Below are 47,467 nucleotides of genomic sequence, written 5' to 3' on the forward strand. Positions count from 1 at the left end.
AATATGGCTCCTTGGTCAAGCGGTTAAGACACCACCCTTTCACGGTGGTATCAGGGGTTCGATTCCCCTAGGAGTCACCATACTTTGGGCGCATAGCTCAGCTGGGAGAGCACCTGCCTTACAAGCAGGGGGTCACAGGTTCGATCCCTGTTGTGCCCACCAAAATAGTTTAAATTTTAAAATCATATGGCTCAGTAGCTCAGTTGGTTAGAGTGCCAGCCTGTCACGCTGGAAGTCGAGGGTTCGAGCCCCTTCTGAGTCGCCAATTTTAAGCTGATGTGGCTCAATTGGCAGAGCAGCTGACTTGTAATCAGCAGGTTATCGGTTCAAGTCCGATCATCAGCTCCAATTTAATATGGCTCCTTGGTCAAGCGGTTAAGACACCACCCTTTCACGGTGGTATCAGGGGTTCGATTCCCCTAGGAGTCACCATACTTTGGGCGCATAGCTCAGCTGGGAGAGCACCTGCCTTACAAGCAGGGGGTCACAGGTTCGATCCCTGTTGTGCCCACCAAAGTTTTAAAATTTAAACTACTAATACGGCTCAGTAGCTCAGTTGGTTAGAGTGCCAGCCTGTCACGCTGGAAGTCGAGGGTTCGAGCCCCTTCTGAGTCGCCAAAATTTAAGCTGATGTGGCTCAATTGGCAGAGCAGCTGACTTGTAATCAGCAGGTTATCGGTTCAAGTCCGATCATCAGCTCCAATTTAATATGGCTCCTTGGTCAAGCGGTTAAGACACCACCCTTTCACGGTGGTATCAGGGGTTCGATTCCCCTAGGAGTCACCATTTTTCTTTTTTTTTATAATGTGGGCGCATAGCTCAGCTGGGAGAGCACCTGCCTTACAAGCAGGGGGTCACAGGTTCGATCCCTGTTGTGCCCACCACATTATATGGCTCAGTAGCTCAGTTGGTTAGAGTGCCAGCCTGTCACGCTGGAAGTCGAGGGTTCGAGCCCCTTCTGAGTCGCCATTCTAAGAAGTAAGTATAACTTACTTCTTTTTTGTTGTTTAAAGAATATATAGTGTAAATAAAAAGGTGGGCTTTAAAGCCCACCTTTTTATCTTCTAGAAAGATTTATTTTAATTCTTATATCTTCTGAGTAAAATTTAAGTAATTTGAAGTTTCCAAGTAGTCTTGATGAAATTCTTTCACTGTAGTGTTTAGCTAAATCTGAAAGAGTGAAGTTAGTTGAAATAATCATCTGTTTCTTTTTAAGTATTCTTTTATTTATTAAATTAAATAATTCAGTTGCAACAAAATCATTTAGTTGTTCTGAACCTAAATCATCTATAATTAATAAATCACAATCATACATAAGCTTTTCAAGATAAGTATCGTTATTAAATCGTATCTCACGAAGAGCTTTTATAACTTCATCAGAAGTTTTATAAACTACTAAATTTCCTTTATCTAATAATTCTTTAGCGATGCAGTATGATAAAAATGTTTTACCTGTTCCTGGAGTTCCATAAAATAATAGGTTTTCGTTACTATGTTTAAAGTTAGGTAAGAAATCATTTATTATGAAGTCTACGTTATTTTTCATATTAGTCTTTGGAGAAAATCTTTCCCCCTCACTTTTTGAAGACTCAAAAAGATTTAAATTAAAGTTTTTGAAGTTACAATCTCTTAAGATATCTTCAAGTTCAGAATCTTTATAAAAAAGCCTAACTAATTTACTTTTGTAGCAATCACACTTAGTTACACCTATATAGCCTGTGTCTTGGCACTTAGAACACCTGTAATGCATATTAAGGTATTCAGGGCTATAGCCTTTTTCTACGAGCATCTCGCACTTTTTAGCTCTAAGATCTGTTATTTTATCTTTTATTTCATTAAAAACTTTTTCAGTATTATCCGTTTTTAAAATAGATAAAGAAAGTTTTAAAGAATTTTTTTGAATTTCTTTATCTAATTCTATTATTTCAGGATAAAGAGATTCTATTTCAGCTCTGCGATTTCTTAAGTTATTATTTTCTTCGTCGCGAATCTTTTGGTAAATTGACATAAGTTCGCCTTGGTATCCTTTAATCATCACTATCCCATCCTAACAATTTCTTTTCTAGAGAATCATAATCATATTCTCTTTGCTTAAAGTCATTAAATCTAAGGGTCTTATTTTGATTAGAATTATTTTTATTGAAGTTATTATTACTGCTGTTTTGATTTGATTTTTTATGCTTTTTATCATCCTTTGCAACATCTTCTAGGGTTTTTATATTGTTGTTATACCAATTAGTTAGTATTCCATCTATATATTTAAAGTTTGCATGATTTAATCTTTCAAATGAACGATCGCAAGCGTTTTTAATAAGTTCCATTTCAAACTTATAAGTAAAAAGCCACTTTTCAAGCATATCTTCTTGGGGTTTCATAATATCTGTATTTCTCATTCCTAAATGAGAAAGGATTTGTCTTATTTTTACCCACTTATCTTCATTTTGTCTAATAAGTTTTTGGGCGTCTTCAATATTTCTAACATTTTTTTCGCTCCAGGCTTCTGCAACCTTTTCTATATATCTAAAGTTTGTTTTGCCTCTAGATGCACAGTATTCTATAAGAAGTAAAATTAGCTCAGAAGAAAAATTAAATTCTTTTTGCCAACCAAGGTAAATCTCCATCTCTTTACTTGAAAGAGTTCTAGATAGAATTTTTTCAATATCTCTAAGCATATCAGTAGTATCACTGTTATTTAGTGCATCTAATAAATTTATATCATCATTATCTGAAGTTTCAGTTATATCATCATCTAGTGATAGAAATTCGATGCTGTAGTTATTCATCTTATCTATTGGAACTAATTTTATAACTCCCTCTTCATTCCAATAATTTAATGCATTCATTACATCTGATTCAAGTAAATTTAATGAGTTAGCAAGCACAGAAGAGTTTACCCCTGGTTCGCTTGAAATATTATATTTTAGCATTAATAAATAAACTTTAATAAACTCTCCACGAGCTTTAGGCATGTATTTTTCAATAAATACATTACTAACAGGTGTAAATTTTAATGCGGTATTTTTTAGCATAAATGTGCTCATATAGCATCTCTCTACCTTTCAAATTAATTTATGAAGCCATTTTTATATTATAGGCTTTATGTAAAATAATTATAACAAAGTGAAATAACTATAACAACTTTCAAGGATAAAGTATGTATAAAAAGATATTCAAAGGGGAAAGTTAATAAATGTGTTCCAAATATTCAAAGGAGGAGAAAGTTTTATGGTCTCGGATGATAGTAGAAAGAAACTATTTTTATTATTAGTTTTATTAAACTTAATAGTCTTAAGTGGCATTTCATACTATAACGAAAAAAGTAAAATAGTAGAAAAAAATAATATAGTACTTGGTAGTTCTCTATTCGGTAGGGGAGGCGTTTTTGGCTACTTCGGTAGTTCTATTAATAAGGGTGAATTAGTAGGAGTTTACATTGAAGGTAAGCTTTACGGATACGTATCTAATAAATCTGAAGGAGAAAAAGTACTAGAAAACGTAGTATTATCCTATATGAATGATATGGGATTAAAGAATGAAGATTTAGAAGGCGTAAATATAAAAGGTAACGTAGAATATAAAAAAGAATTAACTGATATAAAAGATATAAAAACTATAGACTCTATAGCTGAAGCTATTAAAAAAGAAGATGCACTTTGTGTAGATTTAATAGTAAAAGACACTAGAGACGTAGTTATAGAACCTAAGCTAGAAGTTAAAAACACTGAAGATCTAGTTTTAGGAAAGCAAAAAGTTTTAGAAGGAACAGAAGGGTTAAAAACTCAAGAACTTAAAGTTACTTATAGAAACGGAAAAGAATATGAGGCTGATGTTCTTTCAGAAAATATAATAGCTTTAGGGCAAAACAAAGTTATATATAAGGGTACAGGTGATCCTATAGCTATGGGGATAGCTTTCCTTAAAGAACCAACTAAAGATGGAGTGTTAACTTCAGAGTTTGGTAGCAGGTGGGGAAGAATGCATAACGGTATAGATATAGGAAATGAATTAGGAAAACCTGTCTATTCAGCTTTCGACGGAAAGGTAAAAAAGGTTTTTTATGAGCAATATGGTTATGGAAATGCAGTTATCATAGAGCATAGTGACGGGCTTGAAACTAGATATGCTCACCTTAACAATTATAATGTTAAGGAAGGTGACACTGTTAAAAAGGGAGAAAAAATAGGTGAAGTAGGTAATACAGGAAGAAGTACAGGACCTCATTTACACTTTGAACTTAGAAAAAATGATAATCCTGTAAATCCACTAAAATACATTGAACAAACTACTTTAACAGTTTATTCAAATTAATAATACCTTCACCTACAACATTTTTAGGAAGGTCATTATCGTTAGTGCAACTTAAGTTTATAAGTGATACTAAATCATCTAACTTAAGTGTTTGGTTGTATTGAAGTAAAAGTGCACAAACAGCACTTACAATAGCAACGGATAAAGACGTTCCAGAATAAGTTTTATATTTGGCATCAAGCTTTTTAGGATACAGCTTGGTGCCATTTTTTTCAGATATATAATTTATATCAGAATTAAGTGTTGTTATATTAGTGCAAACAGCTGCAAAGTTTGGCACTTTAGATTTTGAACTTAAACTGCTAGAAGAATAAATATAGGGAACACCTGTGTTTTCGGAAGTAACCCCTGAAACAACAATACAGTTTTTTAAAGTCGAGATTCCCTTTAAGGTTTTTTCATCTACGTTTATACTACCGGTTGGAACTATAGGAACAATATTAAAAGATACAGCTTTTTCAAATATGTTCTGGAATGCTTTTAAAATATAAGAATTAGAATTAAGCATTTCAAAAGGAAGACAAAGTATCCTTAAATTATGTTCTTTATAATTTTTTATTAAATCCTCTATGCTATATAAGATAGATGAAGCATAACCCTTTCCTAAAGCGTCAAAAGCTTTGTAAGATATTATATTGGCGTTTTTAGCTATACCGCTATATAAATCGCCAGAAGAAATTCCACTACTACATATAACACCAGCCATAGCTGTTCCGTGTCCGTTGTCGTCGTAAGGGTGCGTAATTCCGTAAGTTACATCTTTAAACTCTAATATTTTGTTTGTTGGGCGAGTTAAATCTAAATGAGGGTAAACTCCGCTGTCTACTATTCCTATTTTTACTCCACTACCATCAAATTTTAAGTTAGAGTTAGATTTATAAAATTTATTTGCAGAAGCTACGCTTATTCCACAAAGAAATAAGTATTCATCAAAAAATATTTTTTCAACTTCAGGATATTCTATTAGTAAAGTAATTTCTCTTTTACTTAAATTTGCTACAACTATGTTGCAATACTCAATTTCATAGATTAAAGCGTCTTTAAAAGAAGCTACTTTTTTCAAAATAGTAGAAAAAAGAGTCTTGCATTTGATCATAACCCTATATTTTTCGTAAGGGTTATTTTTTAAGGCTTCTATTAAGTTTATATCAAGCTTACTTTTAGCTTTAAACATATAACACTCCTATATTATTTATCACAATACCATATTATAAAAAAGAGTCCATAAGTGTTAACAAAATTTATAAGTTAAAAGTTCCACCAACATCTATTATTTTTACTCTTTCGTCATTAAAACCTTTTAAAGTTTCTTCTGTTTCATCGAAATCTTCAAGAGAAATTTTAAAAGTTTTATAATGCATAGGAATCATAGCTTTTGCGTTCATTTTAGTAAACATAGCATACCCTTCATCAGGAGAGCAATGCATGTGTCTAAATCTATCTGGTTTGTAACAGCCCACAGGGAAAATAGCTACATCGCATTTTATCCCGTTAAAGGCTTCCGTCATAGCAGTATCCCCAGCAAAGAATACTTTGTGGATTTTATTTTCGATTAAATATGAATTACTTTCGTTATCTATACCTACATAGAACCTTCTACCGTCGTGGTTAGCTTCTATAGAAGTTACCTTTATAAAATCATCTTCGTAAACTTGCCCACTTCTAAGTAAAACTACGTTTTTAAAACCTAAAAGTGTTAATATCTTTTTGTAGCCTTTTGGAACTATAACAATTGCATCTTTATTTAATTTTTTTAAAGATGGGAAATGCATATGATCCATATGACCGTGAGTTAAAAGTATATAATCAAATTTTAAAGTTGTTATATCAAAAGGAGTTTCTATAACTCTCTTAAAATGACCTAATCTTTTAGAAATAACAGGGTCTGTAATAATAAGTTTATTTGATAAATTTATTATAGTAGTTGCGTGACCAAACCAATGAACAGAGTCTTTAGTTATAGGTTCGTTTGAGACAGGCCCTCTTTCATTAAAATATTCACGTACGTTGTTATATGTTAGTTTTGACAGAAAATGTATATTATTAAAAAAATTCATAATGTATCTCCTTGATTAAATTACTAGTGTTTCCACTTAAATACTATAATACCTATTATCATTAATGCAACACCGATGAATTCTTTTAAGGTAAAATTAATCTTTTCAGTACCGAATAAACCAAAATATTCTATAGCTGCAGCCGCTATTAGTTGAGATATTAAAATAATACCAACAGCATATGTAGGGCCTAAAGTTCCCATAGATTGCATTACTGTAAATATTATAATTACCCCTAAAACGCCTCCAAGTAAATAAACTTTATTAGCGTTAAAAACTTCTTTAAAGTTTCCTTTTCCAAAAGCAAATGTGATTAGGGCAGTTAGGATTAAACCTGTAAGTTGGACTATAACATTTGTTTCCCACACTCCTATTTTTTCGCCAAGGCGTGTGTTAAAAACTCCTTGAAAACTCATACTTATTCCAGAAATTATAGCTAAAATTATTCCAAACATAAAAAAACACCTCCGAAATTAGTATTGCCTTTAAATGTTTAGAATATAGATTAATAAAAAAAATATACCCTATAAAATAGCAATCTATTTTATAGGGTATATTTAAAAATAAAACTTATTAAAGTTATCTACAGAAATCATTTAAAATTTTATCTTTTGAAAAACCTAAAGTATTTCCGAGGCTTAATAAATCTTCTAATAGAGTTTCAAAGTGATCTCTAGAACGAGAAATTATTAAATCATTTATATCGATGTATAAATTTAAGAATTGATCACTTAAGCAATATTCGGTTGGTTGTACTGTAATATCGTCTATTGATGTGTATCCGTTAGTTATTCCAACAGATATAACTTGATGAATACAATCTAAGTATTTATCAAAAACAGCATCAGTATCAATTGTAAGATTATTATCATTCAGATAGTTGTAACATCTAGTAACGTTAGCAAGTTCACTTACTTTAACGTGTAGTTCTAAATTTTTTCTAGCTCTTAGTTTATAATCATCTAGACTTTCGTCGATAGATAATTTTTTGTCCATATCTTCTTGTATTTTAAATAAATCACAAATAAACATTAGAAAATCCCCCTGAAATTTAGGTAATATCTTTTTATTTATCTATTTTACAAAATCTTTTAATTTATTTAAAGGTTAGTAAACGAATACAAAAAAATATTTTTTAAAAAAGGGTGAAAAAGGGAGGAAATTAAACAAAAATACCACCTTTTTCAAGGTGGTATAGTTTTTATAGTAAAATTAGAATGTTTTTAAGTCATATCTTTTAATTTTTATCTCTCTTTTATTGTGAGGAACTTTCCAAACCTCAAAACCAGATATTTTAAAGGTTGAATTGTTTAAGTTCATACTTTCTGAAAGAGGGGTTGTATCTAGACTTTTTCTTCTAGTATCTTTTTGATAATAATTTAGGTTTGCTAAAGTTAAAGATAATCTAGTGTCCTTAACTTCTCTAATATTAAAACCATGAAGTTTAAGCATATCATCAAAGTTAGTTTTAATCTTCTTTATATATCCTCTCTCATGAAGTAAAACGTTTATTGTTTTATGTTCATCAGAAATAAAGATATCGTTGTCTACTTCCACTTTGAATTTTTTATAAGGAGATAGAACTTTCTCTATAACAGGATTAAGTTTATCTATATTTGGATTTTCTATAACTGATAAAGTTATGTGTGGAACAGGAAGATTCCTATTAGCCTTAAGTCTTTTTGATACAGATTTTTGTATCGGATTAATAAGTTCAGAAGAATCTTCGTTTAAAAGTGCAACAATATAATATTTCATATTTAATCTTACCTCACTTAAATAGTCTTTTTGGAAATATCCTATAAGTATATTATCCAAACTTTTCTATAAATTATAACATAATACTTTAAATAAAAAAACAAATTAGCTTAAATAGTACATATTAAAAGTTTTATAGAGAAATAATACTAGGGTAAGTTTATTATATATAAGGAGGTTTTGTTTTATGAAACATAACGAAAGTATTAAATGTACAGTTGAAAAGTGCAAACACCACTGCAAAGAGGATGATTTTTGTACATTAGATTCAATTATGGTAGGATCACATGCAATGGATCCTAAAAATAATGAAGCAACAGACTGTAACTCATTTGAATGTTCATGCTAATAATGGTTTAATATTAGACAAAATTGAGTTATAATAAAGGGATGTGTCAAATATGAGCAATATTATACTAAAAATTGCCTAAAAATTTGATATATTCCTTTTTTTTTGTTAGAAAAAAGATATTAATATATATATACTTTGTGTTATAATGATAAACGAAACATTAAAATTAGGATGCAGAAAATAACTGCAATTTATGAAAATTATGGATAGAAAATTTAAATTTGGGAAACTTAATATATATAATCTAGTAATAAGGGTGAAATTGGATGGAAAAGTTAGTTATTAATGGAGGCAACAAATTAAACGGGTCTGTTGAAATAAACGGAGCTAAGAATGCGGCGGTAGCAATACTACCAGCAGCGGTTGCGGCAAGTAAAGGGAAATGTTTGATAGATAATATACCGGATATAGAAGATGTTCATTGTTTAGAGAGAATACTTCTAAGTTTAGGGTGCAAATTAAATAAGATTGATAATAATACATTAGAGATAGACAGTACAGAAGTACATACTTACGATGCATGTACAGAAGATGTTAGAAGAATGAGAGCTTCATATTATTTTATAGGAGCTTTACTAACAAGATTTAAAGAGGCTAGAGTTGAACTTCCAGGAGGATGTCCTATTGGAGTTAGACCTATAGACCAACACATTAAAGGGTTCGAAGCTTTAGGTGCAGACGTTACTATAGAACACGGAGCAGTAAAAGTTAAAGCAGAAAAGCTTGTAGGAACTAATATATTCTTTGACGTTGTATCAGTTGGTGCAACTATAAACGTTATGATAGCAGCGATTTTAGCAGAAGGTATAACAACTTTAGAGAACGTAGCTAAAGAACCTCACGTAGTAGACGTTGCTAACTTCTTAAACTCTATGGGAGCTGACATTAAAGGTGCAGGTACAGACGTTATAAGAATTAAAGGTGTAGAAGAACTTAAGGGGTGTAACTATAGCGTTATACCAGACCAAATAGAAGCAGGTACATTTATGATAGCAGCGGCAGCTACTAAAGGAGATGTAACTATTAAAAATGTTATACCAAAACACTTAGAGTCAATAAGTGCAAAGCTTACAGAAATGGGAGCTGAAGTAGAAGAAGGAGATGACTCAGTAAGAGTTAAGTATAGTGGAAAATTCAAAGGTATTAACGTAAAAACTATGCCTTATCCTGGATTCCCAACAGATATACAACAACCTATGTCATCACTTTTAAGTGTAGTTCCAGGAAGAAGTATAATAACAGAATCTATTTGGGAAAGCAGACACAAGCACATAGACGAGTTAAAGAAAATGGGTGCAGATATCAAAGTTGAGGGAAGAGTTGCTATAATTGACGGAGTAAACAAACTTACAGGTGCAACTGTTAAAGCTACAGATTTAAGAGCTGGTGCAGCTATGGTTATCGCAGGTCTTGTAGCACAAGGTGAAACTCACATAACTGATATCGAGCATATCGATAGAGGATACCCTCATATAGAAAACAAATTCAGAGACTTAGGTGCTAACATAATTAGAGTAGAAGTGGACGAATAATGAAAAATAAAGAAATGATATTTAGTTCTTTATATAGTGGAAGTAGCGGAAATAGTATCTTTGTAGGATCAGATAGAACTAAGATACTTATAGACGCTGGAATGCCTGGTAAAAAAATTGACGAGGCATTTAAAGCTATTTCTGAAAATCCTAAAGAAGTTAAGGGGATCTTCATAACCCACGAGCATTCAGACCACATTAAAGGTGCAGGTATAGTATCAAGAAAATACGACATACCGATATACGCAAACCCTAAAACTTGGTCTGCTATGGAAAAATCGTTAGGGAAAATTAAAGAACATAACATTAAAATTATAGAAAAAAGAAGTACTGTTGTTATAGATGATTTAAGTATTAAATCATTCAACATACCTCATGACGCTATAGCGCCAGTAGGATACACAATAAGTGACGGTAACAAGAAGATAAGTGTAGCTACTGATTTTGGAACTTACACAGAAGAAATTAAAGAGAACATAAAAGACTCAGAAATTATTCTTTTAGAGTGTAATCACGATATCAGTATGTTAAAATACGGGCCTTATCCTTATACCCTTAAGAGAAGGATTTTAAGTGAAATAGGTCACTTATCAAACGAGGATTGCGGAACTGCAATTGTTGATTTAGTAAAGTACAAACAAGGGAAAAAGATACTTTTAGGGCATCTTAGCGGAACTAATAATCTGCCAGACTTAGCATATCAAACAGTTCTAAATTCTTTAGAAGAACATGGTATAGTTCAAGGTGATGATGTAAATATTGCAATGGCGAGTAGACACGAGCCAAGTGGAATTATAAGAGTATAATTTTATATTTTTATATAATATTTAATGAAAAGAGGGAAAAATATGAGTCTATATAAAAGTTGGACAGATATGGTAGTTGAATATGTAAAAACTAAAGGGGAAAAAGCATTCTGGATAGAATACGGAACTTTAGAAACAAATGTATACAAAGATATTTTAGCTAATCACAAAGAAGCTAAAAAGGTAACTATAAAAGAATTAGCAGATAAACACGATTCTAACGTAGAATTCATCATGGGATTTATTGATGGAATAAACGATAGTTTAAAAACTCCATACGATTTAGAAAAAATCGACGAAAACACAGAATTAACACTTGATGTTGACTTAGAAAAATTATATTTCAACATGCTAGATGCTAAAGCTGATTACTTATATACATTACCTCAATGGGATGGAATATTCTCAGAAGAGAAGAGAAAAGAAATCAAAAAGTCATATAACGACACTAAAACTGTAAGAAACGAAGATAAAATCGGAAGAAACGATTCTTGTCCTTGTGGAAGCGGTAAAAAATATAAAAAATGTTGTGGAAAACAAAAATAATTAGACTTTAATAAAGCTCATAAAGGCGACTTTGTGGGCTTTTTATATATCTTTTATTTGTGGATAATTTTTAGGAGGGATTTTTGTGGATAAAAATGTAGCATGGGTTAAAGAACAAAAAATTAATAGAACTATAGAAGCTCTTAACAAAAACAATATGAATGGATACTTTGTAAAAGATAATGAGGAGCTTTTAGAAAAATTAAAAGAACTTATTAAAGACGGAGATAAAGTTTCTTTCGGAGGTTCTATGTCTATTATAGAAGCTGGAGTTTTAGATTTTTTAAGAAAAGAAAACTATGATCTATTAGATAGATATAAAGAAGGTTTAACTAAAGAAGAAATAGTAGATATATACAAAGGAGCATTTACATCAGACTGTTATATAGCTAGTAGTAATGCCGTTACTGAAAATGGTGAATTATATAATGTTGATGGAAATGGTAATAGGGTTTCTGCAATGTTATATGGACCAGAAAAAGTTATCTTAATCTGTGGAATAAATAAAATAGTTAAAGATGTGGATGAAGCTATTAAAAGAAACAGGGAATTTTCAGCTCCAATGAATGCAAGAAGATTAAATAAAAAAACACCTTGCGCGAAGGTAGGATACTGTATGGATTGTAAAAGTGAAGATAGACTTTGCAATGAATATACGCTTATAAGAAGACAAAACAATAAAGAAAGAATGCATGTAATATTTTTAAATGATGATTTAGGATATTAAAAAGATAAGAGCACTAGTTTTGAAAGTATAACTATACTTATTTGTTAAGGAGACTCTAAAAAGAACTAGTGCTTGTATTATAGTAAAGTATATTCAAATAGGGGTATTAATATTCTAACAATATATTAAGAGATTTGTTTCATAAATTTTATATATATATAAAGCTACTTAATATTTTGTTAATAAAAGGGTTAAAATAATAGGGTATTATAAAATGTAGAGTGTAGAAATACACTATTTTTTATTTTGAAAGAGGGGACATAAATGAAGGTTCTAGAAAAGTTAAAGAAGTCGTCTTTATTTATTTATACTGTAATTTTTTCGGTATTTATACTTGGCTTTATTGTTTATTTTAAACTGCATAATAGAAGTTTTATATGGGCTGCTGATGGAATGTATCAGCATTATCCAATACTATATGATTTTAATGAGTTAGTTAGGGGTTTTTTAAAGAATCCTTTTGGTGGGATTAACGAATGGTCATTTAATATAGGTTATGGGGCGGATATAATTGGAACGTACTCATACTATGTTTTAGGAGATCCTTTTGCATATTTATCACTTATGTTTCCTATGGATAAGTTAGAACTAGCCTTTAACGTATTGATAGTTCTTAGACTTTACGTAGCAGGGTTAGCATTTATGCTATATGCTAAAAAGATGAAATTTTCATACAGAGCTCAAGCACTTGGAAGTATTTCATATGCTTTATCAAGCTTTGTTTTATTTCAAGCTATAAGGCATCCTTATTTTATAAACCCGCTTATAATAATACCGTTCGCGTTTATTTGCGTAGAGTATGTTTTAGAAAATAGAAAAAAATATTTATTCTCTATAGTAGTAGCATTTGCTATGATTTCAAATTTCTATTTTTGCTATATGATTGCGATAATAGCATTCATTTATGCTATGATAAGATATTTTGATATTAAGAGAGTTTCTGATATTAAATTTATAAAGTATTTTAAAAATTTATTTGTTTACTTTATAATCGGAATTTTAATCTCAGCAGTTATTCTATTACCTACAATATACTTTATACTTTCTTCTTCAAGAAGTTCAGGAAGTATTTCAGATGTGTTTGAGGTAGTTTATAAAACAGGATATTATATAAACTTAATACTTACATCAATATCAGTTGGAAGATGTCCTTCTTGGACAGTAATAACTTCACCGATAATTGTATTTATGTTTTTACCTTTATTTATAAGGCTTAGAAAAAAATATACTACATATTTTTATATGCTTATAATTTTTGTAGTTATGACTTTATTACCTGTATTTGGTCTTATAATGAATGGATTTTCATCTATTTCAAACAGGTGGACTTTAATATTTGCATTTATGGCAAGTATTATAATTTGTGTCGGAATAGATAATATTAAAAGAATTGAAAAGAAAGATATAAATAGAGCTATTTATATACTTATATTTTATGTAATAGTTGCATCAGTAGCTTTAATATTCCCTAATATAAAAGGAGTTTTCTTCCCTATAATAATATTAGGTGCGCTTTGTGTGTTTGCAATGAAGATGTACTACAAAGATAGGAATATAGGAAAACTATTTATAATAATGATTGGAATCCTTGTTTTAAATATAGGAATAAATACTATTTATAAATATAGTAATAAAGGACTTGATTATATAGATGAGTTTGAAAAATCAGGTCATGCTAATAAGTTTTATTCAGGCGCTTTTTCAGGGGAAGACAAATTTATAAAGTCGCAAGACAAATCATTCTATAGGATAGGAAAAGTCGATGGGGTCTCTAGAGATAAGACTAGAAATAACTCTATTATTAGAAATTATAACGGGATAGATTCATATCTTTCTGTTAACAACGGAAGTATAGCTGACTTTTCAAAGGAACTTGGAAATAGATCATTTACTCCAAACAGTCCGCTTATAAACGTTGATAATAGACCTATAATAACAGATATATTAGGTGTAAAATATTTAATTGCAAAAAGTGACTTAGAATCTCACTTAAATGAGGGAACGGTTAAAATAGATTCAAAAGAGAAGTTTAGTGTTTACGAAAACAAGGATGTACTTCCCTTCGGATACGTTTATTCAAATGTTATAAGTAGTGAAGACTATAATAAGTTAAATTCAATGCAAAAAGAAGAATCTTTAGCTTATAGTGCAAGTGTTGATCCTAAATATATCGAAAAAAAAGGCAAGATAAATAAAAGTTTAATTAAAAAAGTTCCATACAGCACTGAAGACAGCACTGTAAAGATTAAAGGAAATAAAATAATAGTGCCTAAAGAAGGCTCAGAATTAGTATTAAACTTAGATGATTTAAATACTGGAAATATGTATTTAAGATTAGAAAATCTAACATTTAAACCTGTACCTTATGATAAGCAGCTTAGAGACGAGATAGAAGATTTAGGAGAAGATGGTAGTTTATTAGATGAGATAAAAATAAGAGGTAAGAAGATAACGAAATTTAACGAAGGTGACGGATACAAAATAATAGCATCTTACGGAGATGTTAAAAAGAGCTTCACTCAAACAGATAAAACAGATGCATCAGCGTACTTTAAAATGGATGATATAGTATTTAACTTAGGGTACTACAAAAATCCAAAAGATAAAGTTATTAAAATCAGATTTACAGAGCCAGGAGTATATAACTTTGACTCTATAGGAGTATATAACTTTAATTCTGAAAATTATAAAAATGATCTAGATAAATTAAGAGAAAACAAGATGGATATAACATCTATGGGAAAAGATAAAATCACAGGAGACGTTAAAACTAATGTTTCTGGAGTGTTAACTTTCCAAATCCCTTACACAAAAGGTTGGACTGTTAAAATAGATGGAGAAAAAGTAGATACTTTCCCTGTAAACACAGGATTCTTAGGAACAAATATAAGTGCAGGAAATCATAAAGTAGAATTAACTTATAGCACTCCACTTTTAAGCATAGGCTTAATTATCAGCATATTTGGAATAGTAATCTTAATTTTATCTATAATACTTGAGAAAAAATACAAAAATTCAAATAGGAGAATCTAGATGAATATAACACTAGTAACAGTTGGAAAACTAAAAGAAAAATATTTAAAAGAAGCAATAAAAGAATACACTAAAAGACTAGGAAGATACTGCAAGCTTAATATAATTGAGCTTGCAGACGAAAAAACACCAGACAATGCATCAGAAAAAGATGAGCTTCTTATAAAAGAAAAAGAGGGAAAAACAATCCTTTCAAAAGTAAGAGAAACAGATTACGTAATAGCATTAGATTTAGGAGGAAAAGATCTTACGTCAGAAGAATTTTCTAAATTTATAGACAGATGCGCAGTTACTGGAAACTCAAACATAACTTTTATAATTGGAGGAAGTCTTGGCCTTTCAGACGAAGTAAGAAGACGTGCAAACTACAAACTTTGCTTTTCAAAGATGACATTCCCACACCAATTATTCAGAGTAATGCTCCTAGAACAAATCTACAGAGCATTTAGAATAAGTAAAGGAGAACCGTACCATAAGTAAGCTTCCAAATCTTTGATTTGGGTAAGCGAACTTACACCTAAGAACGAAAGTGAGTAGATGTTTCATTACAAGCATCTCCAAATCTTTGATTTAGTAAGATAAACTTACACAAGGTGAACACCTACTAATAAATTTAAGTAGGTGTTTTTTTATAATATTTATATAGTATTAGGTATTTATAAAGGTTAGGTAAAGTTTGTTTTATTTTTACGGGAATAAAACATATTAGTAAAGATGACTCAAGAAAAGAAGAATAAAAATAGTATTTATTATTAAAGCCTTGACCAATAATTGGTTGAGGTTAATTTTATATGTGAAAAAGGAATAACATCAACAAATTTTATTTTTACATAATATGGTACAATGGTTTGGGAGATCTACGATTTTCGTATGTAAAATACTTTTGACATAGTTAATTCAGGTAATATCAAACATATTTGATAGTTTAAATTTATTCAAGGTTATAAGATAATGATGCAAGGGGGACATTATATGGAGATTGGAAAACAAATCAAAAAACACAGAACAGAAATGAAACTTTCACAGGATGGATTAGCTGAAAAGATATTTGTATCTCGTCAAACTATTTCAAACTGGGAAAATAATAAAAACTATCCTGATATAAAAAGTTTATTATTATTAAGTTCTCTTTTTAATGTATCTCTTGACGTATTAGTTAAAGGAGACCTTGAAAAAATGAAAGAAAAGATTAATGCAGAAGATATAAGTAAATTTAAGAGAGAAGGCAATATATTTTCTATACTGTTAATATTAATGATTATATTACCTATTCCACTTATGAAGTTTATGGGGAATACAGGTATAGTTATTTGGGCTATAATTGCTGTTTTAGGGATATATTATTCAATTAGAGTAGAAAAGTATAAGAAGAATTTTAATATTCAAACGTATAAAGAGATTGTTGCATTTATAGAAGGAAAAAGTTTAGATGACTCAGAGAAGAATCAAGAGTACGGCAAAAGGTTATATCAAAAGTTTTTATTAGCAATAGGAGCAGGACTCGCTTCAATTACAATAGGATTTATTATGATTTATATATTATTTTAAATTACTAGCATTAAAAATAGTAGCTTCCAATTTGAAATGGGAGCTACTATTTTCATGTAAATTAATTATGGATATTAATAATGTTTTCTATTAATTTTTGGGCTTTTAGAGATTCGTAACCACTAGTAATTGGCGGCAAGTTGTTTTCTATACAATCAATAAAACGATTAATAGCGCCTTCAAAACCTTTTTGTTTTAAAATATTATCCCAAGCACCACTTTTAGTTATAATTAGATTATCACAAGATTCTACCTCTAAAATATTAAGGTTTTTAACTCTTTGAATTTTACCTAAAGAAATAATTTCTACCTGCTCTAACTTGGTGCAAGCGCACCTACTCATAGAAGTTGATATTGAAAAAGAATTACCTTTAAACTTATGATTTGCGAAAACTAAATTATTATTTTCATTAACCAATATTTCATCAGAGTTTATGTTAACATCTCCATCTGCTAACCATACAGCTGTATCTACAATATGTATATAATCATCTAATAAGGTTTCGCTAAAATTAGTGTTTCTAATAGAATTAGAAGCATGTTTACAGATATTAACCGAAGTTATATTTTGAGATTCAATCTTTATTTTATTATACATAGGAGCAAATCTACGATTAAATCCAACCATAAGTTTAAGATTTTTAGATTTACTAAGTTCAACAAGTTCTGTACCTTCTTTTACAGTTGAAGCAAGAGGTTTATCAACATAGACATGCAAGCCTAAGTTTAATAGCTCTTTGACTATTTTATAATGAGTTTCTGTAGATGTATGAACAAATGCAACATCACATTCCTCAGCTAAATTTTGTATAGAACAAAATGGTTTTATTCTATATTCTTTACAAATACGGTTTCTTTTTTCTTCATTTGGAGTAAACGCTCCAACAAATTCAAAGTTTTTAGCCTGTGAAAGTATAGGAAGATACGCTTTTTGAGCAATTCCTCCAAGCCCTACCATTCCAATTTTTAGATTTTTCATAAAAATATTAACTCCTTTTACCCAAAGTATATTTTAATTATAAGATATACAATTTAGCATTAGCAAATTTTACGATTTAAAAATAGAGGTATATACTTTTATTAAGATAATGTAATTATAATAAAAGTACTGGGAGTTTTATATGATAGTAAATTTTGATGAATACATATGGGAAACGGAATTAGCACTAAGAAATAGGGATGAAATAATATATGTAATTGGAGAGATAAAGATATGAAAAACTGGATAGAAGGAGCTACAAATAAAAAGTTTATAGCTTCATATAGTGGAGGAAAAGATAGTACGTTAGCTTTATATAAAGCAATGAAAAAAGGGACAGCAGTAGGAATTGTTGTAATGATGGAAGAAGAGGGATATAGATCAAGAGCTCACAGTTTATTTAAAGATATACTTAAAGCGCAAGCTAAGGCTATAGGAGTTCCTCTTTATACAGGCTCAGCAAATTTTAAAAACTATGAAAAAGTCTTTGTAGAAATATTAAAAAACGCTAAAGATAAGGGAGCAGATGTACTTGTTACTGGAGATATTGATCTTCCAGAAGAAGACTGCTGGCACGAAAGGGTTACTGATAGTATAGGACTTAAACTCGGAGTTCCCCTTTGGAAGATAGATCACAAAGAAGTAGTTAAAGAATTTATTTCACTAGGATTTAAAACTAAGGTTATAACTATAGATACTACTCAAGGAATGAAAGAAGAGGACCTTGGAAGAATACTTACTTTTGATTATATGAAAGAATTAGAAGAAAGAGGTATAGATTCTTGTGGAGAAAACGGAGAGTTTCATACTGTAACTATAGGTGGTCCTATATTTAAAGAAGATATAAAAGTAGAAGACGGAGAAATCACATCAGACGGAAGATATATGTATTTAAAAGTAGAATTAAAATAAAATAAGAGCACTGATTACTTTAAAAGGGTAATTAGTGCTCTTTTTTTAAAATACTTTAAGACCTATAACTGAGATTATAATTAAGATTAAGTAAAAAATTTGTTTTTTAGATAAATGCTCATTAAATAAAAGAGCACCTAATAAAAGAGAGCCGACAGACCCTATAGCAACCCATATACAATAAGCAGTTCCAGCTTCTGTAGTTCTCATTGCAAGTGATAATAAAGTTAAGCTAGTAGCTGCAACTAAAATAGTAAGGGCAGACCATAATTTATATGTAAATCCTTCTGACCTTTTCATGCAATACACTAAAAGGACTTCACACAAGCCAGAACAAATAAGAAAAACTAAATCCATAAACTTACACCTCCTCTTTAGAGTTTACTTTTAAACCTACAAGGCCTATAAAAAGTAAAGCGCTAAAAAATATCTTAGAAAAGCTTACGCTCTCACCTAAAATTAAAATTCCAAAAATAATAGTTCCCATAGCACCGATTCCAGTAAAGACTGTATAAGCTATTCCAGAAGGAAGTAAAGTCATTCCTTTTGAGAAAAGGTAGAAGCTTATAACTACTAAAACTATAGTTAATATCGTATAACCTAAGTTAGTAAATCCATCAGATTTCTTTAAACAAAGTGCCCAGAAAACTTCTAAAAATCCACCTATAATAACATAAATCCAAGCTTTATTCATAATATCCCTCCAATTTAAAATATTCTAAGAATAAAAAAAAGCCGGATAAGATAAATATCTTATCCGGTCTTTTTAACCCTCCGATAAACAATGCCATTTTAACATTTAAGAAAAACTATGTCAATTTCTATAAATAATTAAACAATAATAATTATTGACAATATCACTAACTAGTGATATTCTTGATTTATGGATAGAGTAAAAGAATTAATAAACGATAATAACTTAGCACTAAAAACATTAGTTGCATTAACTAGAGCAGAACATACAATTCACAAAGAGGAATATAAAACTATAAAAGAAAGTGGGCTAACAGCTGCACAGTTTGGAGTTTTAGAAGTTTTATATAACAAAGGTGATTTGAAAATATGCGAAATAATAGAAAAGATATTAACTACCTCAGGGAATATAACTGTAGTTATAAAAAACTTAGAGAAAGATGGATTAATTAAAAAGAATTCAGACCCTGAAGATAAAAGATCTGCTATTATATCTTTAACTGAAAAGGGAAAAGAGGTTATTGAAGGTATTTTACCAAAACACATAAAAAATATAGGTAATATATTTAGTGTGTTAACTGATGAGGAAAAAATAATGCTAAAGGAGATTCTTAAAAAATTCAAAAAATAAAAATTTTTTTATAGATTTATCACTAATTAGTGATAAAGGAGGTAGGGTATGATAAAAAGAATAAATAGTGAGAATATGGGAAAAAGTAATTATGGATGGTTACACGGTAACTTTCACTTTTCTTTTGCAGAATATTTTAACCCTTTAAATATAAATTTTGGAGTACTTAGAGTTTTAAATCACGAAACTATAGAAGCGGAATCAGGTTTTGACACTCACCCTCACAAAGATATGGAGATTATAACTTATATCGAAAAGGGCGAGCTAACTCACGGAGATAGTATGGGTAATTCAAGCGTCCTAACTAGGGGTCAAATGCAATATATGAGTGCTGGCACTGGAGTTAACCACAGTGAATTTAACAAAAGTAATGAAAAACTTAAATTACTTCAAATTTGGATTATTCCAGATAAAAGCGGATACGAGCCAAACTACGGTGAATTTAAATTTAACTGGGAAGAGAGAATAAATAATTTAATGCATATGGTTTCTAGTTATGAAGGAGATGCACCTATAAAAATCCACCAAGATATAAATATCTATACGACTTATTTAGAAAAGGGAAAAGAATTATCTTTTGATGTAAATAAGGGAAGACAATTATACTTAGTTCAAATAGAAGGTGAATCTACTATAAACGGAATAAACCTTAAAGAAGAAGATGCATTAGAAGTAATAGAAGAAAATATTAAAATAAAATCAGATAAAGATTCACATTTCATATTAATAGAAATGAAGAAAAATGAACATCTTTATATATAAAAAGGAGAGAAGATTATGAGTAAAGTATTATACATCAAAGCAAACGTAAAACCAGAAGGAGAATCAAGAACTTTTAAAGTATCAGATTATTTTATAGAAGAATATAAAAAGAAAAATCCAAAGGACGAAATAATCACATTAGACCTTTATAAAGAAAATATAGATTTCTTAAAAGGTGAAGATTTAGGAAAATTATTTGGTCCTAAAGATGAAAACAGTAAAAATGATCCTTTATTAAAATACGTATACCAATTTAAAGATGCTGACAAATACGTAATTGCAGCCCCTATGTGGAACTTAAGTATACCTGCTATTTTAAAAGCTTATATAGATTACGTAAGTGTTTCAGGAGTAACTTTTAAATACACACAAGACGGGCCAGTAGGGTTATTAAAAGATAAAAAAGCTATTCACATAACAGCTAGAGGAGGAGAGTATTTAGACTCACCTTACGAAATGGGAGATAGATATTTAAAAACTATTTTAGGTTTCTTTGGGATAGAAGATACTAAGACTATAGCTATAGAAAACTTAGATGTTTTAGGAGCTGATGTTAATAAATTAGTATCAGAAGGAAAAGAAAAAGCAAAAGATATAGCATTAAAATTCTAATAATAAATGCCAAAGTGAGATTTATTTCTCACTTTGGCATTTGTTTTATAGAGTATATTTTTTAGGACCTTCTTCAAAGCTGAAAGTTTTAACTTCTTTTATGTTTATATAAAAAACTTTAAAGTCAGGGTTTTCAGGAGAAGTATATATTTTTTCAAGCATAGGTAAAATCTTAAATGCTTTCTCCTTATAGTTAATATCTTCTACAAAAGTTACGAATCCATTTATAGAAACTACAGGTGATTGATTATTTTCAATGCAAAAAGCTACAGAATTGTTTTTAGTTAATTCTTTAAAAACATCTTTCTTAGCACCAGTACAAAAGAATGCTTTATTTCCTTCAACCCATAAAGATTGAAACATCCTAGTTTGAATTAAATCACCATCTATAGTAGAAAAAGTTCCAATTACATTTTTATTTAAAAAGTCTAAATTTATCATTTATAATAACCTCCAAAAGATTTCAAGTTTTATTTTATAATCGATTATAGTATTATTATATATAATATGATATTAAATGTAAGTACGATTTGTTTTGATACCTACTATCAAATATGATACTAAGGAGGCAATATGGGAAAAGAATTATTCGGCGTTTGTCCGTATGTAACGTCTCAAAAAGTTTTAACTGGAAAGTGGTCTATGCTGATTTTATACCATTTAAGTGATGGCAAAGTTAGATTTAATGAATTAAAGCGTAGGCTTCCAGAAATGACACATACTACTTTATCAAGACAGTTAAAATCTTTAGAACAAGATGGTTTAATAGAAAGAAAAGAATATGCAAGTATTCCGCCTAAGGTGGAATATTCATTAAGCCCTATTGGAGAGAAGTTTAAAAAAGTTTTAGAGAGCTTAGAAGTTTGGGGAAGTGAATATATAGAATTTCTTAAAGAAAAAAATATTTAAATAGAAGAAACCTTCAGCTAAATTTTTAGCCGAAGGTTTTTTGAAAATAGCTATTAAAATTATCAATTTAACAAAAACATAACACAAAATGACGGCTAAAATCAAAATACTTTCATTTTTCTTAATAAAATAATAAGCAAACTATGGTTTAATAAAAGTATAGTTATAGAATTAAAAATGAAAAAGGAGGGAAAATAAAAAATATATTTTAAATTAGGGAGGTACTTTAACTATGGTAAATTTAATGATACTAAGTGGCTTAGTACTACTTATATGCATTATATCTAGTAAAGTTTTTTACAAATGGGGCGTACCTGTACTCTTAGTCTTTATAATAATTGGGATGCTATTTGGTTCTGATGGGATAGGTGGAATTTATTTTGATAATTACGATATAACATACACCTTATCATCTATAGCATTAGTCTTTATAATGTTTTACGGAGGTTTTTGCACAGAGTGGAAAAAAGCTAAATCTATTGCAAAACCTGCGATAACTTTATCAACTTTAGGAGTAGTTATAACTGCAGGACTTACAGGTTTATTTTGTCATTATGTTTTAAAAACAAGTATGATAGAAGGTCTTTTATTAGGTTGTGTAGTAGCATCAACAGATGCTGCATCAGTTATGTCTATACTTCGTTCTAGGAATCTAAAACTAAAACATAATATAGATACTTTAGTTGAATTTGAAAGTGGAAGTAATGACCCTACAGCTTATATGTTAACTAGCATAATGATAATGCTTATGACAAGTAGTGAGCCTTTAGGAATAGGACTTTTCTCAATGATATTTAAGCAGATCGTATTTGGAGTTTTAGTAGGACTTATTCTTTCAAAAATAGCAGTATACATACTTAGAAAAGTAGAATTTGAGATAGAAGGATTATACCCTATATTTATAGTTGCTGTTGCACTTTTATCTTATGCAGTATGCGAATATGTTGGTGGGAATGGATACCTTAGCGTATTTATAGCAGGGATTAGTATAGGTAATTCAAAAATCCCTCACAAAAAGAGTTTAAATCACTTTTTAGATGGATCATCTTGGATAATGCAGATAATGTTATTCTTTATGCTTGGACTTTTAGCCTTCCCATCTCAAATACTACATGTTGCAGTAGAAGGGATAGCTATATCATTATTCCTTATATTAATCGGAAGGCCGATAGCTGTATTTTTAATACTTACTCCTTTTAAGATACCACTTAAAGAGCAAGCATTTATCTCTTGGGTTGGGCTTAGAGGAGCTGCATCTTTAGTTTTTGCTATATATGCAGTTATAGGAACATCAGCTATGGAAAGTGATATTTTCCACATAATATTTTTCGTTGCTCTCTTTTCGGTAGCGATTCAAGGGACGCTTATACCTTTCTTTGCTAAGAAGTTGAATTTAATTTCAGAAGAGGAAGTAAAAGAAACTAAAAAATTAAAAGATAGAATAAAAGATTATATTTTTGAAATAAAAATCGGAGACAACAATAAAATAGCAAAAAACGCAATTATGGATTTAGATATACCAGATGAAATTTTAATAGTTATGATTAAAAGAAATGACAAAGTAATCATACCAAAAGGATTTACAGTTATAGAACCTAACGATGTTATGGTATTAACAAGTGAAAATAAAGACGTAGTAGATAAATTTTTTCAAGATATAAAGGTATAAAAACAGACAGTAGCTTAAAGCTACTGTCTATTTTTTAGTTTAGATTCTTCTATTTCACTTATAATATTAACTACATTGTTTAAATCGTACATTATAGTTAGATTCGTAAAGGTATAGATGTAATCATAGTTTTTAGGAATAAAATCTATATTGAAATTAGTTATAACTAAATCGTAGTTTTCAGTTCTATTTTCATCGTATATCTCAACTAAAACATTGAATTTTTTACTTAAAAAACCTTTTAAGTAATCTATAGTTGAATTGATTATTAAGTTTTCAGCCATAGATAGCACCCCTATTCTAATATGATATTTAGATATTCCATCTAAATAATTTAAAGTTAGTATTATACATAACTTAAAGTAAGTTTTATCTATAGGGTATTTAAAATCAAAAAAATTAGTGATTTTTAAATATAATTTATTTGTAAAATCATCTTTAAAAGAACTTTTAAAATCATTTAGGTAATAGCTTGTTATAACTTTGTTGTTAGAATAAAAAACTCCTTTAAAATAATAGTTTCTAAAACAAAGGTTTAAGATATTTAATTTTAATTCTTCACTTAAATTTTTGGGGCTTTTAAGGTATATATTTTCGATTTCATCAATCACTAAACTAAATATTTTAAAAGGACAGCTATTATTTATATATTTATTTTTATTTATAAAATCGTATGGAACTATATTAAAACTTAAAATAAAGCAAAGTGTAGAATAAGCTAAATACGTAGTTGAACTTTTATTCAAACTATCTTTTTTAAAAAATAGCTTAAGTTCTTTAAAGATTTCAGTTTCTTTAAATAAATTTAAGTTTGATTTAGTAAATGAGTCTTCTAAGAAGTCAGAGTTAAAAAACTTTTTTCTAACCATAAGGATTTTAAGCCAAAGGTATAAAGAATGTTTTTGTTTGATGCTTAAAGATATATTTAAAGTTTTTTCTATTATAGTAATCAAGCTGTAATCACTTAATCTTATATTTGGAATATCAACTTCTGTATTCCAAAAGAAAAGATAATAAAAATAAGAAATTTGAATTTCAGAACCTGTTAGTTCGTAATTTTTAATTGATATATCAAACTCTTTTAAGATTTGATTACACTCAATAATTTTTCGGTTTAAAGTAGCTAAACTTATATTAAAGATTTCAGATAGCTTGACTCCTGTAAGTTTTCCACTACTATTTAAAAAGAAATAATTTAGTATTTTGTATTTAGGAGAGTTATCTAGATAGGAAAATATTAAAGACTTTAATCGTATCTCGTCTTTGTATTTTAAAAATATAAAATCCTTTGTATAATAGATGCTTATTTTAGCCTTATAATCAGTTCTAAAAAGGTGGTCTATTTTTTCAACATGAGATTTTAAAGTAGGCAAAGAAATACCTAGCTTATCACATAAGTCAGACCTATTCATCTTGCCCTTATTTATAAATAAATTTTTTAAAATATTAAATTGGATTTTTTCTGAGCCTTCTAGTAAATCTTCTTTAAACATATAAAAAACCTTCCTAAATTTATTTTTAAATTCATTAGTAAAAATATACAAATACTATATTTAAAAATATAACTTAAAAATAAACTCATTTCAACTTAGTTAAAGTAAGTATTTTACACAATTACCTCTTATTTTTTCAAAATATGAAAAAAATTGATATTATGTTGTTTTTAAAATGTTTTAAAATATAATTAAAAATAAAAGAAAAACATAGGGGGAAAACAAAATGAAAAAGCTAAAGATAATATCAGCTTTGGTTATAACGGTTTGTATTTCAAGTTCATTTTTTTTAGGAAGTAGTAATGCTTTTGCAACTGATATGAACAAAGAAAATACTAAAGTTATAGAACAAAAAGATGCTGATAAAAACAAAGAAAACAGAGAAGCTATAAACGAGGGGATAGCAAACTTAAACTACAACAAAAACGAAGTTCTTGCTTCTAACGGAGATAAAATAGAAAGTTTTACTCCAAGAGAAGGTAAAAACAAAGGTGATAAGTTTGTAGTAGTTGAAAGAAAGAAAAAATCATTAACTACGTCACCTGTTGATATTTCAATAGTTGATTCAGTAAACGATCGCACTTACCCAGGTGCGCTACAACTTGCAGATCAATCATTTGTAGATAATAGACCAACATTATTAGTTTGCAAGAGAAAGCCTATAGATATAAGTATAGACTTACCAGGTTTACAAAACGAAAATACTATAAAAGTTAAAAATCCAAACTACGGAAACGTATCAGCTGCTGTAGATACTTTAGTTTCTAAGTGGAATGATAAATACTCAAGCACTCATACTTTACCAGCTAGAACTCAATACTCTGAATCTATGGTTTACAGTAAGTCACAAATATCAAGTGCACTTAACGTAAATTCAAAAGTTTTAGAAAATTCTTTAGGTGTAGACTTTAATGCAGTTGCAAATGATGAGAAAAAAGTTATGATAGTAGCTTACAAGCAAATATTCTACACAGTAAGTGCAAACCTTCCAAACAACCCAGCAGATGTTTTTGGAAATGGAGTAACATTTAAAGATTTAACTAGAAAGGGTGTAAGTAATGAAGCACCACCTCTTATGGTATCTAACGTAGCTTACGGAAGAACAGTATACGTTAAGTTAGAAACTTCATCTAAGAGTAAGGACGTACAAGCTGCATTTAAAGCACTTGTTAAAAATAATAGTGTAGAAGCTAATTCTAAATACAAAGATATTTATGAAGATAGTACATTCACAGCAGTTGTTTTAGGTGGAGATGCACAAGAGCATAACAAAGTTGTTTCTAAAGACTTTGATGAAATAAAAAAAGTTATTAAAGATAATGCAGCATTTAGTGCTAAAAACCCAGCATACCCTATTTCATACACTAGTGTTTTCTTAAAAGATAACTCAATTGCAGCAGTTCACAACAAAACTGACTACATTGAAACTACTTCTACAGAATACTCAAGAGGTAAAATAACTTTAGACCACAGTGGAGCATATGTAGCTCAATTTAGAGTATCTTGGGATGAAGTATCTTATGATAAAAACGGTAAAGAAGTATTAACTCACAAAAATTGGAGTGATAACTACAAAGATAAAACAGCACATTACTCTACAATAATACCTCTTAAAGCTAATGCGAAAAATATAAAAGTAATGGCTAGAGAGTGTACAGGACTTGCTTGGGAATGGTGGAGAACTGTAGTAGACGAAGATAATTTACCTTTAACAAACGATATAAACGTATCAATATGGGGTACAACTTTATACCCTAGAGTAAGTGTAACTTACTAATAAAGTACCATTTGTTAAAAGAGTATATTTTTACTTCTTATGGTAATGAAAAATTAAAAAGTCATAAAAAAATTTAAAAAAAGCAAGAAAAAAGTAATAAACTTTTTAAGTGAAGAGTGATATAATGACATTGTAAGAAAAAAGAATAGACAGTGCGGTAGGTGAGGCTACCGTAAGGATATGGATTGCTACCGCAAAATAGTGGAGACACTATTCGCTTGGTCAGCAGGGGATGTCGATTCAAGGCATAACCTAACGCAATTTCACTGCCTTACGATGCTAAAGCTTGAACGAAATCATTTAAAGAATTTATTACATCATAGAGTTTAATGCCCTTGATTTTGTTTGAGCAAAATTAAGGGCTTTTTGTATTTTCTATTCTAATTAAATTAATTTGGAGGTGTAAAAAAATGGACGCAGACAGTAGTAGTAAAGGTACGAAATCATGCATAAAGGCTGAAGAATATAGTAATGACGTAGACCAAGACAGTCTGCACATTTTATATAAAGCCGACTAAATTAAAATTTAATATTAAAAATTCAGTTTGTAGATTTCGTATCTTACTCCTAATAGAAAAGTTTAGAGGAGGAAAGAACGATGAAAAAGATATTATTTAAAAAAGACAGATCTTTAAATACAAATAACGAATTAAAAAGACAAGGATTAATTAATGCAAAATTATTAGAAGTTTCTAAAATGGATGTAGTAAGTTTAGTTAGAAAGATGAATGTATCATTAAATGGACTAAACAATGAAAAGGTGGAAGAAATGCGTGAAGTATATGGCAACAATGTAATCAGTACTGAAAAGTCTGAAAACATAATTGTTAAATTCATTAAAGCATTTATAAACCCATTTACAATCATTTTGATTCTACTTTCAATAATATCATTTTTTACTGATATAGTTATGGCAGCACCTGGGGATAAAGACCCAACAAGTGTAATAATTATGGTTACAATGGTTACTGTAAGTGGCTTACTAAAATTCGTTCAAGAATTAAGGTCAAGCAGTGCAGCCCAAAAGTTAAAAGAACTTATAGAAACAACTACATCAGTAACAAGAAGAGAAGAAGGTACTGTTGAAATTCCACTTTCAGAAGTAGTTTCTGGAGATATAGTAAATTTAGCAGCTGGAGATATGGTTCCAGCAGATTTAAGGATAATCCAAGCGAAAGATCTTTTTATAAGTGAATCAGGATTAACAGGTGAAAGTAATCCTGTAGAAAAAGTAGTAAATTTAGATAAAGATAAAGAATATAAATCAGCATTAGATTGCGAAAATATAGCATTTATGGGAAGTAACGTTATAAGTGGTGCTGCAAAAGGTATAGTGGTTTCAACAGGAAATGATACTATATTTGGATCAATGTCAAAAGCTATAACTGGAAAAGGAAACAAATCTAGTTTTGAAAAAGGGGTTAACTCTGTATCTTGGCTTTTAATATCATTTATGGCAGTTATGGTGCCTGTAGTATTTTTTATAAATGGAATAACTAAAGGTGATTGGATACAAGCTTTATTATTTTCAATTTCAATAGCAGTAGGTTTAACACCAGAAATGTTACCTATGATAGTAACAACAAGTCTTGCAAAAGGTGCAGTTACTATGTCAAAAAAGAAAACTGTTATAAAAAATTTAAATTCAATCCAAAATTTTGGTGCTATGGATGTTTTATGTACAGATAAAACAGGAACATTAACACAAGATAAAGTAGTTTTAGAATATCACTTAGATATTGAAGGAAATGAAGATGATAGAGTATTGCGTCATGCATTTATGAATAGTCATTTCCAAACAGGATTAAAAAATCTTATAGATGTTGCAATTATAGAAGAAGCATATGAAAAAGGTTTAAAGGATTTATATAAAGATTATAAAAAAATAGATGAAATTCCTTTTGATTTTAATAGAAGAAGAATGAGTGTAATCATAAAAGATAACGAAGGAAAAACTCAATTAATAACAAAAGGTGCAATAGAAGAAATGCTTAGTGTATGTAAGTATGTTGAGTATAAAGGTGAAATAAAAGAACTTGATAAAAAACTAATTAAAAAAATATTAGAAACAGTAGATAAATTAAATGATGATGGTATGAGAGTTATAGGTTTAGCTCAAAAGACAAACCCTTCTGCAGAAGGTGAATTTAAAGTAAGCGACGAATCAGATATGGTTCTTATGGGATATTTAGCTTTCTTAGATCCACCAAAAGAAAGTACAGAAAGAGCAATAAAGTCATTAAAGGAATATGGAGTTAAAGTAAAAGTTTTAACTGGAGATAATGATAGAGTTACTAAATGTATCTGTAAAAAAGTTGGTATAGAAATAGATAATATAGTTTTAGGTTCTGATGTAGAAGCTATGGATGATATAAGATTAGCTAAGGTAGCTGAAGAAACTAGCGTATTTGCTAAACTATCACCAGCACAAAAAACAAGAATAGTAAGAATACTTCGTGAAAATGGTCATGTTGTTGGATTTATGGGTGATGGAATAAATGACGCTGCAGCTATGAAAGAATCAGATGTTGGAATTTCAGTAGATACAGCAGTAGATATAGCAAAAGAATCAGCAGATATAATACTACTTGAAAAAGATTTAGAAGTTTTAGAAGAGGGTGTAATAGAAGGAAGAAAAACATTTGCTAACATGATTAAATATATCAAAATGACTGCAAGTTCAAACTTTGGAAATATGTTCTCAGTTTTAGTTGCAAGTGCTTTCTTACCATTTTTACCTATGATATCAATCCAATTAATAATATTAAATCTTATTTATGATTTATCATGTATTGCTATCCCATGGGATAATGTAGATAAAGAATATTTAAAGAATCCAAAGATGTGGGATGCTGCATCAATTGGCAAGTTTATGAAATGGATAGGGCCTACAAGTTCAGTATTTGATATACTAACATTTATAGTTATGTACTTTATAGTATGTCCAATAATCGCTGGAGGAAACTACAACGATCCAGGAGTAAACCAAATATTATTTATAGCAGCATTTAATGCAGGGTGGTTTATAGAATCATTAATAACACAAACTTTAGTAGTTCATATGATTAGAACTGAAAAAACTCCATTTGTTCAAAGTATAGCTTCAAAACAAGTTTTAATAGCTACAGCTGTAGCAGTTTCTGTAGGTGCAATAATACCATTTACTAAATTCGGTGAAATGCTTGGAATGGTATCATTACCTTTAATATATTTCCTATTTGTAGCATTAATAGTAATAGGATATATGCTTTTAGTTACAGTAGCTAAAAAATCATATATAAATAAATACGGAGAATTACTATAAATGAGAAATAATGCAGAATTTTTATCTTTAAGTATAGATAACTTAAATTATATTTTAGATAATATTAAGCTATTAGATAAAGAGAATACGGAGTTATTAGAATTTAAAAAGAGTATTGAGGCCCTTAAAACAAATGATTTAAAATCATTAATTATTAATTGTGAAGATGATTATAAAAAGGAAAATTGCAATAAAGATTTAGATTATAAAAATATAAATATAAATTATAGTAAAAGAACTATTTATATAGATGAAAAAGAAGTAAAACTAACTCCTAAAGAGTTTGATATTTTATATGTTTTGGCTAGTAATAGAGGAACTATATTTTCTAAGGAAGAAATATATGAAGCTGTTTGGAAAACTGACTATGTAGTTGATGATAGCAATATAATGGCCCATATAAGAAGACTTAGAAAGAAGATAGAAAAGGATACTGTGAACCCAAAATATATAATAACTGTATGGGGAGTAGGATATAAATTTAATTAATTATTTCAAAAATAAAGCTACTAATAAAATTTTATTAGTAGCTTTAAATATATATATGCTATATTTAAGATAAAACAAAGGAGAAGGTGAGATAAAAATATGAATTGGTTAGTAATTGGGGTAACTTTATTTACCTTGGGAATTTTTCTAATATCATTTTACACGGATAAAAGAAGGATGATAAATGGATTTTTATTTAATATTTTTCTTTTAACATTATTCTTAGCTATTATGTATGCTGCATTTACAACAGGTAACCCTATACTTATGATGTTTGTAGGTATTATTTTAATTATTTTAGTTATAACATTTATATTTGCTATCTATGTACTAATAATAGGATTACTTATAAACACAAAAACAGTAATAAAAAAAGAAGGTAAGAGCTTGCCTAATCTGTTAACTTTATTTTTAGCAGTAGCATTAATTGGAGTTGTGATATGGTCTTATATATCACCAGAGAGATTCCTACCTCCTACTTGGGCAACTTTACTTGGAACAGTTAATTTAATATGGTTATATTATTGCATTGATGTATTTAATTTCTTAATGATAGAATTCTTATATCAATTTAATAAACCAAAATTAAATCAAGATTTTGTTATTGTTTTAGGTTGTGGGTTAAATAAAGATAAGGTTACTCCGCTACTTGCAAGTCGTGTAGATAAAGGAATTGAGTTTTATAGAAAACAAAGCTCTTTAAATAATTCTCCAAAACTTATTTTTTCAGGTGGAAAAGGAACAGATGAGAGCATATCAGAAGCTTTAGGAATGTTTAATTACGCTATATCAAAGGGAGTTAAAGAAGAGGATTGTATTTTAGAAGATAAGTCTGTAAATACGCTTCAAAATATGAAATTTTCAAAAGATATAATGGATAAAATTAAAGGAACAAATAATTATAATAGTATATTTGTAACTAGTAACTTTCATATTTTTAGAGCAGGTATATATGCTAGGTGGGCGGGACTTAAATCTCAAGGGATAGGTTCTAAGACAGCTAGATTTTATCTGCCAAATGCCCTTATAAGAGAGTATATAGCAATTGTTGTTATGTATAAAAAGAGACATATAATAGTTGTATCAGCTATAATGATTTTTGGAATATTATTAGCTTTATTACAACACTTTATAGCATAAAAACTTAACCACTTTGGTTAAGTTTTTTTCTTTTCTTACATAAATGAAAGGATATCGTAATGAAGATAAATATGATAAATATACTTATCTAGATATAATTCTAGTATATTAAAAACAAGCAAGTGGAGGAATAAATATGAAAAAGGTAATAAGTATAATAGCAATTGTACTAGTGGTTTTAATTGGGGTTGGGTTTGCAGTTAGAGAAACTGTTTTTCCAATAAAAGATAAAAAGATAATAGAACAATATGCAAAAGAGTATAATGTTAAACCAGAACTTATAGCAGCAATAATAAACTTTGAAACTGGTTTTGATAAAGATAAGTATAAAGATAACCAGGCTAGAGGCCTAATGAGAATCACAGAGCAAACAGGTGAAAGATTAGCAAAAGAAATGGGAGATACTAGTTATCAAAAAGATAGCTTTGATCAAAACGACACAAATATCAAACTTGGAACATACTACTTGTCAAAAAGTAATGGAAAAGATTTAAAAGAAACTGTAGGTAATTGGGCGTTAGTAAACGGTAAAGATAAAGATCCTAAATTCGATGCAAAAAAATATGCAGAAGAATATTACACAGATAAAATAAAGACTAGGGAAACTATATATAAAATATTATATTTTATGATTTAACAAAATACCAAAGCTTGGTTTAAACAACTAAGCTTTGGTATTTTTAGGTCAAAAATAAGGAGAACTTATAAACTTTACATAAACAATTGCGAAATTTGATGAAAAAAGTCAATAAACCCTCGATAATAGTAATGTTTTTAATAAACAAAAGATAACTGGAGGGATTTTTTTGACACACAGATTTTTATTAGATCTTACACTTATATTATTAAGTACTAAGGTCTTTGGGATGGTAACTAAAAAATTAAAGTTACCACAAGTTGTAGGTGCATTAATAGCGGGAGTTGTTTTAGGACCTACTTGTATTGGAATTTTACATGAAACTGAATTTATAACTCAGCTATCATCAGTTGGAGTTATAGTCCTTATGTTTACAGCAGGACTTGAAACAGATATTTCAGAATTAAAGAAAACTGGGAAGGCATCTGCACTTGCAGCCGTTTTTGGAGTTATAATTCCATTGATTGGAGGCTTCCTTGTATCTATGGCATTTGGGGTGGAACCAGGAAATAAAGATATATTAAAAGATATATTTATAGGAATTATATTAACAGCAACATCTGTTAGTATAACAGTTGGAACTTTAAAAGAACTTGGAAAATTAAATACTAGAGCGGGTAATACTATACTAGGAGCAGCACTTATAGATGATATATTAGGGATAATAGGTCTTACTATAGTAATAAGTATGGCAGATTCTAGTGTGAATATAGAGCTAGTATTATTAAAGATAGTAGCATTTTTTGTATTTGCAGGCATATTAGGAATTATATTAAGAAAACTATTTGTTATATGGATAGAACAAAAAGGTGGAGAAATAAGAAGAATTGTAATAATGGCCTTTGTTCTTTGCTTAGGGTTATCATATATTGCTGAAGCTGTGTTTGGAGTAACTGATATAACTGGTGCTTTCATAGCTGGAATGATAATATCAAACACAGATAGAACTCATATAATAACTAAGAAGTTTGAGATTTTATCTTATCTTTTGTTATCCCCTATATTTTTTGCAAGTATAGGAATTGGACTTGAAATAAACAGTCTAAGTAAGAGTGAGATTATATTTACTGTAGCATTAACTGTAGTTGCTATAATTACTAAGATAGTTGGTGGTGCAGTTGGAGTTAAAATTTCTGGATATAAAAATAGAGAATCACTTCAAGTTGGTATAGGAATGGTTTCAAGGGGAGAGGTTGCGCTTATAGTTGCAAATAAAGGGCTTAGTGTAGGCCTTATAAGTAGTCAGGGACTTGTTCCGGTTGTAATAATGGTTATAGCAGCAGCCATAATTACACCTATATTACTTAAGATAGCATTTAGTAAAGATGATGAAGCTGTTATAGAAGAGCCTAATCAACTAGTTAAAGACTATATAGACGTAACTAGTGAGAGGATAGAGTAGTTTAAAAGATAGTAGAGAAATCTACTATCTTTTTTTAATATACAACAGAACATTAAATCAGATTTTTATACATAGATATCTTAAGATGAAATATTTTTAAGGAGTCTAAATTAAATATGGAATTTATGAGATATAAGCAAGTTGATAACCCAACACATGAAGACAGGATGAATATGGTTAGACAAACTTTAAAAGAGGCGGATAGAGAAGATGAATTTTTAGATGTAACAAGACTTCTTAAGCCTAAAAAGGGTATAACAAAGATAATTAAAAAAAATGAAGGGCGAGGAATTAAAGTTTGTATAATAGGCGGGGGACTCGCTGGGCTTTCAGCAGCTTTTGAACTTAGAAAAGTAGGTGTAGATATAACTATATATGAAATGGAGAAAGAAAGAATCGGAGGGCGTGTTTATACTCATTATTTTGATAAAAAGAAAAAACTATACGGGGAACTTGGTGCTATGAGAATACCTGTAAGTCATGAAGCTGTATGGCATTATATAGATTTATTTAAATTAAATACCAAGCCTTTTATAGAGAAAAATAAAAATGGATATATTTATATAAGAGGTAAAAGAGAAAAAAATGATTTAGATGGTAAAAATGTAATTCAAAAAATATATAAGCAATTTAATTTGAAAGAAGATGAAAAAAATAAGCCCTGGAAAGATTTAATAAAGAAAGGGGTTTTAGAAGAATTTTATAATATAGAAGAAGGATTAAGAAAGGAAATATTAGAAATTAAAAAAGAGTATTCTAATGAGATAGAGAATTTAGATAAATTAAGTATTCGTGATGCTTTAAAAGGCAGTGGACTAAGCGAAGGGGCAATAGAACTTATATCTTGCCTTGACCCTTTACTTGGATCATTTTATTATAATGGGTTTATTGAAAGTTTAATGGAGCAATACACAGTAGATTATGAGTATAGATATTTTATAGAAGGGGGTATGGTTAAACTTCCTTTAGCATTTTATAACTCGCTTATGGATAAGAATCCAAATGAATATAGGAATGTAAAGGAAGAAAATATAAATAGGGTTAAGTGGGAAAATGATTGTTACGTTACATCTATATGTAAAGAAAGTGATAAAAAAGTAAGCATAGGATATAAAAAGGGAAAATCATCAAAAATAAATACAGAAAAATTTGATTACGTTATTTGTACCATACCTTTTACAAGTTTAAGAACACTTGAAATAAAACCTATGTTTTCAAAAGAAAAGATGCAAGCTATAAAAGAAATTTCTTACGTTAAATCGCAAAAAGTTTTGTTTTTATGTAAGGAACGATTTTGGAAAAATCAAGATGATGAGAGACTAGGTGGAAGTTCAGTTACTGATTTAGTAAGTTCAACTATATGGTATCCAAATTCTAAGGAAAATGACGGCAAATCAAAAAGCGTATTATTAGCATCATATAATTTAAATAATGATTCAATAAGTCTAGGAGGTATGGAAAATAAATTAAAAACAGAAATGGTTAAAACTGAATTAGAGAGGGTTCATGGAATTAAAAATGGGTATTTAGATAAAATAGTAGAATCTTATAAAACTATTGAATGGATAAATGAACCTGGAATAAATGGAGCTTTTGCGCATTATATGCCAAATCAAAAAAGCTTATTTTCATATTATGCAAAAAGACCAGAGTTTGAAAACCATGTATTTTTTGCAGGAGAGCATATATCTCAAACTCACGGTTGGATGCAAGGAGCTTTAAGTACAGGCACTAGGGCTGCATACGATGTTGCATTAAATATAAAGAAAAACAAGTAAGATAATAGCATTTAAATACCACTTAAGTTTAAAAATATACCACTTAGTAAAAGAGCATTTACTATAGCTAATTAAGTTTTATATAATTAGCTTGTGGAGAGTGAAGATATGAATATAAAGATTGAAGTTTTAGAAAAACTAAAAGATTATGAAATTATTATAAGATGCAGAGAAATTAACGATGATATAAGAGATATAAATAACGCAATTATAAATTCAATTAGTAAACACAACAAGATAACATTTTTTAAAGAAAATACAGAGTACTATATTTCTTTAGATAATATACTATTTTTTGAAACAGAAGAAAATTCAATAAATGCACATACCACAAAAGACATATACAAAGTAAAGTATAAACTCTACGAACTAGAAGATTTACTTCCAGGAAATTTTATGAGAGTATCGAAATCCACAATATTAAATACAAATAGAATATATTCTATAACTAGAAGTTTATCATCTGCAAGTAAGGTTGAATTTTCAAATACGTACAAACAAGTATATGTTTCTAGATTTTATTACAAACCATTAAAAATTAAATTACAAGAAAAGAGGGGATAGTATTGAAAAAAGATAGAGTTTTATTTGGAATAATTCTTATACTTGGAAGTATATTTATGATTTTAAGCAAATTAGGGTATTTTGAAGATTTTAATATATTTTATTTATTTCTTTCAGGAGTATTTTTATTTGTAAGTATAAGAAGCTTATTTAGAAAGAACTTTTATGGAGTGTTTTTTCCGTTAGCGTTTATAGGAATAATCTATAGCAAGCAGTTAGGAATAACAGATATAACTCCAGGACCTATTTTAATTGCAGCAGCCCTATTAAGCTTAGGGTTATCACTTATATTTAAAAAGCCTAAATACGTTATAAATAATGGTGATTACGATAAAATATATGAAGATGTAGCTTACGAAGATAGTGAATATATAAATCTTAATACTTCTTTTGGAAGTAGTATAAAATATATAAACACAGATAATTTTAAATGTGCTAACTTAAGTTGTTCTTTTGGAAGTATGAAGCTTTATTTTGATAATGCTAGTATTTTAAATGACAGTGCAGTTTTAAAGTTAGATGTAAGCTTTGGAGGAGTAGAAATTTTTGTACCTAAGGATTGGTACATAGACGATAAAACTTCTGTTTCTTTCGGTGGATTAACAGAAAAAAATAAAGGCGATAGAAATACTAGTAAAACATTAATTTTAACTGGGGACATAAGTTTCTCTGGCGTAGATATAATATATATATAGTCTAAATAATAAGGTAGTAGGTAAAATTTTAATTACTTACTACCTTATATTCATTAATTACATAAAATTTTTAAAAATTTTATGGGCACTTTAAAATTAAAAGGTCTATTATAGAGTAAAGAAATATGTTATGTAAGGAGAGATAGTTTATGAAAGGAATTAAAAACAAAGTAGTAGTTATAACTGGAGGAACTAGAGGTATAGGTTTTGAGACAGTTAAAAAATTTTTAAGTAATGGTGCAAGGGTTGCCTTATGTGGTTCAAAAAAAGAAACTGTAGATAAAGCCTTAGAAGAATTAAAGGGGATAAGTGGAAATTACGAAGTTATGGGATTTTATCCAAACCTTTTAAATTCAAAAGAGATAGATGAAATGGTAGATATAATTTTAGAAAAATGGGGCAAAATAGACGTACTTATAAATAATGCTGGTATTAGTGATAATAAAAGTATATACGATCAAGAACCAGAGCATTTTGAAAAAATATTAGATATAAATATACAAGCTATTTTTAATTGCACAAAAATCATTGCAGAAGTTATGAAAGACGAAAAGAGTGGCGTAATTTTAAATACTAGCTCTGTAGTAAGTTTATACGGTCAAAAAACAGGAGTAGGGTACCCTACATCCAAATTTGCAGTTAATGGATTAACTAAATCATTAGCAAGAGAACTTGGAAAAGATGGAATAAGAGTAAATGCTGTAGCGCCTGGAGTAATAGAAACAGATATGGTTAAAGCTTTAGATAAAAATATAATAGAGGCTATTTCTAAAACAATTCCTTTAGATAGACTTGGAACACCAGAAGATGTCGCTAACGCATTTTTATTTTTAGCTTCAGATATGGCAAGTTATATAAGTGGTGAAATATTATCAGTTGATGGTGCAGTTGTAATATAATTTACTTGTATTGTTATAAGGAGGGAGATAGATAGACTTATGAAAAAAGTTAGTAGCACAGAAGAAATAAGAGAGTTTATAAATTCAGATATGGCTATAGTATATTTTACAGGGCTAGACTGCGGGGCTTGTGAAGCTATTAAATATAAAGTAGAAGATATAATAAAAGAATACCCTAAAATAGAGGCTTGTGAGATAAGTGGAGAAAAATATCCAAACATAGCAGCAGAGTTTGGAATATTTTCTCTTCCGATCTTAATTTTATACGTAGATAAAAAAGAAACTATAAGAACAGGAAGAAATGTAAGTATGCTTGATCTAGAAAAAGATATAGATAGATACTATAATATGATTTTCAATTAGCTAATTATATAAACTATAGAAAAATGGAGAAAAAAAGAGTAATAGAGAGTAATATTAATTAATTTGCCTTATTTCAAATATTATGTTAGTATATAGGCAGATAAGGAAGTCCTTATTATTTTTTTGCAAAAAATCAATAGAGAAATCTATTTGAGAAAAAATGAACGGAGGAAACTTAAATGAACACATTACCAAATTGCCCAAAATGCAATTCAGAATATACTTATGAAGACGGAGCTCTTTTCGTATGCCCAGAGTGCGCTTACGAGTGGAATGCAGCTTCAGAAGCTAATAATGATGATACTTTAGTTGTTAAGGATTCAAACGGAAACATCCTACAAGATGGAGATTCAGTATCAATAATTAAAGACCTTAAAGTTAAAGGTGCTTCATCTGCATTAAAAAAAGGAACTAAAGTTAAAAACATACGTTTAGTTGAGGGAGACCACAACATAGATTGTAAAATAGATGGTTTCGGAGCTATGCAATTAAAATCAGAATTCGTTAAAAAGTTATAATATAAATTAAATCTGCCATATTAAAAATAAGGCAGATTTTTTTTGTTTTAGCATTTTATTTAATATATATTTAGTGTAGAATTGTAAAGAAAGTTTTTATTAGAAGGGATGATATGAATGTATCAATACGCAATTTTAGCGAATCCAAGTCATACTCGTATTTATTTTGACGAGGCAATTAAAATAGCTTGTTTAGAACTTGAAGCTATAGTTTCAGCACACGACATTAAAATAGAGAATATAGGGGAAGGAAATATAGGACTTCCAAACTGCATTACATTTAAGACAGATAAAAGATTAGACGATATAGATTTTAAAGCAATAAGTACATCTTCAGTTTATTATGCTATATTTGAAATAGTAGAAGATGGACTATTAAAGCCAGTAAAAATAGACGATTTTAGAAGTTTCCCTGAAAGCTTAGTTCAAATACTTAAGTATACTGGGAAAACAAATGAACTATTTACTAGAATGATGGTAACTTTAGCAGAAGCTTCATGTAAGACAGGAAGCAAAAAGTTAAGATTACTTGATCCTATGTGTGGTAAAGGAACTACTCTTTTTGAAGGATTAATAAGAGGCTATGATGTAACTGGAATAGATATAAATGAAAAGTGGTCAAACGAAATCCAAACATTTATAGTAAGATACTTAAAAATGGGTAAATACAAGCACAAAACCTCTAAAGAAAAAAGAACAGGTAACAACGGCAAAAAGATTGCAAATTATTTTAATTTAACAACAGCGAAGACTAAAGAAGAATTTGCAAAAGGTGAGGTTCAAAGCCTTGACTTATTTACAACAGATACTAGAAATGCATATCTTCTTATAAAAAAGAATACTTGTGATATGTTAGTATCAGACCTACCTTACGGAGTTCAACACGGTAGTAAGGTCGCAAACGAAATAGCTATGGATAGAAGTCCTTTAGATCTTTTAAAAGAGTCAATTCCTTCATGGAAAAATGCTTTAAAAGTAAAAGGATCACTTGTTCTTTCATATAATGAGTTTACTTTAAAGTATGATGATGTTAAAGAAGTTTTAGAGTTAAGAGGTTTTGAAGTCTTAGATAGAAAGCCTTATTTTGGTTACATTCATAGAGTAGACCAATCAATAAACCGTAATTTAATAGTAGCAATTAAAAAATAAAAAGCACAAATTTTGTGCTTTTTTATTTTTTTTAAAATTTTTTAAAAATAGCGTTATTGAAAAATCTTTTTCTCTGTGATAATATTGTTCACTACAGAGAAGGGATATGAAAGAATGAAACAAAAAATTATACCAAATACTTTACTATTTATATTTATAATTTTATTCGTAAATATATTTAATACTCTCTTTGGGAAAGAGAATTCATTAGTTGGTGTATCTACAATAGTTGCGGCTTTAGTATTATTATCTAAAGACCTTACAAAGAATTCATTTAATAATTTTTCTAAATTGCTATTAGTAAATATAGGACTAGGTGTATCAGCATATATAGCAGCTAATAATGTATGGGCAGGTTTCTTTATAAACTTTATAGTACTTGCATCAATAGGATATTTTTTAAGTTATAATTTTACAAAGGAACTTATAGTGGCATTTGGACTTCAATATAACTTTATGTTATACACTCCAGTAAATGGGGGTATGTTTGGGAAAAGACTACTTGGACTTATGTTTGGAGCAGTATTTATTATGGTGCTTCAGCTTATAGTTAACAGCAAAAAGAAAAAAATAGAAGTAGTAAAATCAGATATATTAGAGTTTGAAGAAGAAGATAATGATAGCAAGACAATAACTATATTAGGAAAAAGTGTACAAGTTCACCCAGTCAGAGCAGGATATGCAATAAGAGTTGGCTTACTTACAGCTATAACTGCATTTATAGCAGGGTATTTTGAATTAGCTCAAGGTAGATGGATGACTTATACTATTTTTTCATTAACAGAATTATATTCAGAGCACTGTAAAGTTAGATCTAAACAAAGACTAGAAGGAACTATAATAGGTGCAGGTATAGTAATATTACTATTTATGATAATTAAAGATAATACAATAAGGCTTGCAATAATACTTTTAGGAGGATATTTAGATACTTATACAACTAATTATAGAGATAAAATAATTTGCGTAACTATATCAGTAGTTGCAGCTATGTCTATTAGTGATGGTTCTATTTATTCATCTATGCAAAGAATAATGTATGTATTTATAGGTGCAGTAATAGCGCTTATTGCAAATAAATATATTTTTAGCTTTTCAAAAGAAGAGGATAATAAAAATATGACCCTAGGGTTTAAATAAGGTGTTAAAATAAAAGTGTAGTAAAGTTTTTTACTACACTTTTATTGCACTTTAAACGCATAAATTTAAGATTAGTATAAAAAGATAAAAATATAAATTAAATCAGGAGAAAGTTTATGAAAATGAATTTAAAAAAAGAGATAAAGAAAGTAATTAATTTTATTTTAATGCTCTTAGTTGTTTCTATTTTCTTTGCATTTGGGAAAGATAATGTTTTGATAGGGTTTGGTACTCTGCTAATAACATCAAGTTTCCTTATAGATGACTACTCAGTAAGACCTAAAAGAATGATAAAACTTATGGTATTTATACAAGTATCTATAGGTATATTTTCTTATTTGGCGAGTTTAAATTATGAGATAGGGTTAGCTATTACAATAATAGTAGTTTTTTCCTTGTATTATATTTTTAGTTATGATGTCAAACCTGCTAAGAGTTCAGGCTTTGTAATGACATATTTACTTTTATTATATTCTCCAATTACTATAAATCAGTTACCTAAAAGGCTATTAGCATTAGCTTTTTCAGGGCTCGTTATAATGGGGCTTTATTATTATTTGAATAAAGCTAAGAATAAAAAAATTATAAGCAATGAACTAAATACAATTTTAAAAAGTATAATTTTAGAAGTTGAGCTTGTATTACAAGGAAAAGAAATATCAAGTATTAATGAAAAAACAGTTCTTCTTATAAAAAATACTGAGATAAAAATATATGAAAAAAGAGAGAGCTTCAAAAAAGATATAGAAGATATTTACTATAAATCTATTATCTTATCAGTACTTAAAAATATTAATAAAAGTATTAGCTTAGTAAATAAAAATATAGAAAATGAGAATATTTTAATAAGGCTTAAAAACTTTTTAGATAATATAGGTCTTTATATAAATGGAGAAATTAATATAGAAGAATTAAAGGAGATTGCAAATAGAGATTATAAAGAATTAAAAGAAGTTAAAGTTACAAATGGAGTAGATAAGTTCAGATTTTATTATTTTAAGTATATTCTAGAAGAGATGATAAATTTTATAGATAATAAAGAAAAAATACTAAAATTATTTACAAATAAAAAAATAGAAGAGTTTAAGTTAAATGAAAAGAAGGTAACAAATCTATCTATAAGATGGAATATAGCAATAAAAGCAGCTATAGTTATTTCACTATCTGTTTTTGTAGTTAATTATTTCGATATATATTTTGGTAAGTGGATACCTTTTACTATGACTGTTTTGATATTACCTTATGCAGAGCAAAGCAATAAAAAAATTATAGAAAGGATGTCTGGAACGTTTATAGGTGTGATTTTATTTGAAATTCTAAATACTTTAGTTGGAACTAATAAGATATTAATTATAATAGCTTTAGTTTTATCAATGTTTTTATCAATAAATATAAACTCCTATAGCAAAAGATCTATATTTATAACAACAGGTGCGCTACTAGCTATGATGATTATGTATCCAGAAGATTCTATGGGTGAACTTGCCCTTTATAGAATACTATTTAATATAATTGCTGCAATAGTAGTAGCATTAGTATTGAATTTTATTTTTCCATATAAAATAAATAAAGATACTAAAGAGTGTATAGATGAATCAATGAGACTTAACGATAAAATGATAGAATCTCTTATAAGCAACGAATTAAATATCAAGGATTTAGATAAAAAGCTTATAATGAGCAACCATTATTTTAGAAGAATAAATTATAACAATATAATAATTAAAAACGATACTATAAGTAAATTTTTAAGTAAGCAAGTTGAATATGTTGGAGATATATGTTTTTTATTTAAAAGTGGAGTGTATTTAAAAGATAAAGAACTTTATAAAAGGTTTGCTTTAAAAATAATAGATAAGTATAAAAAAGAAAATTCAATAGAAGAGATAAAAGATATATTCAATAATTCAAAGAGCGATGCAGAAAGAAATATAATATTAAGCTTATATGTTATATATAATGATATGAATTTACTAAATGAATTAGGAAGTAAATGCAAAAAGGAATTAATATAAACTTTTACTATAATAGAATAAGTTACAAAATAAAAAAATAAATAGGATAGATTAAATAAACAAATACTATATTTAAAATAGAAAAAAGCGAGGTATAAATATGAGTAGAAAACCACGCTATTTTGCAATAGTAGCACATTGTTTATTAAATCCATCAACTAGAGTTCACTTACTAGGGAAGCGATATGAAATCGCAAAGATGGTAAGTGAATTTTTTTTAAGTAAGCATGTAAGTATTATACAACTTCCTTGCCCTGAATTTACAGCTATGGGTTATATGAGAAACCCTCAAGGAAGACAACAGTACAACAACATATTTTTTAAAAAGCATTGCAAAAAAGAATTAGAGTCTTTTGTAGATATGATATCAGAACTTACAAATAACAATAATACTCCTCTCTGCTTTGTAGGAATTCAAGGTAGTCCTACATGTAGTATATACTGGGGAAAACATAAACTTAACAAATACAAAACAGAATCTATGAACGAAGATGAAGATTTGCATTCTGAAGATACAGTTTATGGAGTTATGACAGAAGTTTTAAATGAGATGTTAAAAGAAAAAGGAATATGTATCCCATATCTTGAGGCACCAGTAAAAGAAAATATAGAATCAGAAAAATCTAAAAAGTTTTTCTTAGATTTATATAATACTATTAAACGATAACATAAAAAAACAAGAGTCAAAAATTACATTAAAACGTCCAAAACTATCGAATGCATTCAGTTAAAATTATAAATAGATAAAATTTATTACTTAATAATAATTTTGAAAGGGGATATATTATGACTAAGAAAATTATAAGCGAAATTATTGGTACTTTTGTTCTAGTATTACTTGGAACTGGAGCTGCAGTTTTAGGAGGAGGTATCGATGGTATTGGAATATTAGGAATAGCTATGGCATTCGGACTGTCAATAGTAGCTATGGCATATAGCATCGGTACAATTTCAGGCTGTCACATAAACCCAGCGGTAAGTATAGCAATGTTTGTAAATAAAAGAATAGGTTTAAAAGAACTTATAGGATACATAATAGCTCAAATAATAGGAGCTCTTTTAGGAACATGGACACTTGTAACAGTTTTAAAATCAGCAGGATTATCTTTAGATAATTTAGGTCAAAATGCATTTGGAGATTTAACAGCTGGAGGAGCATTTTTAGTAGAAGCAATTTTAACATTCGTATTTGTTTTAACTATAATTGCTGTAACGGGTAAGAAAGGAAATCCAAATTTAGCTGGACTTGTAATCGGGTTTTCATTAGTTCTTGTACATATAGTAGGAATTCCACTAACAGGAACATCAGTTAACCCAGCTCGTAGTTTAGCACCAGCTTTATTTGTTGGAGGAACGGCACTTTCAGAAGTTTGGTTATTTATATTAGCACCTATAGTCGGTGGAATAATTGCAGCTTTAGTTGGAAGATTTGTTTTAGATACTGAAGAAGAATAATAAAAAGGTTGTATCAATTTATTTGATGCAACCTTTTTTTATACAAGTGCTTCTTCGTTTGGATCTAGTGATGCAATTTCGGTTAAAGCATCTACTCTAGCTATATTTGCAAGAACACTTAAAAAATAAGCATTTGATAATTTTTCGTAAGGAACTAGAGAAATATTTAAGCCTAGAAGTTCATTTTTAGAATTTATTTGATAAATTCTGGTTTTAGCTACGTACCAAAGGACTATAAGTCCACAAAGCACTAATTTTTCGCCTATAACTAAAAGAGCAGCTGCATCTTCTGTTATAGGTATTTCAGGTTCATTTTCCTCTCGTATGTCTAAATCGGCTACGTGAACAAATATTGCATATCCCATTATAAGTAGATAAGAACCATACTTCTCCATAATAGCTAAATATATAGCTAAGTTTTTAAAAAATTCTTCTAATTTAGGATCTTCTTTCTCCAAATATTTTCCCTCCTAAAATATAAAGATATTTCATTATATGAATAGATAAAGTATTTGTACTTACAAAAAAATATTATTATTAGTTTAAACAAAAAAGGGTTTAGAGTCGTCTATAGAGTATAGAGATTTTAAGGGGGATAATATGAGGGGTAGAATTAAAAAAGAGAGGGAAGTAGAAGATTTTATAATTAAAAATCAAAATAGACTTTATAAAATAGCCTATATATATGTAAAAAATAAAGACGATGCTTTAGATATAGTTAGTGAGAGTATTGTAAAGATATATAAGAATATGGATAGAGTTATTAAAGCTTACAGTATTGAAAAATATATTATTAGAATTGTTATAAATACATCAGTAGATTTTATTCGTAAGAATTCAAAGATAAAACTAGAAGAGGAAGTAAATATATCAAGTTCTTTTAATATAACTGATATAAATTATTTAGTAGACTCTTTAAGTGATGATTTAAAAACTGTAATAATACTAAAATATTTCGAAAAATATAAAATAAGAGAGATAGCAGAGATACTAAATATCCCAGAATCAAAAGTAAAGAATAGATTGCATAAAGCTTTAACTGTTTTAAGAATTGAAATTGAGGAGGGAGAATAGATGAGTAAAGATACTTTAATAAATATATATGAAGATATAGAAGTACCAGAAGAATTAAGTTTAAAGGTTAGATCTGCTATAAAGTCAGGAAAGAAAGCAAGGCGAAATAAAAAGATAAAAAATATAGGTATAGGTGCAGCGGTTATTTCAATATGTTTTGTTGGAGCCGTAAATGTATCAGAAGAAGTAGCAGAAGCATTAAGTAATATACCAGGGATAAAAGAATTAGTAGAATTAGTTAAATTCGAGAAGGATAGCGGTTTTGATAACGCTATTAATGAAGGTTTAGTTCAAGATATAAATTATAGAAAAGAAAAAGATGGGGTAGTAGTAAATATAAATACTATAGTAGGAGATTATAAAAGGCTTTGGTTAGATTTAAAAATAACTGGAGAAGAGGAAGTAAGATATACATCTATAACTAATGATAAAGGTGAGTTTATAGATGGTAGAAGTATGATAATAAAAGAACCGAATACAAAGAAGGAATACCTAGTTGTAGGTTTTAATGAAAGAATAGATAAATTTAATTTAAATATAAAAGTCATAAACAAAGAGAAAAGAGAGATAGATTTTAATATTACTATAGAGTTAGATGGAAAGATTAAAAACAGTAATGATATAAAAACTTATTTAAATAGCAGTGTAGAGACAGAACTAGGAAATCTGAAAATTACATCTATGGAAAAAACTAATTCAAGAGTGAAAATTAATTTTAAGTTAGATAATGATATATATAAGATATATAGCTTCAAAAATCCAAGGTTAATAGATAGTTATGGTAATGAATATAAACAATCTGATATTTATACTTCTTATAAAGATGGAATAAGTATGGTTGAATTTAAAGCGGGTTTAAATTTAAGTGAAGATATTAGATTTGTATGTGATGGTATTTATATTTCTAAAAAGGAATCTCAAAATATAAAGATAGATTTAAATAAAAGAAAAGTAATAGATAATAAGTATGGGTTTAAAATTAAATCATTAAATAAATCAGAGCTTACTTTAAGTAGTAATGAGATATATGATATAGGAAGTTTAGATATAATAAATAAAAATGATGGAGACTTTAAAGGCTTAAGTTGTAGTTATAATGAAAATAATGAAGTAGTAGAAGTAGAGTGCTATTTTAAATTAAATAAAAATAGCTCAGATATTTTAGAGATAAAAGCAAAAGATATAAGTGAAAAGTTAATTAAAGGAGTAAATATTCCTATTAAATAAGTAAAAATGCGTAGAAATATATTATTTCTACGCATTTTATGATATATCTAATAAAAACTTAGACTTATTTTAAGGGGGGAAGCTTTAAATATTGATTTGAAAATGAGTGTTTTTCGTATTTATAAGGGTAAACAAAGGAAAACTATACCACGCGTATCAGTATATGATATATTGTCGAAAAGAAGAGGAAATGAAAGGAGGGGAAGGGAGAGTTACTTAAACAAATTAAAATACAATTAAAAAATATAAAGATAAGTCTATAATAAGATACATCAGCTACGGCAAACAACTTAAATTTCCAAGAGAAATTTGTTGACAATGTCGAAAGATGATGATATACTAAACTAGTCGCTTGAGTGCGACAGAGATTAAATGGTCTTTGAAAATTGAACAGATTTATATAATACAAAACCAGCAATTCTTTTTACGAATTTAAGTTTTAAGAGTACAGATTAAACTTTTTATTGAGAGTTTGATCCTGGCTCAGGACGAACGCTGGCGGCGTGCCTAACAC

At 28.6% G+C, this 47,467-nt stretch carries 47 protein-coding genes, 11 tRNA genes and 1 riboswitch; of the genes, 45 read left to right on the forward strand and 13 right to left on the reverse strand.

Annotation, left to right across the window (positions count from 1 at the left end; genetic code table 11):
• Positions 1 to 5 precede the first annotated feature (5 nt).
• The 11 genes from INR60_RS16060 to INR60_RS16110 all read left to right on the forward strand — a co-directional run bounded on the left by INR60_RS16060 (position 6) and on the right by INR60_RS16110 (position 969).
• Positions 6 to 80: transfer RNA gene (locus tag INR60_RS16060), tRNA-Glu, on the forward strand.
• A gap of 6 nt (positions 81 to 86) precedes the next feature.
• A tRNA-Val gene (locus INR60_RS16065) sits at positions 87 to 162 on the forward strand.
• A 26-nt stretch (positions 163 to 188) separates the two neighbouring features.
• A tRNA-Asp gene (locus tag INR60_RS16070) sits at positions 189 to 265 on the forward strand.
• 7 nt (positions 266 to 272) lie between these two features.
• Positions 273 to 348: transfer RNA gene (locus tag INR60_RS16075), tRNA-Thr, on the forward strand.
• A gap of 9 nt (positions 349 to 357) precedes the next feature.
• Positions 358 to 432: transfer RNA gene (locus tag INR60_RS16080), tRNA-Glu, on the forward strand.
• 6 nt (positions 433 to 438) lie between these two features.
• Positions 439 to 514, forward strand: a tRNA-Val gene (locus tag INR60_RS16085).
• Positions 515 to 541: 27 nt separating this feature from the next.
• A tRNA-Asp gene (locus INR60_RS16090) sits at positions 542 to 618 on the forward strand.
• An 8-nt stretch (positions 619 to 626) separates the two neighbouring features.
• Positions 627 to 702 (forward strand) — tRNA-Thr (locus tag INR60_RS16095).
• Positions 703 to 711: 9 nt separating this feature from the next.
• A tRNA-Glu gene (locus tag INR60_RS16100) sits at positions 712 to 786 on the forward strand.
• A 22-nt stretch (positions 787 to 808) separates the two neighbouring features.
• Positions 809 to 884 (forward strand) — tRNA-Val (locus tag INR60_RS16105).
• An 8-nt stretch (positions 885 to 892) separates the two neighbouring features.
• A tRNA-Asp gene (locus tag INR60_RS16110) sits at positions 893 to 969 on the forward strand.
• A gap of 88 nt (positions 970 to 1,057) precedes the next feature.
• Here the strand turns inward: INR60_RS16110 and INR60_RS16115 are convergent.
• Entirely contained in the window at positions 1,058 to 2,035 is a 978-nt protein-coding gene (locus tag INR60_RS16115; RefSeq protein WP_194192514.1) for an ATP-binding protein, read from the reverse strand.
• Complete coding sequence (locus INR60_RS16120; protein ID WP_194192515.1) at positions 2,028 to 3,041, reverse strand: DnaD domain protein; 1,014 nt, start codon at positions 3,039 to 3,041, stop codon at positions 2,028 to 2,030. Before INR60_RS16120 ends, INR60_RS16115 begins: the two co-directional genes overlap by 8 nt.
• Before the next feature lie 184 nt (positions 3,042 to 3,225).
• On the opposite strand from INR60_RS16120, the gene INR60_RS16125 reads away from it, so the two are divergent.
• Complete coding sequence (locus INR60_RS16125; RefSeq protein WP_194192516.1) at positions 3,226 to 4,308, forward strand: peptidoglycan DD-metalloendopeptidase family protein; 1,083 nt, start codon at positions 3,226 to 3,228, stop codon at positions 4,306 to 4,308.
• On the opposite strand, the gene INR60_RS16130 is transcribed toward INR60_RS16125, so the two are convergent.
• From INR60_RS16130 to INR60_RS16150, 5 genes are all read right to left on the reverse strand, one after another.
• Positions 4,283 to 5,482 (reverse strand): S8 family serine peptidase, encoded by a 1,200-nt coding sequence (locus tag INR60_RS16130; RefSeq protein ID WP_194192517.1) that lies wholly within the window; start codon positions 5,480 to 5,482, stop codon positions 4,283 to 4,285. The two genes, INR60_RS16125 and INR60_RS16130, sit on opposite strands and share 26 nt — an antisense overlap.
• A 67-nt stretch (positions 5,483 to 5,549) precedes the next feature.
• A complete protein-coding gene (locus tag INR60_RS16135) occupies positions 5,550 to 6,365 on the reverse strand; it encodes an MBL fold metallo-hydrolase (RefSeq protein WP_194192518.1) in 816 nt (271 codons plus the stop codon).
• Between the two features lie 23 nt (positions 6,366 to 6,388).
• Complete coding sequence (locus INR60_RS16140) at positions 6,389 to 6,820, reverse strand: DMT family transporter (protein ID WP_194192519.1); 432 nt, start codon at positions 6,818 to 6,820, stop codon at positions 6,389 to 6,391.
• A gap of 124 nt (positions 6,821 to 6,944) precedes the next feature.
• Entirely contained in the window at positions 6,945 to 7,397 is a 453-nt protein-coding gene (locus INR60_RS16145) for a dUTP diphosphatase (protein WP_194192520.1), read from the reverse strand.
• Positions 7,398 to 7,577: 180 nt separating this feature from the next.
• Positions 7,578 to 8,123, reverse strand: coding sequence for a hypothetical protein (locus tag INR60_RS16150; RefSeq protein ID WP_194192521.1), 546 nt, complete (start codon positions 8,121 to 8,123; stop codon positions 7,578 to 7,580).
• Between the two features lie 187 nt (positions 8,124 to 8,310).
• On the opposite strand from INR60_RS16150, the gene INR60_RS16155 reads away from it, so the two are divergent.
• From INR60_RS16155 to INR60_RS16190, 8 genes are all read left to right on the forward strand, one after another.
• Entirely contained in the window at positions 8,311 to 8,472 is a 162-nt protein-coding gene (locus INR60_RS16155; protein WP_194192522.1) for a DUF1540 domain-containing protein, read from the forward strand.
• A gap of 269 nt (positions 8,473 to 8,741) precedes the next feature.
• Complete coding sequence (gene murA / locus INR60_RS16160; RefSeq protein ID WP_194192523.1) at positions 8,742 to 10,007, forward strand: UDP-N-acetylglucosamine 1-carboxyvinyltransferase; 1,266 nt, start codon at positions 8,742 to 8,744, stop codon at positions 10,005 to 10,007.
• A 14-nt stretch (positions 10,008 to 10,021) separates the two neighbouring features.
• The gene (locus tag INR60_RS16165; RefSeq protein WP_194192560.1) at positions 10,022 to 10,813 is read left to right on the forward strand and encodes an MBL fold metallo-hydrolase; all 792 of its coding nucleotides are present in this window, start codon (positions 10,022 to 10,024) and stop codon (positions 10,811 to 10,813) included.
• Positions 10,814 to 10,855: 42 nt separating this feature from the next.
• A complete protein-coding gene (locus INR60_RS16170; protein WP_194192524.1) occupies positions 10,856 to 11,359 on the forward strand; it encodes an SEC-C metal-binding domain-containing protein in 504 nt (167 codons plus the stop codon).
• Between the two features lie 85 nt (positions 11,360 to 11,444).
• Complete coding sequence (locus INR60_RS16175) at positions 11,445 to 12,086, forward strand: LUD domain-containing protein (protein ID WP_194192525.1); 642 nt, start codon at positions 11,445 to 11,447, stop codon at positions 12,084 to 12,086.
• Between the two features lie 264 nt (positions 12,087 to 12,350).
• Positions 12,351 to 15,119 (forward strand): YfhO family protein, encoded by a 2,769-nt coding sequence (locus INR60_RS16180; protein WP_194192526.1) that lies wholly within the window; start codon positions 12,351 to 12,353, stop codon positions 15,117 to 15,119.
• The gene (rlmH, locus tag INR60_RS16185) at positions 15,120 to 15,599 is read left to right on the forward strand and encodes a 23S rRNA (pseudouridine(1915)-N(3))-methyltransferase RlmH (RefSeq protein ID WP_194192527.1); all 480 of its coding nucleotides are present in this window, start codon (positions 15,120 to 15,122) and stop codon (positions 15,597 to 15,599) included.
• A 492-nt stretch (positions 15,600 to 16,091) separates the two neighbouring features.
• Positions 16,092 to 16,667, forward strand: coding sequence for a helix-turn-helix domain-containing protein (locus INR60_RS16190; protein WP_194192528.1), 576 nt, complete (start codon positions 16,092 to 16,094; stop codon positions 16,665 to 16,667).
• Positions 16,668 to 16,728: 61 nt separating this feature from the next.
• On the opposite strand, the gene INR60_RS16195 is transcribed toward INR60_RS16190, so the two are convergent.
• On the reverse strand, positions 16,729 to 17,646 hold the full coding sequence (locus INR60_RS16195) for a Gfo/Idh/MocA family protein (RefSeq protein WP_194192529.1): 918 nt from the start codon (positions 17,644 to 17,646) through the stop codon (positions 16,729 to 16,731).
• 234 nt (positions 17,647 to 17,880) lie between these two features.
• Between INR60_RS16195 and INR60_RS16200 the strand changes: the two genes are divergently transcribed.
• Positions 17,881 to 18,558 carry a Dph6-related ATP pyrophosphatase gene (locus INR60_RS16200; protein WP_194192530.1) on the forward strand — a complete coding sequence of 226 codons (678 nt, stop codon included), beginning with the start codon at positions 17,881 to 17,883 and terminating at the stop codon, positions 18,556 to 18,558.
• 45 nt (positions 18,559 to 18,603) lie between these two features.
• On the opposite strand, the gene INR60_RS16205 is transcribed toward INR60_RS16200, so the two are convergent.
• Both INR60_RS16205 and INR60_RS16210 read right to left on the reverse strand, forming a co-directional pair.
• The gene (locus tag INR60_RS16205; protein WP_194192531.1) at positions 18,604 to 18,915 is read right to left on the reverse strand and encodes a DMT family transporter; all 312 of its coding nucleotides are present in this window, start codon (positions 18,913 to 18,915) and stop codon (positions 18,604 to 18,606) included.
• A 4-nt stretch (positions 18,916 to 18,919) separates the two neighbouring features.
• Positions 18,920 to 19,252, reverse strand: coding sequence for a DMT family transporter (locus INR60_RS16210; RefSeq protein WP_194192532.1), 333 nt, complete (start codon positions 19,250 to 19,252; stop codon positions 18,920 to 18,922).
• A 189-nt stretch (positions 19,253 to 19,441) separates the two neighbouring features.
• On the opposite strand from INR60_RS16210, the gene INR60_RS16215 reads away from it, so the two are divergent.
• Genes INR60_RS16215 through INR60_RS16225 form a run of 3 tightly spaced genes read left to right on the forward strand, consistent with a single transcriptional unit; the run spans position 19,442 to position 21,256 of the window.
• Entirely contained in the window at positions 19,442 to 19,882 is a 441-nt protein-coding gene (locus INR60_RS16215) for a MarR family winged helix-turn-helix transcriptional regulator (RefSeq protein ID WP_194192533.1), read from the forward strand.
• A gap of 48 nt (positions 19,883 to 19,930) precedes the next feature.
• Positions 19,931 to 20,644, forward strand: coding sequence for a pirin family protein (locus tag INR60_RS16220; protein ID WP_194192534.1), 714 nt, complete (start codon positions 19,931 to 19,933; stop codon positions 20,642 to 20,644).
• Between the two features lie 15 nt (positions 20,645 to 20,659).
• Complete coding sequence (locus tag INR60_RS16225) at positions 20,660 to 21,256, forward strand: NAD(P)H-dependent oxidoreductase (protein ID WP_194192535.1); 597 nt, start codon at positions 20,660 to 20,662, stop codon at positions 21,254 to 21,256.
• 45 nt (positions 21,257 to 21,301) lie between these two features.
• On the opposite strand, the gene INR60_RS16230 is transcribed toward INR60_RS16225, so the two are convergent.
• Entirely contained in the window at positions 21,302 to 21,697 is a 396-nt protein-coding gene (locus INR60_RS16230; RefSeq protein ID WP_194192536.1) for a pyridoxamine 5'-phosphate oxidase family protein, read from the reverse strand.
• Between the two features lie 132 nt (positions 21,698 to 21,829).
• Between INR60_RS16230 and INR60_RS16235 the strand changes: the two genes are divergently transcribed.
• Positions 21,830 to 22,165, forward strand: a complete 336-nt coding sequence (locus INR60_RS16235) for a winged helix-turn-helix transcriptional regulator (protein WP_194192537.1) — start codon at positions 21,830 to 21,832, stop codon at positions 22,163 to 22,165.
• Positions 22,166 to 22,397: 232 nt separating this feature from the next.
• On the forward strand, positions 22,398 to 23,834 hold the full coding sequence (locus INR60_RS16240) for a potassium/proton antiporter (RefSeq protein WP_194192538.1): 1,437 nt from the start codon (positions 22,398 to 22,400) through the stop codon (positions 23,832 to 23,834).
• Between the two features lie 20 nt (positions 23,835 to 23,854).
• On the opposite strand, the gene INR60_RS16245 is transcribed toward INR60_RS16240, so the two are convergent.
• The gene (locus INR60_RS16245; RefSeq protein WP_194192539.1) at positions 23,855 to 25,327 is read right to left on the reverse strand and encodes an AcpB/EbpR/MafR family transcriptional regulator; all 1,473 of its coding nucleotides are present in this window, start codon (positions 25,325 to 25,327) and stop codon (positions 23,855 to 23,857) included.
• Between the two features lie 226 nt (positions 25,328 to 25,553).
• Here INR60_RS16245 and INR60_RS16250 point away from each other — a divergent pair, with 226 nt between their 5' ends.
• The 17 genes from INR60_RS16250 (at position 25,554) to INR60_RS16330 (ending at position 44,652) form a co-directional block, all read left to right on the forward strand.
• Positions 25,554 to 27,104: a thiol-activated cytolysin family protein gene (locus INR60_RS16250; protein WP_194192540.1), complete on the forward strand. Its 1,551-nt coding sequence runs from the start codon at positions 25,554 to 25,556 to the stop codon at positions 27,102 to 27,104.
• Positions 27,105 to 27,250: 146 nt separating this feature from the next.
• Positions 27,251 to 27,410: riboswitch (M-box (ykoK) riboswitch) on the forward strand.
• A gap of 292 nt (positions 27,411 to 27,702) precedes the next feature.
• Positions 27,703 to 30,408, forward strand: coding sequence for a magnesium-translocating P-type ATPase (gene mgtA / locus INR60_RS16255; RefSeq protein ID WP_194192541.1), 2,706 nt, complete (start codon positions 27,703 to 27,705; stop codon positions 30,406 to 30,408).
• Complete coding sequence (locus INR60_RS16260) at positions 30,409 to 30,897, forward strand: winged helix-turn-helix domain-containing protein (protein ID WP_194192542.1); 489 nt, start codon at positions 30,409 to 30,411, stop codon at positions 30,895 to 30,897. It abuts the gene before it with no gap.
• A 99-nt stretch (positions 30,898 to 30,996) separates the two neighbouring features.
• Positions 30,997 to 32,037 carry a YdcF family protein gene (locus tag INR60_RS16265; protein ID WP_194192543.1) on the forward strand — a complete coding sequence of 347 codons (1,041 nt, stop codon included), beginning with the start codon at positions 30,997 to 30,999 and terminating at the stop codon, positions 32,035 to 32,037.
• Between the two features lie 136 nt (positions 32,038 to 32,173).
• Positions 32,174 to 32,674 carry a transglycosylase SLT domain-containing protein gene (locus tag INR60_RS16270; RefSeq protein WP_194192544.1) on the forward strand — a complete coding sequence of 167 codons (501 nt, stop codon included), beginning with the start codon at positions 32,174 to 32,176 and terminating at the stop codon, positions 32,672 to 32,674.
• A gap of 169 nt (positions 32,675 to 32,843) precedes the next feature.
• Positions 32,844 to 34,076, forward strand: coding sequence for a cation:proton antiporter (locus INR60_RS16275; protein ID WP_194192545.1), 1,233 nt, complete (start codon positions 32,844 to 32,846; stop codon positions 34,074 to 34,076).
• A gap of 116 nt (positions 34,077 to 34,192) precedes the next feature.
• Entirely contained in the window at positions 34,193 to 35,854 is a 1,662-nt protein-coding gene (locus INR60_RS16280) for a flavin monoamine oxidase family protein (protein ID WP_194192546.1), read from the forward strand.
• Between the two features lie 108 nt (positions 35,855 to 35,962).
• Positions 35,963 to 36,418: a LytTR family DNA-binding domain-containing protein gene (locus tag INR60_RS16285; RefSeq protein WP_194192547.1), complete on the forward strand. Its 456-nt coding sequence runs from the start codon at positions 35,963 to 35,965 to the stop codon at positions 36,416 to 36,418.
• 2 nt (positions 36,419 to 36,420) lie between these two features.
• A complete protein-coding gene (locus INR60_RS16290; protein WP_194192548.1) occupies positions 36,421 to 37,113 on the forward strand; it encodes a LiaF transmembrane domain-containing protein in 693 nt (230 codons plus the stop codon).
• Positions 37,114 to 37,262: 149 nt separating this feature from the next.
• Positions 37,263 to 38,012: an SDR family NAD(P)-dependent oxidoreductase gene (locus tag INR60_RS16295; RefSeq protein WP_194192549.1), complete on the forward strand. Its 750-nt coding sequence runs from the start codon at positions 37,263 to 37,265 to the stop codon at positions 38,010 to 38,012.
• Positions 38,013 to 38,051: 39 nt separating this feature from the next.
• Positions 38,052 to 38,375 carry a thioredoxin family protein gene (locus INR60_RS16300; protein WP_194192550.1) on the forward strand — a complete coding sequence of 108 codons (324 nt, stop codon included), beginning with the start codon at positions 38,052 to 38,054 and terminating at the stop codon, positions 38,373 to 38,375.
• A 179-nt stretch (positions 38,376 to 38,554) separates the two neighbouring features.
• Entirely contained in the window at positions 38,555 to 38,893 is a 339-nt protein-coding gene (locus INR60_RS16305) for a zinc ribbon domain-containing protein YjdM (RefSeq protein ID WP_194192551.1), read from the forward strand.
• A gap of 117 nt (positions 38,894 to 39,010) precedes the next feature.
• Positions 39,011 to 40,042 (forward strand): TRM11 family SAM-dependent methyltransferase, encoded by a 1,032-nt coding sequence (locus INR60_RS16310; RefSeq protein WP_194192552.1) that lies wholly within the window; start codon positions 39,011 to 39,013, stop codon positions 40,040 to 40,042.
• A 114-nt stretch (positions 40,043 to 40,156) separates the two neighbouring features.
• The gene (locus INR60_RS16315; protein WP_194192553.1) at positions 40,157 to 41,182 is read left to right on the forward strand and encodes an FUSC family protein; all 1,026 of its coding nucleotides are present in this window, start codon (positions 40,157 to 40,159) and stop codon (positions 41,180 to 41,182) included.
• Positions 41,183 to 41,298: 116 nt separating this feature from the next.
• Entirely contained in the window at positions 41,299 to 43,197 is a 1,899-nt protein-coding gene (locus INR60_RS16320; RefSeq protein WP_194192554.1) for an FUSC family protein, read from the forward strand.
• Positions 43,198 to 43,297: 100 nt separating this feature from the next.
• On the forward strand, positions 43,298 to 43,864 hold the full coding sequence (locus INR60_RS16325; protein WP_194192555.1) for a hypothetical protein: 567 nt from the start codon (positions 43,298 to 43,300) through the stop codon (positions 43,862 to 43,864).
• Positions 43,865 to 43,983: 119 nt separating this feature from the next.
• Entirely contained in the window at positions 43,984 to 44,652 is a 669-nt protein-coding gene (locus INR60_RS16330; protein ID WP_194192556.1) for an aquaporin, read from the forward strand.
• Between the two features lie 38 nt (positions 44,653 to 44,690).
• Here the strand turns inward: INR60_RS16330 and INR60_RS16335 are convergent, their stop codons facing one another.
• Positions 44,691 to 45,110 carry a hypothetical protein gene (locus INR60_RS16335; RefSeq protein ID WP_194192557.1) on the reverse strand — a complete coding sequence of 140 codons (420 nt, stop codon included), beginning with the start codon at positions 45,108 to 45,110 and terminating at the stop codon, positions 44,691 to 44,693.
• A 142-nt stretch (positions 45,111 to 45,252) separates the two neighbouring features.
• Between INR60_RS16335 and INR60_RS16340 the strand changes: the two genes are divergently transcribed.
• A complete protein-coding gene (locus INR60_RS16340) occupies positions 45,253 to 45,726 on the forward strand; it encodes an RNA polymerase sigma factor (protein ID WP_194192558.1) in 474 nt (157 codons plus the stop codon).
• Positions 45,727 to 46,953 (forward strand): DUF4179 domain-containing protein, encoded by a 1,227-nt coding sequence (locus INR60_RS16345; protein WP_194192559.1) that lies wholly within the window; start codon positions 45,727 to 45,729, stop codon positions 46,951 to 46,953. It abuts the gene before it with no gap.
• Positions 46,954 to 47,467: the final 514 nt, after the last annotated feature.

Origin of the sequence: Clostridium chrysemydis, from assembly GCF_015234215.1 — a bacterium.
Classification (GTDB): Bacteria; Bacillota; Clostridia; order Clostridiales; family Clostridiaceae; genus Clostridium; species Clostridium chrysemydis.

Bases quoted from the DNA above. Each gene is read 5' to 3' on its own strand.
- mgtA (WP_194192541.1), top strand. From the start codon at position 27,703: ATGAAAAAGATATTATTTAAAAAAGACAGATCTTTAAATACAAATAAC.
- INR60_RS16250 (WP_194192540.1), top strand. From the start codon at position 25,554: ATGAAAAAGCTAAAGATAATATCAGCTTTGGTTATAACGGTTTGTATT.
- INR60_RS16115 (WP_194192514.1), bottom strand. From the start codon at position 2,035: ATGATTAAAGGATACCAAGGCGAACTTATGTCAATTTACCAAAAGATT.
- INR60_RS16220 (WP_194192534.1), top strand. From the start codon at position 19,931: ATGATAAAAAGAATAAATAGTGAGAATATGGGAAAAAGTAATTATGGA.
- INR60_RS16315 (WP_194192553.1), top strand. From the start codon at position 40,157: ATGAAACAAAAAATTATACCAAATACTTTACTATTTATATTTATAATT.
- INR60_RS16225 (WP_194192535.1), top strand. From the start codon at position 20,660: ATGAGTAAAGTATTATACATCAAAGCAAACGTAAAACCAGAAGGAGAA.
- INR60_RS16320 (WP_194192554.1), top strand. From the start codon at position 41,299: ATGAAAATGAATTTAAAAAAAGAGATAAAGAAAGTAATTAATTTTATT.
- INR60_RS16120 (WP_194192515.1), bottom strand. From the start codon at position 3,041: ATGAGCACATTTATGCTAAAAAATACCGCATTAAAATTTACACCTGTT.
- rlmH (WP_194192527.1), top strand. From the start codon at position 15,120: ATGAATATAACACTAGTAACAGTTGGAAAACTAAAAGAAAAATATTTA.
- INR60_RS16285 (WP_194192547.1), top strand. From the start codon at position 35,963: ATGAATATAAAGATTGAAGTTTTAGAAAAACTAAAAGATTATGAAATT.
- INR60_RS16270 (WP_194192544.1), top strand. From the start codon at position 32,174: ATGAAAAAGGTAATAAGTATAATAGCAATTGTACTAGTGGTTTTAATT.
- INR60_RS16190 (WP_194192528.1), top strand. From the start codon at position 16,092: ATGGAGATTGGAAAACAAATCAAAAAACACAGAACAGAAATGAAACTT.
- INR60_RS16130 (WP_194192517.1), bottom strand. From the start codon at position 5,482: ATGTTTAAAGCTAAAAGTAAGCTTGATATAAACTTAATAGAAGCCTTA.
- INR60_RS16170 (WP_194192524.1), top strand. From the start codon at position 10,856: ATGAGTCTATATAAAAGTTGGACAGATATGGTAGTTGAATATGTAAAA.
- INR60_RS16150 (WP_194192521.1), bottom strand. From the start codon at position 8,123: ATGAAATATTATATTGTTGCACTTTTAAACGAAGATTCTTCTGAACTT.
- INR60_RS16240 (WP_194192538.1), top strand. From the start codon at position 22,398: ATGGTAAATTTAATGATACTAAGTGGCTTAGTACTACTTATATGCATT.
- INR60_RS16215 (WP_194192533.1), top strand. From the start codon at position 19,442: ATGGATAGAGTAAAAGAATTAATAAACGATAATAACTTAGCACTAAAA.
- INR60_RS16165 (WP_194192560.1), top strand. From the start codon at position 10,022: ATGATATTTAGTTCTTTATATAGTGGAAGTAGCGGAAATAGTATCTTT.
- INR60_RS16325 (WP_194192555.1), top strand. From the start codon at position 43,298: ATGAGTAGAAAACCACGCTATTTTGCAATAGTAGCACATTGTTTATTA.
- INR60_RS16245 (WP_194192539.1), bottom strand. From the start codon at position 25,327: ATGTTTAAAGAAGATTTACTAGAAGGCTCAGAAAAAATCCAATTTAAT.
- INR60_RS16295 (WP_194192549.1), top strand. From the start codon at position 37,263: ATGAAAGGAATTAAAAACAAAGTAGTAGTTATAACTGGAGGAACTAGA.
- INR60_RS16235 (WP_194192537.1), top strand. From the start codon at position 21,830: ATGGGAAAAGAATTATTCGGCGTTTGTCCGTATGTAACGTCTCAAAAA.
- INR60_RS16145 (WP_194192520.1), bottom strand. From the start codon at position 7,397: ATGTTTATTTGTGATTTATTTAAAATACAAGAAGATATGGACAAAAAA.
- INR60_RS16230 (WP_194192536.1), bottom strand. From the start codon at position 21,697: ATGATAAATTTAGACTTTTTAAATAAAAATGTAATTGGAACTTTTTCT.
- INR60_RS16300 (WP_194192550.1), top strand. From the start codon at position 38,052: ATGAAAAAAGTTAGTAGCACAGAAGAAATAAGAGAGTTTATAAATTCA.
- INR60_RS16260 (WP_194192542.1), top strand. From the start codon at position 30,409: ATGAGAAATAATGCAGAATTTTTATCTTTAAGTATAGATAACTTAAAT.
- INR60_RS16180 (WP_194192526.1), top strand. From the start codon at position 12,351: ATGAAGGTTCTAGAAAAGTTAAAGAAGTCGTCTTTATTTATTTATACT.
- INR60_RS16265 (WP_194192543.1), top strand. From the start codon at position 30,997: ATGAATTGGTTAGTAATTGGGGTAACTTTATTTACCTTGGGAATTTTT.
- INR60_RS16280 (WP_194192546.1), top strand. From the start codon at position 34,193: ATGGAATTTATGAGATATAAGCAAGTTGATAACCCAACACATGAAGAC.
- INR60_RS16330 (WP_194192556.1), top strand. From the start codon at position 43,984: ATGACTAAGAAAATTATAAGCGAAATTATTGGTACTTTTGTTCTAGTA.
- INR60_RS16140 (WP_194192519.1), bottom strand. From the start codon at position 6,820: ATGTTTGGAATAATTTTAGCTATAATTTCTGGAATAAGTATGAGTTTT.
- INR60_RS16125 (WP_194192516.1), top strand. From the start codon at position 3,226: ATGGTCTCGGATGATAGTAGAAAGAAACTATTTTTATTATTAGTTTTA.
- INR60_RS16195 (WP_194192529.1), bottom strand. From the start codon at position 17,646: ATGAAAAATCTAAAAATTGGAATGGTAGGGCTTGGAGGAATTGCTCAA.
- INR60_RS16210 (WP_194192532.1), bottom strand. From the start codon at position 19,252: ATGAATAAAGCTTGGATTTATGTTATTATAGGTGGATTTTTAGAAGTT.
- INR60_RS16310 (WP_194192552.1), top strand. From the start codon at position 39,011: ATGTATCAATACGCAATTTTAGCGAATCCAAGTCATACTCGTATTTAT.
- INR60_RS16135 (WP_194192518.1), bottom strand. From the start codon at position 6,365: ATGAATTTTTTTAATAATATACATTTTCTGTCAAAACTAACATATAAC.
- INR60_RS16345 (WP_194192559.1), top strand. From the start codon at position 45,727: ATGAGTAAAGATACTTTAATAAATATATATGAAGATATAGAAGTACCA.
- INR60_RS16200 (WP_194192530.1), top strand. From the start codon at position 17,881: ATGAAAAACTGGATAGAAGGAGCTACAAATAAAAAGTTTATAGCTTCA.
- INR60_RS16305 (WP_194192551.1), top strand. From the start codon at position 38,555: ATGAACACATTACCAAATTGCCCAAAATGCAATTCAGAATATACTTAT.
- INR60_RS16155 (WP_194192522.1), top strand. From the start codon at position 8,311: ATGAAACATAACGAAAGTATTAAATGTACAGTTGAAAAGTGCAAACAC.
- INR60_RS16340 (WP_194192558.1), top strand. From the start codon at position 45,253: ATGAGGGGTAGAATTAAAAAAGAGAGGGAAGTAGAAGATTTTATAATT.
- INR60_RS16205 (WP_194192531.1), bottom strand. From the start codon at position 18,915: ATGGATTTAGTTTTTCTTATTTGTTCTGGCTTGTGTGAAGTCCTTTTA.
- murA (WP_194192523.1), top strand. From the start codon at position 8,742: ATGGAAAAGTTAGTTATTAATGGAGGCAACAAATTAAACGGGTCTGTT.